The sequence below is a fragment of the Mesorhizobium escarrei genome (assembly GCF_935825525.1).
Classification (GTDB): Bacteria; Pseudomonadota; Alphaproteobacteria; order Rhizobiales; family Rhizobiaceae; genus Mesorhizobium; species Mesorhizobium escarrei.
In genome coordinates this window covers 1-56,108 of the sequence record NZ_CAKXZT010000068.1, presented here as the reverse complement: position 1 = coordinate 56,108, position 56,108 = coordinate 1, and the positions used below count along the sequence as shown (strand labels likewise).

General features: G+C 61.7%; 47 protein-coding genes and 4 pseudogenes. 17 read left to right on the top strand and 34 right to left on the bottom strand.

The features are described 5' to 3' along the window. The 3 genes from NMG80_RS04885 to NMG80_RS04875 all read left to right on the top strand — a co-directional run. Nucleotides 1-249 (top strand): hypothetical protein (locus tag NMG80_RS04885; protein ID WP_254017087.1); only part of this gene is annotated, 249 nt, incomplete at its 5' end. A gap of 542 nt (nt 250-791) precedes the next feature. Beyond that, complete coding sequence (locus tag NMG80_RS04880) at nt 792-1,547, top strand: DUF4142 domain-containing protein (RefSeq protein ID WP_254017094.1); 756 nt, start codon at nt 792-794, stop codon at nt 1,545-1,547. Between the two features lie 20 nt (nt 1,548-1,567). Beyond that, the gene (locus NMG80_RS04875) at nt 1,568-2,170 is read left to right on the top strand and encodes a hypothetical protein (RefSeq protein WP_254017086.1); all 603 of its coding nucleotides are present in this window, start codon (nt 1,568-1,570) and stop codon (nt 2,168-2,170) included. Nucleotides 2,171-2,516: 346 nt separating this feature from the next. Here the strand turns inward: NMG80_RS04875 and NMG80_RS37740 are convergent, their stop codons facing one another. Next, a complete protein-coding gene (locus NMG80_RS37740) occupies nt 2,517-3,053 on the bottom strand; it encodes an extracellular catalytic domain type 1 short-chain-length polyhydroxyalkanoate depolymerase (RefSeq protein WP_436798544.1) in 537 nt (178 codons plus the stop codon). Between the two features lie 377 nt (nt 3,054-3,430). Here NMG80_RS37740 and NMG80_RS04865 point away from each other — a divergent pair, with 377 nt between their 5' ends. Further along, nucleotides 3,431-3,892 (top strand): PAC2 family protein, encoded by a 462-nt coding sequence (locus NMG80_RS04865; protein ID WP_254017085.1) that lies wholly within the window; start codon nt 3,431-3,433, stop codon nt 3,890-3,892. Here NMG80_RS04865 and NMG80_RS04860 read toward each other — a convergent pair. The 3 genes from NMG80_RS04860 to NMG80_RS04850 form a co-directional block, all read right to left on the bottom strand. Then, on the bottom strand, nt 3,868-4,089 hold the full coding sequence (locus NMG80_RS04860; RefSeq protein ID WP_254017084.1) for a DUF768 domain-containing protein: 222 nt from the start codon (nt 4,087-4,089) through the stop codon (nt 3,868-3,870). The genes NMG80_RS04865 and NMG80_RS04860 overlap by 25 nt on opposite strands. Before the next feature lie 229 nt (nt 4,090-4,318). After that, nucleotides 4,319-4,621: a DNA ligase-like domain-containing protein gene (locus tag NMG80_RS04855; protein WP_254017083.1), complete on the bottom strand. Its 303-nt coding sequence runs from the start codon at nt 4,619-4,621 to the stop codon at nt 4,319-4,321. 1,130 nt (nt 4,622-5,751) lie between these two features. Next, a complete protein-coding gene (locus NMG80_RS04850; protein WP_254017082.1) occupies nt 5,752-6,018 on the bottom strand; it encodes a hypothetical protein in 267 nt (88 codons plus the stop codon). Between the two features lie 16 nt (nt 6,019-6,034). Between NMG80_RS04850 and NMG80_RS04845 the strand changes: the two genes are divergently transcribed. Beyond that, complete coding sequence (locus NMG80_RS04845) at nt 6,035-6,415, top strand: DOPA 4,5-dioxygenase family protein (RefSeq protein ID WP_254017093.1); 381 nt, start codon at nt 6,035-6,037, stop codon at nt 6,413-6,415. Nucleotides 6,416-6,704: 289 nt separating this feature from the next. On the opposite strand, the gene NMG80_RS04840 is transcribed toward NMG80_RS04845, so the two are convergent. The 7 genes from NMG80_RS04840 to NMG80_RS04810 all read right to left on the bottom strand — a co-directional run bounded on the left by NMG80_RS04840 (nt 6,705) and on the right by NMG80_RS04810 (nt 16,898). Next, a complete protein-coding gene (locus NMG80_RS04840) occupies nt 6,705-8,216 on the bottom strand; it encodes an HAL/PAL/TAL family ammonia-lyase (RefSeq protein WP_254017081.1) in 1,512 nt (503 codons plus the stop codon). 142 nt (nt 8,217-8,358) lie between these two features. Next, nucleotides 8,359-10,026, bottom strand: a complete 1,668-nt coding sequence (locus NMG80_RS04835; protein ID WP_254017080.1) for an ABC transporter ATP-binding protein — start codon at nt 10,024-10,026, stop codon at nt 8,359-8,361. A gap of 93 nt (nt 10,027-10,119) precedes the next feature. Then, nucleotides 10,120-11,433, bottom strand: a complete 1,314-nt coding sequence (locus NMG80_RS04830) for a M24 family metallopeptidase (protein ID WP_254017092.1) — start codon at nt 11,431-11,433, stop codon at nt 10,120-10,122. Between the two features lie 110 nt (nt 11,434-11,543). Beyond that, nucleotides 11,544-12,305: an ABC transporter permease gene (locus tag NMG80_RS04825; protein ID WP_367185922.1), complete on the bottom strand. Its 762-nt coding sequence runs from the start codon at nt 12,303-12,305 to the stop codon at nt 11,544-11,546. A gap of 116 nt (nt 12,306-12,421) precedes the next feature. After that, nucleotides 12,422-13,414, bottom strand: a complete 993-nt coding sequence (locus NMG80_RS04820) for an ABC transporter permease (protein WP_254017078.1) — start codon at nt 13,412-13,414, stop codon at nt 12,422-12,424. After that, the gene (locus tag NMG80_RS04815; RefSeq protein ID WP_301942620.1) at nt 13,411-15,363 is read right to left on the bottom strand and encodes a CocE/NonD family hydrolase; all 1,953 of its coding nucleotides are present in this window, start codon (nt 15,361-15,363) and stop codon (nt 13,411-13,413) included. The genes NMG80_RS04820 and NMG80_RS04815 overlap by 4 nt, the downstream gene beginning before the upstream one ends. Next, entirely contained in the window at nt 15,351-16,898 is a 1,548-nt protein-coding gene (locus tag NMG80_RS04810; protein ID WP_254017076.1) for an ABC transporter substrate-binding protein, read from the bottom strand. The genes NMG80_RS04815 and NMG80_RS04810 overlap by 13 nt, the downstream gene beginning before the upstream one ends. 160 nt (nt 16,899-17,058) lie before the next feature. Here NMG80_RS04810 and NMG80_RS04805 point away from each other — a divergent pair, with 160 nt between their 5' ends. After that, complete coding sequence (locus tag NMG80_RS04805; protein ID WP_254017075.1) at nt 17,059-17,655, top strand: TetR family transcriptional regulator C-terminal domain-containing protein; 597 nt, start codon at nt 17,059-17,061, stop codon at nt 17,653-17,655. A 394-nt stretch (nt 17,656-18,049) separates the two neighbouring features. Here the strand turns inward: NMG80_RS04805 and NMG80_RS04800 are convergent, their stop codons facing one another. Both NMG80_RS04800 and NMG80_RS04795 read right to left on the bottom strand, forming a co-directional pair. After that, nucleotides 18,050-19,699 carry an ABC transporter substrate-binding protein gene (locus NMG80_RS04800; RefSeq protein ID WP_254017074.1) on the bottom strand — a complete coding sequence of 550 codons (1,650 nt, stop codon included), beginning with the start codon at nt 19,697-19,699 and terminating at the stop codon, nt 18,050-18,052. 138 nt (nt 19,700-19,837) lie between these two features. Further along, the gene (locus NMG80_RS04795; RefSeq protein WP_254017073.1) at nt 19,838-21,070 is read right to left on the bottom strand and encodes a M24 family metallopeptidase; all 1,233 of its coding nucleotides are present in this window, start codon (nt 21,068-21,070) and stop codon (nt 19,838-19,840) included. 179 nt (nt 21,071-21,249) lie between these two features. Between NMG80_RS04795 and NMG80_RS04790 the strand changes: the two genes are divergently transcribed. Further along, on the top strand, nt 21,250-22,131 hold the full coding sequence (locus tag NMG80_RS04790) for a LysR family transcriptional regulator (protein ID WP_254017072.1): 882 nt from the start codon (nt 21,250-21,252) through the stop codon (nt 22,129-22,131). 94 nt (nt 22,132-22,225) lie between these two features. Here NMG80_RS04790 and argE read toward each other — a convergent pair whose 3' ends face one another. Then, nucleotides 22,226-23,404 (bottom strand): acetylornithine deacetylase, encoded by a 1,179-nt coding sequence (argE, locus tag NMG80_RS04785; RefSeq protein ID WP_254017071.1) that lies wholly within the window; start codon nt 23,402-23,404, stop codon nt 22,226-22,228. Between the two features lie 490 nt (nt 23,405-23,894). Here argE and NMG80_RS04780 point away from each other — a divergent pair. After that, nucleotides 23,895-24,056, top strand: a pseudogene (locus NMG80_RS04780) (DUF736 domain-containing protein); the annotation flags it as partial. Nucleotides 24,057-24,448: 392 nt separating this feature from the next. Here the strand turns inward: NMG80_RS04780 and NMG80_RS04775 are convergent. The 7 genes from NMG80_RS04775 to NMG80_RS04745 form a co-directional block, all read right to left on the bottom strand. Beyond that, on the bottom strand, nt 24,449-25,594 hold the full coding sequence (locus NMG80_RS04775; protein ID WP_254017091.1) for a Gfo/Idh/MocA family protein: 1,146 nt from the start codon (nt 25,592-25,594) through the stop codon (nt 24,449-24,451). A gap of 38 nt (nt 25,595-25,632) precedes the next feature. Continuing rightward, nucleotides 25,633-25,941, bottom strand: a complete 309-nt coding sequence (locus tag NMG80_RS04770; RefSeq protein WP_254017070.1) for a putative quinol monooxygenase — start codon at nt 25,939-25,941, stop codon at nt 25,633-25,635. 1 nt (nt 25,942) lies between these two features. Continuing rightward, nucleotides 25,943-26,917 (bottom strand): ABC transporter permease, encoded by a 975-nt coding sequence (locus NMG80_RS04765; RefSeq protein WP_254017069.1) that lies wholly within the window; start codon nt 26,915-26,917, stop codon nt 25,943-25,945. After that, nucleotides 26,907-28,511 carry a sugar ABC transporter ATP-binding protein gene (locus NMG80_RS04760; RefSeq protein WP_367185921.1) on the bottom strand — a complete coding sequence of 535 codons (1,605 nt, stop codon included), beginning with the start codon at nt 28,509-28,511 and terminating at the stop codon, nt 26,907-26,909. Before NMG80_RS04760 ends, NMG80_RS04765 begins: the two co-directional genes overlap by 11 nt. Further along, nucleotides 28,490-29,659, bottom strand: a complete 1,170-nt coding sequence (locus NMG80_RS04755) for a levoglucosan dehydrogenase (RefSeq protein WP_254017068.1) — start codon at nt 29,657-29,659, stop codon at nt 28,490-28,492. The genes NMG80_RS04760 and NMG80_RS04755 overlap by 22 nt, the downstream gene beginning before the upstream one ends. 64 nt (nt 29,660-29,723) lie before the next feature. Continuing rightward, complete coding sequence (locus tag NMG80_RS04750) at nt 29,724-30,845, bottom strand: substrate-binding domain-containing protein (protein ID WP_254017067.1); 1,122 nt, start codon at nt 30,843-30,845, stop codon at nt 29,724-29,726. 40 nt (nt 30,846-30,885) lie between these two features. Further along, nucleotides 30,886-31,713, bottom strand: coding sequence for a sugar phosphate isomerase/epimerase family protein (locus tag NMG80_RS04745; RefSeq protein ID WP_254017066.1), 828 nt, complete (start codon nt 31,711-31,713; stop codon nt 30,886-30,888). A gap of 370 nt (nt 31,714-32,083) precedes the next feature. Between NMG80_RS04745 and NMG80_RS04740 the strand changes: the two genes are divergently transcribed. The 3 genes and pseudogenes from NMG80_RS04740 to NMG80_RS04730 form a co-directional block, all read left to right on the top strand. Next, nucleotides 32,084-33,442, top strand: a complete 1,359-nt coding sequence (locus tag NMG80_RS04740) for an ROK family protein (protein ID WP_254017065.1) — start codon at nt 32,084-32,086, stop codon at nt 33,440-33,442. A 49-nt stretch (nt 33,443-33,491) separates the two neighbouring features. Then, entirely contained in the window at nt 33,492-34,505 is a 1,014-nt protein-coding gene (locus tag NMG80_RS04735; protein ID WP_254017064.1) for a substrate-binding domain-containing protein, read from the top strand. A gap of 535 nt (nt 34,506-35,040) precedes the next feature. After that, nucleotides 35,041-36,270 (top strand): annotated as a pseudogene (locus tag NMG80_RS04730) (relaxase/mobilization nuclease domain-containing protein); the annotation flags it as partial. Nucleotides 36,271-36,604: 334 nt separating this feature from the next. Here the strand turns inward: NMG80_RS04730 and NMG80_RS04725 are convergent. The 10 genes and pseudogenes from NMG80_RS04725 to NMG80_RS04680 all read right to left on the bottom strand — a co-directional run bounded on the left by NMG80_RS04725 (nt 36,605) and on the right by NMG80_RS04680 (nt 46,120). Continuing rightward, nucleotides 36,605-36,925, bottom strand: a complete 321-nt coding sequence (locus NMG80_RS04725; protein WP_254017063.1) for a hypothetical protein — start codon at nt 36,923-36,925, stop codon at nt 36,605-36,607. Between the two features lie 59 nt (nt 36,926-36,984). After that, entirely contained in the window at nt 36,985-37,191 is a 207-nt protein-coding gene (locus NMG80_RS04720; protein ID WP_254017062.1) for a dihydrodipicolinate synthase family protein, read from the bottom strand. A 664-nt stretch (nt 37,192-37,855) separates the two neighbouring features. Continuing rightward, nucleotides 37,856-38,070 (bottom strand): annotated as a pseudogene (locus NMG80_RS04715) (transposase); the annotation flags it as partial. Nucleotides 38,071-38,195: 125 nt separating this feature from the next. Continuing rightward, complete coding sequence (locus NMG80_RS04710) at nt 38,196-39,599, bottom strand: NAD(P)H-dependent oxidoreductase (protein ID WP_254017061.1); 1,404 nt, start codon at nt 39,597-39,599, stop codon at nt 38,196-38,198. Nucleotides 39,600-39,638: 39 nt separating this feature from the next. Further along, nucleotides 39,639-41,156 (bottom strand): tripartite tricarboxylate transporter permease, encoded by a 1,518-nt coding sequence (locus NMG80_RS04705; protein WP_254017060.1) that lies wholly within the window; start codon nt 41,154-41,156, stop codon nt 39,639-39,641. Nucleotides 41,157-41,182: 26 nt separating this feature from the next. Beyond that, nucleotides 41,183-41,665, bottom strand: a complete 483-nt coding sequence (locus NMG80_RS04700) for a tripartite tricarboxylate transporter TctB family protein (protein ID WP_254017059.1) — start codon at nt 41,663-41,665, stop codon at nt 41,183-41,185. Nucleotides 41,666-41,728: 63 nt separating this feature from the next. Continuing rightward, complete coding sequence (locus tag NMG80_RS04695) at nt 41,729-42,724, bottom strand: Bug family tripartite tricarboxylate transporter substrate binding protein (protein WP_254017058.1); 996 nt, start codon at nt 42,722-42,724, stop codon at nt 41,729-41,731. 153 nt (nt 42,725-42,877) lie between these two features. Next, nucleotides 42,878-43,897 carry an AraD1 family protein gene (gene araD1, locus NMG80_RS04690; protein ID WP_301942608.1) on the bottom strand — a complete coding sequence of 340 codons (1,020 nt, stop codon included), beginning with the start codon at nt 43,895-43,897 and terminating at the stop codon, nt 42,878-42,880. A 15-nt stretch (nt 43,898-43,912) separates the two neighbouring features. After that, on the bottom strand, nt 43,913-45,085 hold the full coding sequence (locus tag NMG80_RS04685; RefSeq protein ID WP_254017057.1) for an L-rhamnonate dehydratase: 1,173 nt from the start codon (nt 45,083-45,085) through the stop codon (nt 43,913-43,915). A gap of 30 nt (nt 45,086-45,115) precedes the next feature. Continuing rightward, on the bottom strand, nt 45,116-46,120 hold the full coding sequence (locus NMG80_RS04680; protein ID WP_254017056.1) for a 4-hydroxythreonine-4-phosphate dehydrogenase PdxA: 1,005 nt from the start codon (nt 46,118-46,120) through the stop codon (nt 45,116-45,118). Nucleotides 46,121-46,283: 163 nt separating this feature from the next. Between NMG80_RS04680 and NMG80_RS04675 the strand changes: the two genes are divergently transcribed. Continuing rightward, entirely contained in the window at nt 46,284-47,003 is a 720-nt protein-coding gene (locus NMG80_RS04675) for a FadR/GntR family transcriptional regulator (RefSeq protein WP_254017055.1), read from the top strand. Between the two features lie 233 nt (nt 47,004-47,236). Here NMG80_RS04675 and otnC read toward each other — a convergent pair whose 3' ends face one another. Then, nucleotides 47,237-47,902, bottom strand: coding sequence for a 3-oxo-tetronate 4-phosphate decarboxylase (otnC, locus tag NMG80_RS04670; RefSeq protein ID WP_254017054.1), 666 nt, complete (start codon nt 47,900-47,902; stop codon nt 47,237-47,239). Further along, entirely contained in the window at nt 47,899-48,912 is a 1,014-nt protein-coding gene (locus tag NMG80_RS04665; RefSeq protein ID WP_254017053.1) for a LacI family DNA-binding transcriptional regulator, read from the bottom strand. The genes otnC and NMG80_RS04665 overlap by 4 nt, the downstream gene beginning before the upstream one ends. A 214-nt stretch (nt 48,913-49,126) precedes the next feature. On the opposite strand from NMG80_RS04665, the gene NMG80_RS04660 reads away from it, so the two are divergent. The 4 genes from NMG80_RS04660 (at nt 49,127) to otnK (ending at nt 53,517) form a co-directional block, all read left to right on the top strand. After that, nucleotides 49,127-50,440, top strand: a complete 1,314-nt coding sequence (locus NMG80_RS04660; RefSeq protein ID WP_436798543.1) for an MFS transporter — start codon at nt 49,127-49,129, stop codon at nt 50,438-50,440. 65 nt (nt 50,441-50,505) lie between these two features. Next, a complete protein-coding gene (gene ltnD, locus NMG80_RS04655; RefSeq protein ID WP_254017052.1) occupies nt 50,506-51,420 on the top strand; it encodes an L-threonate dehydrogenase in 915 nt (304 codons plus the stop codon). A 13-nt stretch (nt 51,421-51,433) separates the two neighbouring features. Further along, nucleotides 51,434-52,246, top strand: coding sequence for a 2-oxo-tetronate isomerase (otnI, locus tag NMG80_RS04650; protein WP_254017051.1), 813 nt, complete (start codon nt 51,434-51,436; stop codon nt 52,244-52,246). After that, nucleotides 52,243-53,517 (top strand): 3-oxo-tetronate kinase, encoded by a 1,275-nt coding sequence (otnK, locus tag NMG80_RS04645; protein ID WP_254017050.1) that lies wholly within the window; start codon nt 52,243-52,245, stop codon nt 53,515-53,517. Before otnI ends, otnK begins: the two co-directional genes overlap by 4 nt. A 236-nt stretch (nt 53,518-53,753) precedes the next feature. Here the strand turns inward: otnK and NMG80_RS04640 are convergent. Next, nucleotides 53,754-54,389: pseudogene (locus NMG80_RS04640) on the bottom strand (ISNCY family transposase); the annotation flags it as partial. A 339-nt stretch (nt 54,390-54,728) separates the two neighbouring features. Between NMG80_RS04640 and NMG80_RS04635 the strand changes: the two are divergent. Next, complete coding sequence (locus NMG80_RS04635) at nt 54,729-56,096, top strand: recombinase zinc beta ribbon domain-containing protein (protein WP_254017049.1); 1,368 nt, start codon at nt 54,729-54,731, stop codon at nt 56,094-56,096. Nucleotides 56,097-56,108 lie beyond the last annotated feature (12 nt).

The window sequence follows — 56,108 nt, the reverse complement described above, 5'->3', positions numbered from 1 at the left end:
CGTGGGGTGACCTACGCGCTTACGGCGCTGTCCCTGTGCGTGCCCTTAATCCGCTCCTCCGCCACGTCGACGTTGCAAGGCATTGACAATCACTTCGTAAACGCTTCCGGTCTCTTCGTTGATGTCGCCACTGGCGATGCCTTGTGCACCCGCGGCCTTCACGGCGCTATCAGCCAAGTCGGTTACTGCCAACACTGGATCACCGATCGCGCCCTCAGGCATATGCTAGAAATCCAGCGATATAGATAATCAGCGCCGCGCGTGCTCATGACGCTCTAATATTGCTGCGCCGATTCGGTTCCGGCACTAACATTTGATATAGGCTGGGTTCGTATATCCGCGTACACGGCCGTATGGGCAAGATCAAAAGCAATCCCGACCCCGCCTCCGAGAACCACTCGTATGAGGTTGAATTCTTCGCGCAAAAGCATGGTCTCTCACTGAAAGCTGCGAAGGTCATTCTTTATTCTAACGGGCCTTCGCGGACTATGTGTGACGCGGCGGCGAAGGCGTTCGTTGCGGCCGTTGCCGCGAAGCGCGATGAACAAGAAACACCTCGCCTCCCTGTGAATGCTCGACGTCCGGAGACAGTTCGCAGGTAGAGGCTGAGTCCCCTCGGTTCGAGCGTTCTCTTTTGCTTTGCGACTGGGCTTGGCTCATTGCCCTCGTCGCGCGGCAGAGAGTTCTGCCTACGACTCAGACGCTCAGACATATCTCTTTCGCGCCGGAACAAAGCGATCATGGGCTTGTTAGGATTCATCGCACACTCGTGCACTAACAAGGACAAATCCATGAAAACGCGACACCCATTCGCCTCGCTCGCTGCTGTCTCCCTAGTCCTCGCGATGCCCGCTTTCGCTGCGGATACCGCGCAGGACTTCGTCGACAAGGCCGCTGTCGGCGGCAAATTCGAAGTCGACTCAAGCAAGATCGCTCAGGACAAGGTGACCGACCAGAATGTCAAAGAATTCGCACAAAAGATGATCGAAGATCACAATGCAGCCAACGCCAAGCTGCAGTCCATCGCCGGCGAGCAGAAGCTGCAGCTTCCCGTCGACCTGGATGCCCCCCATAGGTCCGAGTTGCAGAAGCTTCAGCACGGCAAGGCGCCGCTCGATCAACCTTACGTCGATATGCAGCGCAGTGCGCATGCCGACGCAGTTTCCTTGTTCGAGTCATATGCGAAGGACGGCGACAACGGGCCGCTCAAGGTGTTCGCACAGGAGACGTTGCCGACACTCAAAATGCACAAGGAGATGATCGAAAAGATCGCCACAACCATCGGCACGGATTCTTCGTCAGCAGCGAACTCAACAACGCCGGCTGTCAAAATGACCGATAGTCCAAGTCCATCCGCCCCGGAACCCGGCGCGAACAGCTTCACCGAAGACCAAGCCAAGGACCGAATTGAGGATGCAGGCTACTCGAACGTATCCAAGCTTATCAAGGACGACCAGGGCATTTGGCGCGGCCAGGCGAGCAAGGATGGGAAAAACATCCCCATAGCGCTCGACTATCAGGGCAACATCGTTGTCGGCAATAACTAACAAAACCAAGGAGAGATCAAATGAAAACAGTAACAGGACTGTTCGATAACTATGACGACGCATCCAATGCGGTCGGCGAATTGGAAGCAACGGGAATCCCGCATTCGGATATCAGCATCGTCGCCAACAATTCGAGCGACTGGTATGATGATGATCGCTCGGAAGCCGCTGAAGATACCGCCGGTGGCGCCGGGATAGGAGCGGTGGTAGGCGGTACCGGCGGGTTGCTGACGGGGTTGGGCATCATGGCCATTCCTGGCGTCGGACCGGTCGTGGCGGCTGGCTGGCTTGCGGCCACCGCGGTAGGTGCACTTGCCGGAGCTGCCGTCGGCGGTGCCGCCGGCGGGATCATCGGCGCCCTTACGGATTCCGGCGTGCCGGAAAGCGATGCACATGTTTACGCAGAGGGCATCCGACGTGGCGGGACCCTGGTCACGGCCAAAGTCCCGGACGAGCTGGTGCCGAGCGTCGAGCAGATCCTCAGTCAATCCAGATCGGTCGATGTAGCCGAACGTCGCAGGGACTACGAGGCGGGTGGTTGGACGGGATTCGACGCCGATGCGGAAGACTATACCCCCGACGAGATCGAGCGCGACCGTGCCCGTGACGGCAACCGCCTTTGATGAGGAACCCCGCTGCCGAAAGGTAGCGGGGAATTCTCTCCCTCTTCATAGTCCTCATAGCTGACTTTGCGGCCGCTGGATCCCTCCTACCGCATCAAGCCACCCGCTCGCAGCGCGTCCTCGATGACTTTCGTAACATCGGCTTGCGAACCAACCGCATCGAGCGGCAGGGTCTTTCTTGCCGCGACAACGTGGTCCGCCCGCGGTTTTTCTTCCGTTTCGCCGCCGGCTGGGAGTATGGTTCCAGAAAGGGTTGCGGCATCGGCGGAGATCTTGGTCCTTGAGCCTTGCGCTCCTGTCTCCATAATGCCCCAGAAGCAAGCGATATGGCGGGTCGAGGATATTCCTACATCCAGCATGAAAGGCCGGCGCTGCCGAGGCCATTGTCGCCGGACGTCTTCAGTGGTCCGCCATGGCCCATGCCCGCGATGCTGAATTCTTCGATCAGCTCTCTCCCGCACGTGGCGCACCAGACCTGCCGCATATGCCCATCGACGGTTTCCGAGCGTTTTGGGTTAGCGTCTATGGAATGAACGCCTTGCCATTGCACCAGGATTGCATCTGCGTTGAAAGGGACAACGGTGTTGTCCGCTGTCCCGTGCCAGATCGATATTGTCGGCCACGGACCTTTGTGTGATGAGGCCGCACGCACAAGCCGTGGCAGTTCGTGTTCAGACGGGCCGCCATGGCCGCGCATACGGTCGAAGGCCTCGGGAATCGTCGTCGCACTGCCATAGACAAGGCCAGCGATGATCGCGCCGCCGGCGAACACATCCGGAAAGGCAGCGAGCATCACGGACGTCATGGCGCCTCCCGCGGAAAGCCCCGTAACAAAGATGCGCTCTCGATCGATCTTGTGCGCGACGCCCAGCGCCTCAACCATCTGGGGTATCGATAGCGCTTCCCCGCTCTCGCGTCGGATGTCCTCCTGGGACAAACCAGTTGAAACAGAGATTTGCGTTGTTGGCGCGTTGCTGCTCGAGGAACAGGACCGCGAACCCTTCCTGCTCAGCCAGTTGCGACCATCCAGATCCCCGATCGTAGCCATCTGCAGCCATGCATGACGACGACCAAAGGGGCTCCGTGCGGCAGATTTGCGGGAGCGTAGAAGCGCGCCTTCAACCCGCCGGGGATACGCATAAAGGGGTTCGGCCCGTCGTGCGACAGTCGGTTGGCCGCTTGATTGACTCACTACCCCCTCTGTCTCTGCTCTTGCCCCGAAAATCCTGCAACATTTCCTTGAGACTAGAGTTAAGTCGAATGCCGCGCTTCTTCTTCGACTTCATGGATGCCGACGATCGGAACTACGACGATCAGGGGACAGACCTGCCCGAAGTCGAAACCGCTAAGGCGGAAGCCTCAAGGGCTTTAGCTGAGATCGTAAAAGACAAGGTGCGAGACGGGATTTGCCGCGAACTTGCGGTGAAGGTTCGCTCGGATGCCGGTGAGCCGCTGCTGAAGGCGACCTTCAAGTTACAGCCCGTCATGAGCGACCAAGACGGCAACGAGGTTATTCGCAGCGCCTGGGCTGCCCTCAAACTGGTCCGCATGGCGATCGAACAGACGTGCCCCGCCGGCGTGCTGCCCAGCGAGGAAGCTGTCCTGTTGCTCCACGGCCCCGAGCCGGTCCATGAGGGCGAAGCACTAGCGAAGGCGATCATTGAAACCGTCGAGCGGCTAGAGGGCCGCGACAGGGATCAGCCAGCTGCACCCGCGTCATGATGAACGATCGCGTCCAGGATCGTCTCATAGGCGCTGCCGGTTTCTTCCTCTATCTCCGTGCTGCTGATTCCGAGAGCCTTGGCGTCTGCGAATAGTTTTTGGGTCAATTCGGCCACCGAGATCACGTCCGCCCCGACCGCCTTGGGCAAGATGTTCGTCAGCCATTGATGAAAAAAGTTTGTTCCGCGTGTGCTCATGGGCTTGATAAGTCGCACCGGATCAATTCGGTTCCATCGGCGCACGGCTATATTGGCTCTCGGCACTGAAACCAAGCAGCGACGCATGGCGTATGTGGCTGTCGTCGCCGCGCAGGTGTTTGATACGCAGCTTTACACCAGGCCCGACCCACTGCGTCGCCGGCCGCTTCTTCATGGGCCTCGGGTGGCGGTCCGGCGTGCTCCTGGACGCGCTTCCACAGCCGCTCCTTCATGTCGCGGCCCAGGGTGATGAACGCCGAACGACATATTTCCCTGTGCCGGGTTCCGCTAAAAGCGCGAATGCCGCCTTGCCCGGCTCCCGCTCAACCCCCATCAGTTCGAACTCGTCGACCGTCCAGCTCTTTATCTTCAGCCAGTTCGCCGTCGGGCCGCTGCGATCTTTGCTGTCGGCGCGCTTCGAGACGATCCCCTCGAGGCCGGCCTGGTCGGCGAGATAGAAGATCGCCTTTGGGCCTCGGGGCTCGCAAAGCAACAGGGCGGCTTCCTTGCTCGGCAACATGCTGGCGGGCAAGTCTGTTCGATCGACATGAGAACCAGTTTGAGGGCGAAGCGCTTGCGAAGGATGATTGAGAAGGTCGAAAAGCTGAGCCGGCAATAGCGCAAGCAAAGCCCGCGCTCACTTCCTCCGAGCGCGGGCCGACCGGATTGCAGCCCGATCTGCAGGGGGCTAAATCTTGGGGGGTTGGCCCACTGATCCTACACAACTGTTAGCACAAGCTTATGTTCCGCTTGACGAACACTCCCGCAAACCGAGGCGGAATTCCGGTTATTTTCCCTCCCAAAAATCCTGTAGTGACGCGTGGCGGAGGTCCTCCTCGCCGCGCGAGTGCCTCACGCGAGCTTTGATCCCCGGCTTGACCCATTGCGTTGCCCGCCGCCTCTTCATGTCCTTCGGCGCCTCGCCAGCGTGTTCCTGCACACGTTTCCAAAGCCGTCTCCCGCATCTCGCGATTGACGCTGACGAAGGCACTGCCGACATATTTCCGGGTGCCTGGATCGGGCCATCAGAGCAAACGCCGGCTTGCCCCGCTCGCGTTCTACTCCGAGAAGCTCGAACTCGCTTTCGGTGAAGGACTTGGTTTTCAGCCAACTGGTGGTCGGGCCGCTGCGATATTTGCTGTCTCCACGTTTCGATACCATCCCCTCCAGGCGGCCGCGTCGATCAAATGATAGATCGCATTTGCCTCGCCTGCACTGAAACCCAGTGTTAACGTCGTTCGCGGGTGAGAAGATGCGGCCGCAGCTTGACAGTGTAGGGTACAGCTCGCTGCCAGGCACGGAGGCGGAAATGAAATTGCTTGGGATTGCGATCTTGTGCACAGGCATGATCAGCGTAGCAATGCCGGCCGTTCGCGCCGAGGATCAGCTTGTTCCGCCTAACCACGTAGAAGCGCCAGAGCCGGCAGTTCATTGCGAGGGGCAAAACTGCCTTCCACCAGCCGAAGACCCTGTCGAGGAATGCAAGGGGCAAGGTTGCACGCCGGCTCCGCCGGTTGACCCAGGTCCGCAGATTGAACACGTCGACTGAACAGCATCAGCCGAACACTCGACTACGAAGGTGATCGCAGATCCGTGGAGAAGGTTGGATTTCGGGTCCACTCCCTCTACCACCTTCAAAGTCGAAACAATTCTCCGGTTCGCTCATGGCTTCCCGAAAGCCCATCGTGTGCGGTATGTGCGGCCGAAGGCGAGGCGGACGAACTGCACCAGGGCCTCCGGGGTGATTTCCGCCCCATTCGAGTCTCTGGCCTCGGCTCGCTCAACGTCGGCGCGCGCGGCATCTCGGATTCGCTTCAGCTCGGCAATCCTCCCCTTCAGGTTCGGGTCATCCAGTTCAGCCAGCCCGTTTTCGATCGCCGCGTAGAGAGGGGTCAGCTTCGACTCGGCATCGCCAGCTTGGCGCCTCAACGCCTCGCTCGCGGAGATTGCCAGCTATCATGCCCATATCTACTACGACGGGCAAACTGAGCGGCAACAGGCCGAATGGCTGCGTCTTCGCATCGGAGAGCGTTTCCGCGTACGCTTGGGCAATTGGCACGAGCAGAAAGTCGGCCCGCACGACCAGGCAATGTACCAGGTCTCATTTGCGAACGAGATTTTCGCTTCACTCGTCCCGTGGCTGATGCTGAACCATAGGGGGCTCAACATACTCATCCACCCGAATACGACTAACCCCCGGCGCGACCATCTCGTCGATCCGATCTGGATAGGCCAGCCGCTGGCAGTGAATGGCGATATCCTTATGGACGATCATGAGGCGGAAGAGGCGCTGCCGCCCAACACCAACCCGTCCCTACCGGCATAGCAGCTCTTGGCGACGAGAATTCGGCGGTGACGGCACCGGCGTTCTCCTCAGGTCTCGATCCGATGGATGACGTGGATGCAACAAGCTGTTGTACAAGTCCGCTATCTGAAGAAAATGTCGCCGTGACAAGCAGCGATCTCGCCGCCCTAGGATCTTGGTCAGAAGGGCGTTTAAGATTGCATCCAAACCGTGCAGGGGTTGCTAAGCCCTCGCCGCGCGTCAGACATCACTGGGCTCGGTGGGGTGCTGTGCGACTTCGGGTTGATAAGAGGCAAGCAGACGCGAAGGTTCACGGGCTCGACAGGGCCTGCGGACGTTGCGACACGTCGACTGTGCGGATGAAGTTGCGCAGTGCTTCCACATCCCAGGAGAGCGGGCGGTCGTCGGAGTAGTGAGCGATACAGTCTCGAACCATGCGGTAGATCGCATCAGTACCGGGTGCACGTGCACCTCTTTCGGCTAGAAAATCATGTGCTTGCGCGGCTGCCATGAGTTCGATCGCCAAGATGTATTCCGCGTTGTCTATAACAGCCAAAAGCTTGTTGGCTGCGACGGTTGGATGAGCAAGAAAGTCCTCTTGCAAGCCGGATGTGACACCCCCATCCGTCGCTGCTGGGGCGGCCAGGCGGCGATTGACGTTACTTAAGGAAGCGGCGGTGTATTGGGCGATCATAAAGCCTGAATTGCATCCGTCCTCATTGGCAAGAAAGGCCGGTAAATTGCTGACAAGTGGGTTGACGAGACGGTCGATCCGACGTTCGCTCATTCCAGCCACCTGCGCCAAGGCGATCGTTAGACCGTCAGCGGCCTGCCCCAGCGCGGGCGCAACAGCATGCGCTTCGGAAACGACCAGAGGATCGCGCAACGACCCGGATACCGCGGGATTGTCAGTGACCGAAGCCAATTCACGGTCGACCAATTGTGCGGATCGATCCCACACTTCACGCGCGGCACCGTGAACATGTGGCACGGCTCGAAGACTCAGCGCGTCTTGAGTGCGGCTGCCGCTAGCCGCCGCGATAAGCCCGCTGCCGTTGAGCCAGCCACGCAGCGATCTGCCCACGGCTTGAATGCCGGGTGAAGGCCTCATGGCCAGGGTCTGTTCGCCAAACGCCGCCACCTGCGCGCCTGCGGCCTCTAGCGTTAACGCCGCTACGGCGTCAGCCCATTCCAACAGACGCTTCGCGCGCAGCAGCGCGATGCTCGACAGGCCGGTGGCGCACGCAGTGCCATTGACAAGGCTCAGACCTTCTTTCGCGCCAAGTACCAACGGCTCCAGACCTATTTCAAGTAGAGCCTCGCGCCCGCTCATGGAGCGACCTGCAACACTTGCGTTGCCTTCGCCGATCAACACCAACGCGACATGCGCGTTGTGCGTCAGATATCCAGCGGATCCACGAGACGGTACGTCCGGAATGCAATCGCGCTCGAGAAAGGCGAGCAGGTTGCGGACGATCCTTGGGCTCACACCCGAATGGCCATGCGCGAAATTTGCCACTTGTGCAGCAATGATGGCACGCACGCCGCGTGCTGGCACCAGGTCACCTACGCCGCAAGCGTGGCTGAGAATGATGTTCCGCGACAGTCTTTTTTGCAGGGCAGGCGCCACAACCTTGCTTGCCAACGCACCGACCCCGGTATTCACGCCATAGGCGCGGATGCCTTTCTCGACGATGGCTGCTACGATCTGGTTTGCATAGGCGATCCGCTCCCACGCGGTCGCAGCAAGCGCCAGAGATTCGCCTTCGCTCACCTGCGCGATGTCGCGCCAGCTAGCGGCATTATCAATCACTATTGTCATTGCACATTTCCGAGAATAGCTTGCGGATCGGGTTCAGAGAAGACAACATCATCCCTCTACCGGCCTGTGTGAGCGTGATGCGTAGCGCTTGGTCCGCCGATGTCAGACCGGACGCGCAGGGTTGCCACCAGCGTAAGCACTTTCAATGTTGGTCGCGTGTACTTTGCATTGCTCGCCCCTCGATAACTCGCTCCAGCCAGCCAATCTCTTTCTTCGGCACGGAGTCGAGCAGACGTTCGGTGTAGTCGTCGAATGGTGGCGTGAGAACCTTGCTTTTCGGACCGTACCGCACAACTTCACCGCGATACATAATGGCCACGGAATCCGCGATCGACCTCACGGTGGCAATATCGTGGGTGATAAAGAGATAGGCCATCTGTTGCTGCTGCTGGAGATCAAGAAGCAGCTTCAGGATGCCGTTTGCCACTAGCGGATCGAGCGCGGAAGTCACCTCGTCACAGATGATCAGCTTCGGCTTCGCCGCCAGCGCGCGAGCGATGCAGACCCGCTGCCGTTGGCCTCCTGACAGTTCCGACGGGTAGCGATCAACAAAGCCCTTGCCCATTTCGATCTGATCAAGCAACTCGGCAACCCGTCGCTGGTTTTCGGTTCCCCCGGTGCCGAAGTAAAAGCTCAGTGGCCGGCCGATTATATCGCCAACCGTCTGGCGCGGATTCATGGCAACGTCGGCGATCTGATGGATCATCTGAAGCTGTCGCAAATCGTCCTTGCTTCGATTCGCCAGTCGTCCGGCAAGCATCCGTCCGTCGAACGTGATCGCGCCCCGTGCAGGCGGCAGGAGCCCTGTGATGACACGCCCCAGAGTTGACTTGCCCGAGCCCGATTCGCCGGCCACGGCCAGGGTCTGGCCCGCATAAAGGTCCATCGATACGTTCTTGAGCACCTTTGTCCGTCCATCACCGTATCCAGCATCGATGCCCTTGAGGGACAAGATCGGAACGCCATCCGGCGCCTGCTCGTCATGGTGGATTTCACCACCCAAGACCAACGCCTTTGTATAATTCTGGCGCGGCTCGTTGATGATCTCGCGTGTTGCGCCAAACTCCACCAGTCGCCCGTGTCGCAGCACCATGATGTCGTCCGCCATCTGCGCTACAACTGCGAGGTCGTGCGAAATGTAAAGGGCTGCAACGCCAGTGCCGCGGATGGCTTCCTTGATGGCGGCGAGCACCTCTATCTGCGTGGTTACGTCGAGTGCGGTTGTCGGTTCGTCGAACACGATCAGATCCGGTTCCGAGCATAACGCCATAGCCGTCATGATACGCTGGAGTTGTCCCCCAGAAACCTGGTGAGGATACTGTTGTGCGATGGTCTCGGGATTGGGGAGGCCAAGCTTCCGAAAGAGTGCCACCGCGCGCCTTTCGGCATCCGCCCTGTGGGTCACACCGTGCATCAGCGAGGACTCGACGACCTGGTTGATAAGCTTGTGTGCCGGATTGAAGGCCGCGGCCGCCGACTGGGCGACATAGCAGACTTCCTTTCCGCGTAGCGCTCGCACGGCGTGCGGTCCGCCTTTGAGTATGTCGCGACCCTTGAAGCAAACTTGGCCGCCGGTGATTTTCAACCCGCCGCGGACATATGCCATCGATGTCAGTCCGATCGTTGACTTGCCGGCTCCCGATTCGCCAATCAAGCCAAGCACCTTGCCCTTTCGGAGCTGGAGGGAAACGCCATCAACGACCGTAATGGTTTGGCTCGACTCCCCCGGTGGATAGATGTTTGCTTCTATCCTGAGGTCGCGGATGTCGAGCAGTTGCTCACCCGACATCGTCTCCGCAGCGTCAGTCATTTGCACATACCCCTGTTGAGCCACGTAAATGGTCGCGCAGCTCCGCTTGCCAGAGTATTCTACCGCTCCTGGCGCGTTGCAGATCCTCACGAGTCAGCTTGTCGCCGAAAGTCTCGGGTCGAGTGGATAGGAGGACAGTTGCTCATGGCCATCCGCTGTGACGAGCACTTGATCCTCAATCTTCACCCCCTCGCGCCCGCCAAGACGGCCGATGTAGCTCTCGACACAGACCACCATACCGGGCTCCAGGACCCCGTCAGGCGTGTCGGAGGTCCAGTCCTGGGCATGCGGCAACGTAGGGTATTCGTCGGCCAGGCCGACGCCGTGGTAGAGCACTCCATACCGTGTGGGGAAGCAATCGGCAGGCGCAACGGCAGACCGGTCCACCAGCTCACGAAAGCCTATGCCTGGTCGGATCAGGGCCGTATTGTGCGCTATCTGCTCGGCGGCGATCCGAAACAGGTCGCGCTGCTCGTCGGTAGGCTCGACGTCACCGCAAAGCCAAGTGCGGGATAGGTCTGCGCAAAAGCCGTAGGGACCGATCAAGTCAGTGTCGAAGGCTACAAGATCGCCCTCTTCGATAACACGCGACGAACACTCTTGGAACCAGGGGTTGGTGCGCGGCCCCGAGGCGAGCAGGCGTGTCTCGATCCATTCCCCACCACGGGCGATGTTGCCGCGGTGAAGCTCTGCCCAGAGCTCATTTTCCGAGATTCCCGGCCGCAGGCACGCTTCCATCTCGCCCATCGCCGATTCGCAGGCGACGATCGCGCGTCGCATGCACAGGATTTCGTCCGCCGACTTGATGAGGCGAGCGCTTTCCATGACCGCCTCGCCGCTATGCACGCTGATGCCGAGCTGCTGCAGAGCGTCCACCCCTTCCGCGCTGAGGTGATCGACAGCCAGCCGGCTGTTTGAGCCGCCGTGCTCGCGCAGCAGGTCCGCAATGCCACCGGCCCAGCGCCTGACGCGGAGTTCGGTCAACTCGCCGCCATAGAGATACATCCAGGAAATCGCTGGACGCACCTCGCTTACCGTTCCGGCATGATCTGAAAGGTGCTCGCATGCGAAATAGTCGAAGAGGATGACCGGCCCTTCAGTCGCGACAAAGCAGTGGCGGGTGGGGTTGTGAGCGACCCACAGTTGCATGTTGGTGGAGTCGGTGGCGTAGCGAATATTAACTGGATCATAGAGAAGCGCGCCGGCATAGTTACGCTTTTTCAGTTCACTCCTGATGCGTTCCAGACGGTAGCGCCGCATGGCGGTGAGGTCGGGCGCTGCTATTCCGGCGGAGGCCCACTCGGCTTCCGTGACGGGGCCATAGCCGATGGCATGCTGGTTCAAGGATGCCGCCTTCTGCCGCGACCTTTCCCGCAGCAGGCCTTCCTCGGAAGGATCGTACGGCATGATCTTGCGATGCCGGCCAAACAGCCCCTCGACTGACCCAGTTGTTTCCAATGTAGCTTTCACAACTTGCGTTCCATAACAGTGCGTTTCTTCCTTGATCGTCTTCTGTATCAATCAGCTTCACGCAGGCCGCTGGTCACGTGGAGGATCCAATCCACCACGAGATTGACCGCCACCGTCAGCAGGCCGATGGCTGCGGCCGGAATCAGCGGCGTGAAGTCGGCGTAGGAGATCAAGACGGCGCTGTCCCGGACCATCGAACCCCAGTCGGCAGTGGGCGGCTGAATGCCCAGGCCAAGGAAGGCGAGCGCCGAAATGCTGAGGAAGACAAAGCAGAAGCGGAGCCCGAATTCTGCGACCAGAAGGGGCAGGACGTTGGGCAGCACCTCGCGCGACATGATCCAACTCAATCCTTCGCCCCGCAGCCGCGCCACCTCCACGAAATCGGTCGCCAGGACATTGACCGAAAGCGAACGCGTCAGTCGGAAGATCCGGGTTATGTCGACTGCGGCGATGGCAACGATCAGGCTCGGGATCGACGAACCCGCGATCGACAGCACAATCAGGGCGAAGATCAACGGCGGTATCGCCATCAACGCGTCAGTCAGGCTTAGCAGCAGCTTGTCAGCCCACCCTCCCCTGATTGCCGCGAACATGCCCAAAACTCCTCCGACACCAAAGGACAGGCAGACGGTGACCAACGAGATGCCCAATGTATTGCGCGCACCAAACAGCAGCCGGGAAAATGTGTCCCGGCCCAGTTGGTCGGTACCCAGAAGGAATTCGCGGCTCCAAGGCGAGAAGGGAATTTTGGAGACCACCTCTGCTTCACCATACGGTGCCACCAGCGGTCCGAAAATGACGGCCAGCAAATAGAGCGCGATAATGACCAGCCCGAACAGCGCGCTTGCGGGCGCCGACGCGAGCAGGCGCGAGGCCTTCCAGATCCATGTGGATTTCTTCGTCTCTGAAACTGCAGCAGGAGCCGTCATTTGGGGTGAACGAGCCTTGGGTTTGTGGCGATGGCGATCAGGTCGGCCAGCAGGTTCAGAACGACGAAGGTGACGGCGAAGATGAGCGTGCAGGCCTGGATCACAGGCACATCGCGCAGGCGGATGGCGTCCACCATGGTCTGGCCGATTCCCGGATAGACGAACACGACCTCCACCACCACTACGCCAACGACCAGATAGGCGAGATTGAACGCAACGACGTTGGCAATTGGAGCCCAAGCATTGGGCAACACGTGGCCGACGACAATCCTCCACTCCGGAAGCCCCTTGAGCCGGGCACATTCGACATAGGAACTGTTGAGCAAGCTGATAATCGCGGCACGGGTCATGCGCATCATGTGAGCGAGGATCACAAGCGTCAGGGTCAGCACCGGCAGGGCGATACGCGCCAATTTCTCCACAATCGGCATGTCCGCGCTCATGCTCGCCATCGAGCTGAAAAGCGGAAACTTCACCGCCAGAAGCAGCATTAGCACGTAGGCGACGAAGAACTCGGGGAACGAGATGGCGGTCAGCGTCGCGGCATTGAGCAGTCGGTCCAGAAAGCTGTTCCTGGCGAGCGCCGTGAGCACGCCGAGGACTAGCGCAAGCGGAACCGCCAGCAACGCGGTGACACCGGCAAGCAGCAGCGTATTCTTCAGTCTTGGAAGGATGATGTCGATGACGAGACGCCGCTGCGTACCGCCCGCCGAGAAGGAGGACCCGAAATCGCCCTGTGCCGCGTGGCCGATCCAACGCAAATACCGTTCGGGCGCTGGCCGGTCCAGCCCCAGTTCCTTCTGCAGCGCAGCCACCGTCTCGGGTGTGGCCGAGTGACCGAGAGCGGCTTTGGCATAGTCCCCCGGTAGAAAGGCAATCGCCGAGAATATGAGGATAGAGACGATAAAAAGCGTGTAGATCCCTAGCAAAAAGCGGTTGGCTATCGTCGCTCCCAGCGTTCCGCCGATTATGTCGGAGAATTTGCTCATTGCGGTTCAGCCTCCTGCATAACGCGTCGCCGTTGCACGTTCCCTTGCCCCTCTGGGACGATCACCTCATCGGGCCATTGCTTGCGGAATATTTCTGATCCGCTGACGAACGCGCGGATGTCGCCCCTGAGCTGAAGACCGGCGGTACCCGAAGTCAGGGAAAAAGATCCCTGCAGGCCAATCGCCCAGCCGTCTCTTTCCAGTCGAAAATCGTGCCCAACGGTGGATGTGCTCGCGCTCCGATGGCTGAGCCGGAATTCCTTCGTCACCCTATGTTCGATCTCGGTTACGATGTCGGGAAGGAAGGCGCGCGTGTATTCGCCGAATATGCCGGCATGCGATGATATTTGTACCATGCGCTCGCCCGTCCCGGGAGATTCGTGCGACACGATCTTTGTTTGCGGAGGCGAGAGCACGACGATATCTGCCGGCAGCCGGTCCGACACGGAGGCGAATGGCTCAAAATGCGCCATCTGATCCCCGCCGATGGACAGGGTGAGCCGCACGTCCGAAAGATCTTGCCCACGGAACGTCTCTCCGGGTACCGGGGCGATTGCCGGCCACAGCCCGTCGGATACCACGACACACAGGCGGCTGCCTGCTTGTAGCCGCCACGCGACTGTGTGGAAGCTGATACGACGTTCGGTGACGCCCGGCGCTGTCGGGCCACTAGGTCTCGAGGATCCCCTTGCTATTTCGGTCGCATTTCTGCCCGGTACTACTTCATAAAGCCGCGCCACGAGTTGGCCCGCCGCAGCGTCCTGATCGCAGCGCAATGCCAATTCCGGAATCCCGAAGAGGTTCATCGCTTTCGCCGCCGGCGCCGCCCAGAACTGGACGTAGTTGTCGGCCGAGCTAAGCTCGCCACATGCCGATTCCGGTAAAACGACCCAGTCTGTGTCCAGCAACGGCTTCAGCGCGGCCACGCCAGCCGGCCTGTCGGCCGTCAGGCTAAGGGTCTCGCGTATCGTCCCCGCAGGTGGCGTCACCCAGTATCCTTGACCGGCGGAACCGCTCATCCACACGGCTGTTCTCGCCTCGCGTTCAACGCCGGTATCGATTCCCTTCAGCCAGCGGTCCCACCAGCGGACGGCTTCCGCTAGAAAGTCGATGGGCCGGTAAGCAGCCTCGTGCGGATAACAATGGTCCCACGGACCCATGGTAAGCTTCACGAAGGTGGTGCAGTTTTCCAAAAGACGAAACCCTGCGTCCCGGTAGCGATCCGCGGTACCGGCGAATACATAAATGGGGCAATCGATCAGACCATAGTCTGGCGCGACCGACCCCTGCCGCCAATAGGGATCGAAGCGATCATGACGCATCCATTGGCTGGCCCAGAGTGGCTGGGCGGCCAGCCTGCTCCGCCATGTCGACAACCACGTTTCTCCAACGACGTCTGGATTGGGCGGCAGGGCCGAGTATAGCTGCATGAACGATGCCCAGACCAGATTGGACGCCAGCAGGCAGCCATCGTTATAGTGAATGCATTCCCTATAGCGGTCATCCGATCCCATGACCGGAATTATCGCCTTCAACCGAGGCGGCCGCCGCTGCGCCACCAGAAGGGCGCTGAATGCGCCCCAGGAGTGGCCTAGGACGCCGACGCCTCCCGAGCACCACGGCTGCCGGCCAATATAGTCGATCGCCTCCTCAAGATCGTCGATCTCACGATCGCAGTACTCATCTGTGAGCAGGCCATCCGAATCGCCCGTGCCAGAAATCTCCAATCGAATGGAGACATAACCGCGCTGCGCGAAGTAGCGGTGGACAACGCCGTCTCTGGCGCGTGTGATGTCATGACGGCGGTACGGATTATACTCCACCACAGCGGGGCAAGGCCCGCCGACTTCGGGCATGAACATCCTAGCGGCAAGTCTCCTGCCGTCGCGTAGTGGTATCCAGGCATGCTCGACGAGCCGAATAGCGTTCAACGCAATCAAGAGAACCACCAACGCTCGGCGAACTTATACCCGTCAAGACGCCAGTTGGCCGCCAAAGGGCCGTGTTCGACATTGTCGCGCAGACCCATGACGTAGCTATTGTAGGTCAGCACAACCGCCCCGCCATCGTCGCGCACGAGACGCTGCATCTCCGCATACATCTCGCGCCGCAGGTTGTCGTTCTGCTCGCCCCGGGCGTGGACAAGCAACTGATTGAACCGCTCGTTCTTCCAAAAGGTATCGTTCCAGGCAGCGCCTTGGGCATAGGCGTTGGTGAAAATCCAATCTTCGCTTGCAGGACCGACCCAACTTGCCGCGCACCAAGGGCGCTGCATCCACACGTTCGACCAGTAGCCGTCATCGACCTCCCGGATCACGTTGACTTCGATGCCCGCGGCGCGGGCAGCGTCCTGCACCAACGAACCGGTCTCGACGGCCCCCGGGAACGGGCTGCCGGCGACGCTGAGATCAACCTGGAGAGACGATAGTCCTGCCTGCTTGAGATACCACTTCGCCTTCTCGGGATCGTATTTCCTCAACTCCAAGCTGGAATCAAAGTAGCGATATGCTCGCGAAATGGGATTGTCGTTGCCCGGCTTTGCGTAACCGAACATGATCTTGTCGACGATCGCGTCGCGATCGATCGCGTGCTTGATCGCCATGCGAACGTTGACATCGTTGAACGGAGCGATGTCCGTGCGCATGGGCAACGTGTTGTGCTCGGTGCCCACCGTCTCCACGATCTTGATTGCGGGAACTTGCTTCAGCCGGGACGCGATCTGCAACGGAATCTGATCGATACCATCGACTTCACCAGTAAGGAGGGCGTTGTTTCGCGCGGCATCGTCAATGACGGCACGCAGTTCGACCTCGTCGAAAAAGGCGCGATCGGACTTGAAGTAGTTCGAATTGCGTGAAAACGAGGCGCCAACACCCGGATCGAGTTTCTGGAGCACGTAAGGACCGGTGCCGATCCCGGCAAGCGGGTCGATCTTGCCATCAGTCGAAGGCAAGATGACAAAGTGATAGTCGCTGATCGTCGAGGGGAAATCCACGTTTGGCGCCTTGAGTCGCACGCGGATTCTATCGGAGCCATCCGCCCTCAGCTCTTCCACTGCATCAAGGAACGGCTTGGCGGCCGACTTAGAATTTTCGCCGCGATGGTAGTTGAGGGACGCGATGACGTCGGCGGCGGTCATCGTCTTGCCGTTGTGGAACTCCACGCCTTTTCTAAGCCGGAAGGTCCATTCCGCCGGGGACTTTTCCGAAGACCACTCGTCGGAGAGCTCGGGGACAACGTTACCGCTACTGTCTGTCTCAGTCAGGTGGTTGAAGGCGGTGTAGGCGATCGGAATGGTGAACGCGCTATCCATCACCGCCGGATCGACGGTATCGGACGTTGCTCCGGCCGCGAGAGCCACGCGCAACCGCCCTCCTTTTTTCGGAGTCTGTGCCACGGACGGGTTGGTCGAAGCCATGATCATGCTGGCTGCAACACCCACCAACGCCTCTCGTCTGTTCAATGCGAATTTGTGAGTTTTCATGTTCGCCTCTCCCATTTTGAAAAGCATTATCATTTTTGCTGAACGGTACAACAAAAAAATGTATGGTAGGCTAACGGCGAGTGCTGCTCAATGGAAACGGCCGCGCATACCGCCTATGAGAAGCGACAACGCAAACTTTAGAGTCGGCAGGGCACAAACGATGGGTCAGCACAAAACGTGGCAGGAACGCAGGGAACAACTTATCGAGGCGACGATCGTGTCGATCCATGAGGACGGCCTTGAAAAGACAAGCATTCAGCGCATCGCGAAACGCGCCGGATTAACCGCCGGAATCGTGGGCCACTACTTCGGAGACAAGGATGGTCTGCTGAACGCCACTTATGATGCGCTTTACGCCAAGATCCTGGCAAACGCGGAACGTGCGTCGAATTCGCAGCAGTCTCCTGCCGCGCGGGTAAAGAGCATCCTGTTGGGATATCTAAGCCCAGATCAACTCACTCCCGAAATTGTCACCGCTTGGTACGTGCTCGTAGCGCGCCTTCGGCAAAGCCCCGCGTTGCAAGAGATCCAATTGAATGCGGAAATTACCGTCCGCGGCAAACTTCGTGCCCTACTCAATGAAGAGCTTTCGAGCATGGACGCGGAAGCTCTCTCACGCGGCTTGTTCGCCATGGTTACCGGCTTCTGGGTTCTCATGGCCTCGGATCCCGCCTCCCAAGACTACGACGCGCATAGAAAAAGCATTCTGTCCGTCATCGAACGCTTTCTTAAAGCATACTCTCTCAGAGATACTTAAATGAGGATTTTAAAGATTTAGGAATATTAAGATAGCCTAGTTTATTTTTTTACTATTGCCTGAAGTGCCATCTGTTGAAGACTCCCTCGATTCTACCGCCGAATTCGGCAGCTTGCGCTTAACCGGCTGCGACAGACGTTCGAAAGAGTTGAGCGGCCCGCCGGGGAGCCTGCGCCTAAGACAAGACGATCACGGCCTTGCCCTTGACCGGCAGGCCCGCTCTCAAATCAGCGATCAGCTGAATGCTCTCTTCCAAGCGAGCGGCCCGGCCGATCGAGATCGACAGTTTCCCCTCGCCCGCAAGATAGGCAACCCTTGTTGCAGGTTCTTTGCGGTCAGGGCGCCCATCATGACCCTTGCGCCGCCGCGATCGCCCGCGGTGCATCACCAGACCTCAGGTCTGAAGCCAGGCCTTGTCGAAATAGGTCTCCCCTGTCGGGTGCATCCGGCGGCCCTGTACAGCCGTCGCCGAGTGGCAAAACAGCTTGCGCCAGAACGGCTGGATGATGACGCCCGAATCTTGGAGGATCTTTTCGGCCTTGCCGATCAGCTCGCGCCTCGCCGTGGGATCGGCGACCGATAGGGCCTTCGTAACGATCTCGTCGAATGCCTTGTCGGAAAACGAGCTTTCATTCCAAGCCTCGCCTGTCCGGTAGGCGATGGCCAGCGTCTGCACGCCGAGCGGGCGCATCGACCATACCGTCAGCGAGAATGGATATTTCGTCCAGTCGTTCCAGAACGTCGATCCCGGCAGCACCGTGCGCTTGACCTTGAACCCCGCCTCTCGCAGCTGGGCTGCGACCGCGTCGCCGGTGTTCTTGTGCCACTCCTCGTCGAGCGAGATCAGCTCATGCTCGAAATCCGCCTGGCCGGCCTCGGCCATGAGTGCCTTGGCCTGCGCCAGGTCGCGGGCGACTGGCGGCAGTTTGGCGTAGTCGGGTTGAATGGGGCAGACATGGTGGTTCTCGGCCGGCGAACCCAGCCCGGCATAGCCGAGAAGCAGCACGGCCGAATTGTCGACCGCCAGCTGCAGCGCCCTGCGAACCCGCACGTCGTCATAGGGCTTGGCTTGCACCGAGGTGCGTGCGACGATCGTGCCTGCGGTCAGAATTTCGGATTTCTGCAAGCCAAGCCCGTTCATCACGGCAACCATGTCGCCCGTCGTCTCATAGTTGGTGTGGACTTCTTCCGCCTCGAAAGCACTGACCAGCGCGGAGGGGTCCGAGCCGTAGTCAATAAACTCGATGCCATCGAGATAGGCCTCGCCGCCCCACCAGGATCCCTGCTCGCGGCGCTTGAAGACCGCCCTCTGGCCGACCTCGTACGAAACGAGCTCGAACGGCCCGGTGCCGACGGGGTTGGCGATGAGATTGCCGCCAGATTTGTCGTAGTCACGGTGGACGATCAAGGCGGGGTAATCCGAAAGGCTGGGGATGATCGAGATGTCGGAAGAAGCCAGTTGCAGGCGGATCGTATGATCGTCCACCTTGGTAACGACCCCATCACGCAGCGTGCCGGTTTTTTCGTCGATCAGCGCCCCCATGCGCCCGGCCATCGAATTGCCCGGCACGTTCTTCTCGCACCACCGCGCGATGTTGAACATCACATCGTCGGCGCTGAAATCGTCGCCATTGTTCCACTTCACGCCCTTGCGCAGATGAAGGACATACTCGGTCGCATCCGCATTGACCTCCCATCGCTCCAGCAGCATCGGCTCGAAGGTGAAGTCGGCGGTGTATTTGACTAGCGTTTCCAGGAACTGCCGGCCGGCATTGCCCAGTTCAGCCTCGTCGAATGTGCGCGGATCCTTCATCCCCTTGACCGCGGTGGCGACCTTCAGGACGCCGCCCTTCACTGGTTCCCCGGCACGCGCCGGAGTCGGCGCCGACAAGCCTATCATCGTATAGGCTGCAGCCGTGGACAGGCCGAAGGCGCTGGCGATTGCCAGGAACTCGCGGCGGTCAAGTCGCCCGGCTCGCGTCTCCCGCGCAAAGGTCGCCACCTTCGTCCTGGTCTGGCAATTCATCTCTGAGACTGTCGTCATTTGATGTTCTCCTCTCGCATCCCCTGCAGCGCTGCTCACAGGCAGCCTGCTCTCCCTTCGCCTCGGCATCGATCCGAGACGTGTCCCATTCGCCCCGACAACAGGCGCTTCGAAATTGCCAGGCACATCGCGGCGCGCTCAGGCCGAGAGCCGGTCGCAATATCCGTAGACTGACAGCCTCTCGACCCCGGTCTCGGTGATCAGCACCTGCTCCTCGAGCTTGACACCCTCGCCACCGTCTTCGTGGCCGATGAAACTCTCGACGCAGACCGTCATGCCGGGGACAAACACCTCGTTGTCGTCGTTGCCGACATCGTCCCAGTCCGATGCGTGCGCGATGATCGGATACTCGCCGGTCATGCCGCAGCCATGCAGCAAGGAGAGGTAGCGGTGCTTCTGGTAGGCGCCGGGGATCAGCCAGGCGTTTTCCGCGAACTCCCGGAAACCGAGCCCCGGGCGCAGCAGATTGACGTTCTTCTCGATCTGCTCCTGGGCAAGTCCGTAAAGCGTCCGCTGCGCCGAAGAGGCGCTGCCGTCGCCGGTCAGAAACGTGCGGGAGAAGTCGCTGTAGTAGCCGTAGCAGCCGACCGCGTCGGTATCGAAGGCGACCAGGTCGCCGGCCTGGATGATCTTGTCCGAGGTCTCCTGGAACCAGGGATTGGTATGCGCACCGGAGGTCAGCAGCCGCGTCTCGATATAGTCGCCGCCGCCGGCAATCAGCTTTTGATGCAGCACCGACCAAAGCTCGTTCTCGGTGACGCCCGGAACCAGCGCCGCCTCCATCTCGCGTACGGCGGCCTCGGTGAGACGCAAGGAGGCGCGGATCATGTCGACTTCGCCGGGAACCTTGAGGCCACGCGCCTTTTCCACCGGGATCTGGGCGTCGACTATGTCAAAACCTGCCGCGGCGAGCGCCAGCATCGCTCCTGTCGTCGTCGCTTCCACGCCGATGCGGCGACCGTTGACGCCGTGCCTGGCGACCAGTTCCTCGATGTCGGCGACAAATTCTCTGAGGTGGCCGACATGCTTGTGGCCGGAGTGCAGCGGCATGATTGGCCGCGCTGGCCGGATCTCGTCGACGGTTGGGCGGTTCTCGGCCAGATGCTCGCAGGCGCGGTACTCGAACAGAACCACCGGTCCGCCCACCGGAATGAACACATAGCGCGCCGGATTGCGCGCGGAGTAGACCTGCATGTTGCGCACACCCGTGGCGTAGCGAATGTTCACGGGATCGAAGAGCAGCACGGCCGAGAGATTGTGGGCGGCGGCCTGCTGGCGAACGCGGTCGAGCCGAAGCATCTCGACGCTGCGCACCGTGTCGAGCGAAAGCGTGGCATATTTCTCGGCAGCGTCGTGTACGAGGCTCGACATGGAAAATGCTTCCCTCCCGGAGGGCGCAAACTGCGTCCGCCGTTAGCTTTGATCGAATGACTTGATGCGGTGTCCGGGACGCCGGGCCCAACGCGAGGCGTTGCGGCGAGGCAAAACTGCGCTCGGGGCAGAGCAAATTCCAATTGATTATTTCTCGGCAAATCATTCTAAATTCTCATATGACCTACCTTGACCGCAGACATTACCAGTTGCTGATCGCCGTGCGCCGCCACGGACAACTCAGCGCCGCCGCCACATCCCTGGGCCTGACACAGCCGGCCGCCAGCCATCAGGTCCGGGAAGCTGAGCGCCGGCTCGGCATTCGCCTGTTCGACCGGGTGGGTCGAGGGATCCGATTGACGGAGGCAGCCGAGCGGCTGCTGGAAGCCGCTATCTATGCCGAAGACACGCTGAAGACCGCGGAAGCCGACGCCATTCAGCTGCATCGCGGCACATCGCCGGTATTGCGGATAGCGGTGGGCCACTACGACCATGTCCATTGGCTTCCACAGGTCGCCGCCGCGCTCAGCAAGGAGCATGGCGGGCTCAAGCTCGAACTCGTCAGGCTGGCGAACCACGATCTGCAATCCGCTGTTATCGCCGGGAGCGCCGACCTGTTCTTGTCGCCGACCAGCCTGGAGTTCGAAAACCTGCCATCGCTGCCGTTGTTTGGGGACAGGCTGGTGGGCGTTGTGCCGATCTCCAGTCGGGCCAGCGCGCCCCTGGCCGCCGATTTCTTCAAGAAACAGAAGTATCTCGCCTTCTCATATCATCCCGCACACGGCTTCGAGTACGAGCGCTACTTCAGCCCGGCAGGCGTCTGGCCGAAGGAGATCGTCCGCATCGAGTCGACGAGTGCAATAATCGAACTGGTTGCCGCAGGTTTCGGGGCGAGCATCCTCCCGGCATGGTGCGTGACGCAGGATGCTGCGTCACGTCTGGTGGCGCTCAGCGATCTTGCCCCCGAGCCGATACACATCATGTGGCATGTCTTCGGCAGGTCGAAACTCATGGAGGGCAATGTAAGCATTCTGAATACGTTTGCCTCAGCCATCAGGTGAGAAGCTTAGGAAAGAAGCCGACGGTATCGTTGGCGTCGCGCCGAGCTGACCGCCTCTTGTCCAAAACTAAAGGGACTGCCGACCGGTGAAGCTACTAGTCTAGTGCAGCTCTGCCGAGAGAAATACCCCCTTTCAGTCTGTCCAGAAGCCTCTCCAGCATCTCGTCACAGCGCCTGATTTGCTCGACCGTTACATATTCGTCCGGTTTATGGCCTTGCGCCATCGACCCCGGCCCGCAGACCACGGTCGGCATGCCGAGATCCCGGCTGAACAGCCCGCGTTCCGTGCCAAACGCGACCTTGATGGTATCGTTGGCGCCGGTCAGTGATTTGACGAAGGTCACGGCCTTGGAAGTCGGCGGCGTGTCGAGGCCGGGGTAGCTGCTGAAAACTGCAACGTCGATCGCCGCCTCCGGCGCGAACGTGGCCGCCCGTGCAGCGATGCGACCCGCTTCTATGCGCAGTGTCGCCAGGATGGCCTCGGGATCATCCTGCGCAACATTGCGGATCTCGAACTCGATGTGACACAAATTGGGCACGATGTTCAGCGCCACTCCAGCGTTCATCCTGCCGGCGTGGACGGTTGTGTAGGAAACATCATAATCGCCGTCGCGCGGCCCCTCGCGCTCAAGCCTAGCTTGCTCCTTGCGCAGAGCTGCAACGAAGTCGCAACCCAGATGAATGGCGTTGAGTGCCAGCGGCGCCAGTGCCGAATGGCCCTCGCTCCCCTTGCAGACGGCGCGCGCCGCGATCTTACCCTTGTGACCGGTGGCGACCTGCATGTTGGTCGGCTCGCCCACGATGCACAGCAGCGGCTTGCGCGGTGCGGCCTGCAAGGCCTCGATGAGGCTGCGGACGCCGATGCATCCGATCTCCTCGTCATAAGAGAGAGCAAGATGAAGCGGTGTCGCAAGCCGGAGCGTAGAGGCTTTGATCGCGGCTGAGAGGGCACAGGCAACGAAGCCCTTCATGTCGGCAGCCCCTCGCCCGTAAAGTCTGCCATCGCGGTTGGTCATTTCGAAAGGCGGAAGCGTCCAGTCTTGTCCATCAACCGGCACGACGTCTGTATGGCCCGACAGCATGACGCCCGCACGATCCTGCGGCCCGATGGTGGCGAACAGATTGGCCTTGCGTCCGTCCTGCGAATGGACAAGGCGGCTGGCGATGCCGTGCTCCCGCAGCATTTCCGCCGCATAAGCAATGAGGTCGAGATTGGAATCCCGACTGACGGTCGGAAAGCCAATCAGCCTTTCAAGGATGCGGATGCTGTCCATCGTCTTCTTTCGCTAGCGGCTGGCAGCGGACCTGGCGTGGCTTCACAGCTATCTCCGTTGCTGTGCGCGGGGAGAGCCTAACAACTGGCCGCGCTGATCATCGATAGCCTCTTAAGCCGCGCGACAGACTCCTCTTTGCCGCACCAGCAGCGGTTGCCGGCTATCACGCGACTCACGGTCTCGCGAAACTCGCCATGCCATCCGTGGAATGGCAGGTCGCGTTCTCGATCGTCGGCGCGGTCGCGATCGGCAGCTGTTCGGAGCTCAGAGCGAAGCCATTGTGGGCATTCCTAAGCCGCTTCGCGTTGCGCCACGGTTCGCAGATGGAGCGCTGAGTTCCGCGTCCGTCGGCCGCACGCCACGACAGCGGCCCCGCCTAGTGTCGGGCAGCGACCATAGGGCGATCGCGCGCGGCCGACGGAGATGCAAAGGCAGCAGAGGTCTCCTCCAAGCCGGCACACCACCGACAAGGCAGACAAGGCCTGGCCGGGGGCCCGCCGAGATCGGCGCCGCCTGGTCCAAGACCTCCAACGAGGGCCGCGACTATCTCGGCCTGAAGCTGGACGACCCGAGTTTCAACGCTCCGATTTACGCCAACCTCTTCAACGACGAGGAAGGCGAAGGCTTCAGCCTCATCTGGTCTCCGCCGTAACGGCGAGTAGGCGGCCCTGAATAACGCCCCGCCCGGACACACCGGGCGGGGCCAAGCTCGTTTCCGGGCGACCGGATCGGTTCACAGCTGGTTCGCGAACAACTGGCTCATCACGCCGGACTCGCCGAAAGCTGCAGGCGGAAATTGGGCGCATCCGGCGTCGCGCCGTGACTGGGCCGACAGTCGCTAGCGTTTCACCACTGTGGTGACGATCGTGGGTGGTGGAAGAGATACCATGCGAAGGTGCCGGATACGTTGGATTGAGCGGACCGGGAGCTTGCGGAAAGACTTTGAAATCAGAGACCTCAAAGCCGATGGGACGGTATAGCATTCACATCTCGTAGAATGTTTCAATGTTTTGTCCGTCCGTGAGCGGTCCGTCGCTGCCAATCTCAGGTTGCGCCTAGCTTCGTCCATGCCCCATTCTTCTTCGAGGACTTCACGCAGGCCTCGATGAAGGCCATGCCCTCGACGCCGTCCTGAATGGTCGGGAAGATGACATCCTTTGCCGGCCTGCCGCCCTTCTTGCGCGCCGCGCGGATAGCGCGTGCCGCCTCCTGGTAGATGTTGGCGAAGCCTTCGAGATAGCCTTCGGGATGCCCCGGCGGAACGCGGCTGACCCGACCGGCGACGGGGAGCGCGCCGGCGCCATTGCGGGTGATCAACTGCTTCGGCTGGCCGAAGGGCGTGTACCAGAGATAGTTCGGATCGGCCTGCACCCATTCGAGCCCGCCCTTCGAGCCATAGATGCGCAGCTTCAGCCCGTTCTCGTGGCCGGGCGCCACCTGGCTTGCCCAGATCATGCCCTTGGCCGGGTGCAACTTTCCGACAGGCTTGAAGCGCAGCAGCACATTGATGTTGTCGTCGAGCAACCGCCCCGGCACGAAGGCGTCGAGATCGGCCGACAGCGAATCGAGCTCCAGCCCGGAGACGAAACTGGCAAGATTGTAGGCATGCGTGCCGCTGTCGCCCAGCGCACCGCCCGCACCCGCCTGCTTGGGATCGGAGCGCCAGGCTGCCTGCTTCTGGCCGGTGGCGGCCAGGTCCTCGGTCAGCCAGTCCTGCGGATATTCCGACTGCACGATGCGAATGTCGCCGAGCTGCCCCTTGGCTACCATCTCGCGCGCCTGCCGCACCATCGGATAGGCGGTGTAGTTGTGGGTGAGGACAAAGACCTTGCCGGTCTTTTCGACCAGCGCAGCCAGTCTCTTCGCCTCTGCCAGCGTCGTGGCCAGCGGCTTGTCGCAAATGACGTGGATGCCGGCTTCGAAAAACGCCTTCGCCGCCGGCACATGGACATTGTTGGGCGTGACGATGGCCACCGCCTCGATGCCGTCCGGCCGCTTGGCCTCGGCCTTTGCCATCTCGGCGAACGAGCTGTAGCTGCGGTCCGGATCGAGTCCGAGTTCGGCGGCCGATGCTTTCGCCCGCGCCGGATCGGATGACAAAGCACCGGCAACCAGCACGAAATCATTGTCGAGGCGCGCAGCGATGCGGTGCACAGCGCCGATGAAGGCGCCTTGCCCGCCACCGACCATGCCGAAACGGATGGGTACCAGACGATCACTCTTCTGGTTCACTGTGCTATCTGGCTCAGCATGACGAAACGGCGGACATCGACCGGCCGTGCGACGAGGTCATCGAGGCGGCCGAACAGCGGCTTCAGATGCGGCATCGCCAGATGTCGGTCGAGATCGTCCTTCGACCGCCAGTTCTCATAGAACATGAACACGCAAGGGTCGGCCGGATCGACATGGAAGTCGTAATTGATGCAGCCTGCCTCGGCTCGTGTCGGCTCGACGAAACCCGACAGGATCTTGTGCAATTCTTCCCGGGTTTCTGGCTTTGCGACGACGGTGCCGATGATCGTGTAGGGAATCGCCACCTCATTTCCTTCCCTGGCTGAGCGCGACGGCAAGGATGATGATGGCGCCCCGCGCGATCAGTTGCTGGCTGAATTCCAGGCCCATCAGGATGAGGCCATTGTTGATGAGGCCGATCATGAGCGCGCCGACAATCGTCCCGATCACCGTGCCGGAACCGCCGAACAGGCTGGTGCCGCCAAGTACAGCGGCGGCGATGACCGACAGTTCGTCGCCCTGGCCGAGCTGGAACCGCCCGGACTGCAGCCGGCCCGCATAAAGCATGCCGGCCAGCGCAGCCGCCATGGCGGAGATGATGAGGACGCGGAATTTGATCGACTTGGTGTCGATGCCAGAATAGCGCGCCGCCATCTCGCCGCCACCGGTTGCCAGCACACGCCGGCCGAAGCTCGTCCGCCTCAGCACGATATGACCGATGGCGCCGAGGACCAGCATCCAGATCAGCAGCACCGGTACCGGTCCGACATTGCCGCCACCAAAGATCCAGGAATAGCTCTTCGAGATGATCGGCACCGCGGCCGTATCGCTGATCCACATCGCGGTGCCAGTGGCTATGCCCATCGTGGCAAGCGTGGTGAGGAAGGATGGAATGCCGATCCGCGTTGTTAGGAGCCCGTTAACGGAGCCCACGATGACGCCGGTGGCGAGACCGGCAACAATACCGGTGAGCGGTCCCCCGGCATCGATCGCCATCGCTGTTGTCACGGAGGCCAGCCCGGCCACGGCGCCAACGGAAAGGTCGATCTCACCGGCCGACAGCACATAGGTCATGGCGATCGCCATCACCGCGATCATTGCTGTCTGGCGCACGATGTTGAGCAGATTGTTGGGGTTGAGAAAGCCCTTATCGAAGAGTGTGATCGCGAAAATGATGAAGATCACGACGAACCCGATATAGATGATGTTCTGCCGCCAGTTGGTGAGGCCCAGCCTCGCCATTAGCGAGGCCCTGGGTGCGGCTGCCTGGCTAGTGGACATGTGTTCCTCCCTGGCTCTTGGTCAGAGCGTTCTGGATGACGATCTGCAGCTTGCGCTCGGCCGCCTGCAACTGCGCGACCGGATCGTCCTTTGGCGCCAACGCGTCGTCGAGATCGGCACGGCTGATATCATCCATCACCCGCCCTTCCGAGATGACAATGATGCGGTCACAGGCCGACAGCATCTCGGACAGCTCGGACGAGATCATGACGATTGCCTTGCCGGCCTTGGCAAGCTCGCGCATCAGCATGATGATTTCCGATTTCGAGCCGATGTCTATGCCGGAGGTCGGCTCGTCGAGAACGAGTATTTCAGGCTCCGTCGAAAGCCACTTGCCGATAACAACCTTCTGCTGGTTACCGCCCGAAAGCGTTCGTACGGCGCCGTCGCGCGACGCGGTCTTGACCCGCAGTCTTGCGATCTGCTCATCGGTCAGGTCGCGTACTTTTTTGTTCGAGATAAAAGTGTTGCTGCTCAGCCGGTCAAGCACAGCGAGCGTGATGTTAAAGGCGACAGAATGCTCGGCGATGACGCCCTGGCGCAAGCGGTCCTCGGGTACCAGCGCCACGCCGGCTTCGATGGCGTCGCTTGGCTTGGTGATCGCGATCGGTTTGCCGCCGATGCGTATCTCGCCTTCGACAATCGGATCGATGCCGGCAATGACACGCGCGATCGCCGAACGTCCGGAGCCGAGCAGGCCGGCCAGGCCCACCACCTCGCCGCTGTGAACGACGAAGCTGACGTTCTTCGGTTTTTCCACCCCTGAAACATTGTCGAGTTCAAGCAGCGGCGCACCGACATTCGATGCGCCGCGCACCACGTCGGATAGCCCGCGCGAGCGTTTGCCAACGATGTGTTCGATCATCGTCTCCACTGGCAGGTCCGACATCGGCGCGGTGATGACGTGGCGGCCGTCGCGCAGGATGGTGGCGCGGTCGGCGATGCGGGCGATCTCGTCCATACGATGCGAGACATAGATGATGGCGACGCCTTCCGACCTCAGCTTGCGCAGGAAGGCAAAGAGCCGCTCGACATCGGATACAGCCAGCGCCGTCGACGGCTCGTCCAGCACCAGCACCTTGGCGTTCTGCGAGATCGCCTTGACGATTTCGGTCAATTGCCGCTGGCCGGCACCCAGATTACCGACCGTCGCCTTTGGATCGACCTCGACCTTCAGCATATCGAACAGGTCTTTGGCGCGCCTTTCCGCGGTGCGGTCATCGATCAGGCCGAACGCGCCCTTGGCTTCGCGGGTGAGAAACACGTTCTGCGCTACCGTCAGCGTCGGGATCAGGCTCATTTCCTGAAAGATCATCGCGATGCCTGCCCGGCGCGAGGCCTCGGGCGAGATCTCCGTCAGCGGCTTGCCTTCAACGAGAATGGTGCCGCTATCGGGCACATGCACGCCGTTCAGCACTTTCAGGATGGTCGACTTGCCGGCGCCATTGCCGCCGAGCAGGGCGTGGATCTCGCCTTTCTCCACTTGCAAATCGACATCGACCAGCGCCTTGACGCCGCCGAAGGATTTGGTGACGCCCTTCATTTCCACTGAATGAACAGGCGTCCCGGCAGTCACGGTCGTACCTTGGTCCACAGGCCGCTTTCACCAGACTCGATCAACGCGTCGGCGACGCGCTCGGTCTTGTAGCCATCCTCGAAGTTGGGCGAAGGTTGCTTGCCAGAGGCGATGGCCGAGAAGAAATCGAAACACTCGACGATCTTGGTTTCGGAATAGCCGATGCCGAGTGCCGGGATTGGCCAGAGGCCAGCTCCATAGGGGTGCGCGGGACCGGAATAGACGGTCCTGAAGCCGCGCGCATCGGCAGGATCATCGGCAAACATCACCTGCAATTCGTCGCGCCGTTCGTAGTTGAAAGCAATGGAGCCTTTGGTGCCGTGGATCTCGAAGGTGATGAAATTGTTACGACCATAGGCGTTGCGGGTAGCCTCAAGCGAACCGATGGCGCCGTCGGCGAATTTCAACAGCGTCACCACCTCGTCATCGACGTCGACCTCGGCGCGCTCGGCGCCGGTGTTCTTCTCGGCGGCACCCAGCCTGTCGAGATTGCCGCGCTGGATCGGTCGCGTCTTGTTATAGGTGCGCACCAGCGCGCTGACCTCGGCAATCTCGCCGACCAGATAGCGGGCAAGGTCGACGACATGGGTGCCGATGTCGCCGATCGAGCCGGAGCCGGCGATCTTCTTCTGGAAGCGCCAGGACAGCGGCGAATCCGGATCGGCCGACCAGTCCTGCAGATAGGTGCCGCGGAAGTTGAGGATCTTGCCGATACGGCCTTCCTCTATGTACTGGCGGGCGAGCGCCACTGCCGGCGTGCGACGGTAGTTGAAGGCAACCATGTGGATGACACCGGCCTTTTTCACCGCGTCGAGCATGGTCTTTGCCTCGTCGCCGCCGCGCGCCAAGGGCTTTTCGCAGATGATGTGCTTGCCGGCTTCTGCCGCCGCAATCGCAATGGCTGCATGACTGTCGTTCGGGGTGACGATGTCGACGACGTCGATATCGGGTCGCCTCACCACCGCGCGCCAGTCTGAAGACGATTCCTCGAAACCGTAGCGGCGGCGCCCTTCGTCGGCCAGCGCGTCGGTGACGTCGACCACCACCTTGCGCACGGGAATGGCGGGCGCTGGCCAGAAGAACATCGGCATCGCCGCATAGGCAAGCGCATGGGCCTTGCCCATGAAGCCGCCGCCGATCATCGCCACGTTGAGCGTCTTGGTCATGATGGTCTCCTAATCGAACTGAAAAAAGCGCGGCCGGCGGGGAGTGCGCCGGCCGCAGGGCGCGTTACATGCTGCCCTTGATCTTGTCGGTCGCCTCGGCGTGATAGACGGCCTTCCAGCCCTCGAGCAGCGTGTCCTTGGTGACGGGGAGTGCCGGCAGAGCGACGAAGGCCGGAGCCTCCTTGCCGAGCAGGCCGTAGCCGGCGAGCAAGGCTTCGGTGACGCCCTGGTCGAACGGACGCTGGGCGCCCAGGCCCTTCACAAAGCCGCCGCTTGCCATGTTGATGGCGACGTTCTCGCCGAGGTCGCAGGTGGTGATGACGAGGTCGTCGCGGCCGGCGGTGCGGGCCGCCGAGATGACGCCTTCGGCCGGCACATCCCAAACCGCCCAGATGCCATTGACGCTCGGGTTGGACGTGAGGATTGCCGAGGCCGCCTTTTCGGCATCGCCGGTAAAGTCGGGCCCGCCTATGCCTTGCTCGGCGACGATCTTGATGTCGGGATAGTTGTCGGCGATCGTCTTCTTGAAGCCGTCATAACGCTGCTTGGTGACAAAAAAATCGGCGGCGTGGAAGACCAGGCCGATCTGTCCCTTGCCGCCCAGTGCCTTGGCCATCAGATGCGCCGCCGCGACGCCATTGCCGTAATTGTCGGCGGAGACGACGGAGACGTAATCCTTGCCGGCGACGAAGCCAGCCGGCACATTGTCCATAAACACCAGCTTCACGCCCTTGTCGGCAACGGCCTTGTAGGCCGAGGCCGTTGCCGACGGATCGGTGGGGATCGAAACGATGATCTTCGGGTTCTGCGCCATCACCGTTTCGAGGTCGGCGACCTGCTTTTCCGGCTTGAAGCCGGCATCGGTGGTGGCGATCACCTCGATGCCCATCTTGCCGAACTGATCCTTCAAGCCGGCGATCTGCGCGCGCGACCAGTCATTGCCGCCATAATGCATGACGATCGCCGCTGTCGCTTTCATGCCTTTGATCTTGGCCAGTTCCTCGTCGCTCAATTTGACGGATGCGGCAGACGCCGGGGTTTCACCGTTCGGACCCTTGGAGAGCACCGTCTTCTGCAGTTCCGCAAGTGCCGAATCCGGGTCGGCGACGGCGGGGGCTGCGGTGTAGAGGCTGGTGGCCAGCAATGCCGCCGTGAAAGCTCCGGCTATTGTCCTGAAACGCGTCATTTAGGTCTCCTCCCTGATGACAGGCGCGATGCCCGTTGGTTCAATTCGGCCCTATGGCCTTTTTCAGATAGTTCATGCTGAGTTCCGCCCCTTGGCTGGGATCGGGCCAGGCGTCGAGCTCGGCGGCGATCCAGCCGGAAAATCCGGTGTCCCTGAGCGCCTTGACGATCGACGCCATGTCGAGGTCGCCGCGATCGAGCGGTGTGAAGGCGAAGGGGTCGCGCTGCCAGCCCTTCAGGTGCACGTAGCTGATACGCTTTGAGAATTCGCGGATCTGCGCGGCCGGATCACCGCCGGCAGCTGCCAAATGGGCGGTGTCCGGACAGAAATCGATCGCGGTATGCTTCAAAACCTCGCGGACGTCGTCGGGGCCCTCGACGATGGTCGACAGATGTGGATGGTAATGCGCCCGCAATCCAGCCTTGGCCGCGATGTCGATGACCTTGTCGAGTGCCGCGCCGAGGCGCTTGAAATCATCCGGCTGGCGGCCCTTGGCGCGCTTGGCGCCACCGCCGACGACCAGATGCTCGGCGCCGAGTTCGGCCGCGCCACCGGCCGCGCGTTCGATCCGCGCCAGCTCCTCGCCAAGGATATCGTCAAAGATGAAGTTGGCGCCGGAATAGCCGGCAACAAGCGCGACACCGGACTGCGTCAGTGCGCTGCGCAGCACACCATAGCGGCCTTCATAGTCGAGGATATTGCCGTCGAAGAGTTCGGTGCCGGCATATCCGGCCGCGCCGATCTCGCGGATCGCCTGCTCCATGTCGCCGAAGGTGCGATAGGTCAGCTGGGTGATCGAGGTGACGCCGACGGCATTGCCGCCGAGCGCACCCCAGCAATTGGCATGATAGGCCAGCTTCACCTGCATGTCGTCTCCTCCGGGCATAGCCGGGTTGTAGCCACGCTGCGCGTGGACCCCAGCATTATTGGGCTTGAGGAGATCCAGCGACCGCCCTTGCGGGGATCTCTGTCCTTGCTGCTGGCGGCGTGCAGGCCCAGGGTGTGGCTCTCCTCCGAGCCTGGGCGCAAACTTATGCGTGGTTCGCAAGGCACGTCAACATTTAAAATGCAGAAGTCGGCAATCTTTTGCTGATAAACACCAAAAGTTATCGCTTGATCCGTAAATGGGGTCACGTTACCCATGGCAAAACGCGACCTGACGACAAGCATCGGGACGATCCGTCTCGCCTAGGGGAAGTGACGGCACGCGGGATCAGAGAACGAGACGCGGCAAGGATATGGACGAGCGCAGCAACGCAGACGCAGAGACCGCCCAGCCGCGTCGCGCCGCCGGCAGGCCTCGCGCCAGCGAATCCGCGCATGGCAGCCTGGCCGCGCTTCTCAATTTCGTGCGAACCGGGGAGGCGACGACCCGCCAGGAGCTGGAGAACCAGTCCGAACTTGGACGCGCCGTCGTCACCGACCGCCTTGCGACCCTGCTTCGGCTCGGGTTGATCGAGGAAGGCGAACTCGGGCCGGCGATTGGCGGACGGGCGCCACGCCATGTTCGCTTCCGGCCGCGCATGGGCATGATCCTGGCCGCCGTTCTCGACCATTCCTCGCTGGCGGTCGGCGTTTCCGATCTTTCCGGGCATCTGCTCGCGGAACATCACGAGGCCGTGGAGCTGGCGGCAGGACCCGAGCCGGTGGTCCAGCGGCTGGCGACGCTGTTTGCCTGGATGCTGGAGGAACACGGTAGCGAGGGCGGCATCTGGGGCGTCGGTTTGGCGGTGCCGGGACCAGTCGAGAAGCCCGATGGCCAGAAGCTGTTCGCGCCGGCGCTGAGCGCATTCCAGAACTGGGATGGATTTCCCTTTGTCGAGCAGTTGGCCACGCTTGTTGGCGCACCGGTCTGGGCGCGCAGCGGCGTCCAGACAATGACCATGGGCGAGCTTAAATCGGGCAGCGGCGTCGGCTTGACCGATATGATCTTCGTCAAGCTCGGCCGCTCCATCAGCGCAGGCGTGATCTCCGAAGGCGTACTGCACCGGGGCGCCCAGGGCGCTGCCGGCATGATCGGCTACACCTTCGTCGAGGGCGGAAATCTCGAGACTGTCGCCGGCAGCGAGGCCCTGGGACGCGAGGCCCGCCAAGCGGCCGAGAGCGGGCGTAGCCCCTATCTGGCCGAGGCGCTGGCGCGCGCCGGCGAGGTCACCGTCACCGATGCCGGCCACGGCGCCCAGTTGGGCGATCCGTTCTGCATCGACCTTCTCGGGCGCTGCGGCCGCGCTGTCGGCGAAGTCCTGGCGCCGCTGGCCAATCTGCTCAACCCGTCGCTGATCGTGCTCGGCGGCAATGTTGCCGAGACCGGAGATATAGTGTTGGCGGCCGTGCGCGAAGCGGTCTACCGGCAGTCGCATCCGGTGGTTACGCGCGACCTGCGCATCGTGCGCTCGCAGATGGGCGGCTCGGCCGGACTGGTCGGCGCCGCGCAGGTCGTGGCTGAAGCATTGTTCGACGCGCGATTTCTGCAGGGGTGGATTACGCTGGGCTCGCCGCGCGAGCATCCGGAATTCAAGGATTTTCTCGCACGGGCTGCGTTCGACACCAGCGCTCGGCCGGCTAAGCCCCGGCCACCGGGAGGACCGTTTGCATAACATCCGCGAAATCGAGCGCGTGCCGCGGATGCCTGGGGAGGATTGAGCAATGGCGATCACTGGCCTTGGGCCGCATGGCGAACGCGCGGTTCCGGCCAACCAGGTCGGACTGTCGGACGCCGACGCCGACGCTGCCCGCAGCCGGCATTTCTCGGTCGCCGTCGTTCTGCACACCACGATGAGCGACTGGGCCAAGGAGGAACTCGCCGGGATCGTCGCCACGCTCGGTCGCTATGGTGCGGCCGTGGTCGAGGTGATCGACTGCGCTTTCGACATCGACAGGCAGATTTCTGAATTGCGGCGGCTTGCCGGCGAACCGGTTGACGCCGTGGTTTCCATCCCGATCGGCAGCAGCCGGGCCGCCGATGCCCATCGTGCGATATCGATGGCCGGAAAGAAACTTCTGCTGCTCGACAATGCTCCGACCGGCATGCTGCCCGGCAAGGATTATGTCAGCGTCATCTCTACCGACAATTTCGGCCTCGGGCAGATCGGGGCGGAGTTGCTGGCACCGTATGTCCCCCAGAACGGCAAGATCGGCGTCCTGGCCTATGGCGTGGATTTCTTCGCCACGCACGAGCGCGAGATTGCCTTCCGCAAGTGGATGGCATCCCATCGGCCTGACCTTTCGCTGGTGCGCAGCAAGTTCGCCGATGTGTCGCAGGCGAGGTCCGCAACGGCTGATTTGTTGCAGGCCAACCCGGATCTTGCCGGCCTGTTCGCCGTCTGGGATGTGCCGGCGACCGGTGCGGCCGCCGCTATCCTCGATGCGGGAAAGACCATCCCAATCACCACCGTTGACCTCGGCAACGATGTCGCGGCCGACCTTGCCGGCGGTGGTCTTATCAAGGGCATTGCCGCGCAACTGCCTTACGACCAGGGCGTCGCCACCGGCATTGCCACCATTCTCGGCCTGCTTGAGCGCCAGCCGCCGCCCTGGATCGCGCTTCCTGGCCTCGGCGTCACCGTCGCCAATGTCGTGGAAGCTTATCAGGTCGTGTGGCGCGCACCGGCTCCTGCCGCCTTGCTCAAGGCGCGAAAGCCGCGAAAGAACACGCCTTAGCCGCAAGGCCAGCGCGATAAAGACGCGCGAGAACGCCTAGTCGTATGCTGCCACTGCGTGGGTGCTGGATACATCATATATTGGAAGGGCGACAGAGTGATAGGCATCCGCCGCTGTTCGGCTCGCTCGAAGTGCTTCTTGGGCTAACCGCACCCTCTGGGATTAACAGCCCGAACTTCCGCTTCGTGAACGTCGCGCCATGGCTGGGCCGACAAACATTCGCTTGTCACCGCCGTGATGACGATCGCGGGCAGTGGCAGAGTGGCAACCTGTGAACCGTGCTCGGGCGTTTTAAAACCACGCGCGGCCATGCCACTCGTCCAGTCGCCGAGTTCCACGCGCGAAGCTCGCCGGTCGTCATCCAAGCCATTGACATGGCTTGTCTTTCGGCGTGCCTGTCGGTCGTGACGCGTGCTGCAATCGAGAATTTTGGTAACGATTTCAATACAATTTCCGGCACTGCTCGCCTAATGCATTCATTGGTGAGATGCCAATGAGCTAGGGCGACAGCGACTTTCGCGTCCGGCCAGGACGCATCCGCGGCACCCGCGCGCCGAAGGCGAAGAGCTTCATCAACCAGGTGCTGCGGGCTGCCAAGCGCGCCGGCCATAGCGCGTCCAGCTCGGCGCCGAGGAGCGGCCGCTCGCCCGTTCTCGGCCGCTCCAGTTTCGGGCGTGGCCGAATCAACTTCAGTCGGAACCGGCTCTTCTCTTCTAGCCGACGTGTCATCGTCGCCGCGCGGAGTGCCCGGCATTCGGGCCGCGCTTTCCGCTCCGCCCCTTTGTCCGCACACCTGTCCTATCTGAAGCGCGACGGCGTGACCCGCGACGGCGAAAAGGCGGTGATGTTCGACGCTGGCGGCGACCGCGCCGATGACGTAGCCTTCGCCGAGCGCTCCAAGGACGATCGCCACCATTTCCGCTTCATCGTCTCGCCCGAAGACGCCGGCGACATGACAGACCTGCGCGCCTTCACGCGCGACCTTGCAAAGCAGATGCAGGCCGATCTTGGCTCCCGACTTGATTGGGTCGCTGTCGATCACTGGAACACCGACAACCCGCACATCCATCTGCTGGTACGTGGCGTCGATGACACCGGCGCGGATCTTGTGATCTCGCGAGATTATATCAGCCGTGGCCTGCGCTCGCGCGCCGAGGAACTCGTGGCGATCGAACTCGGACCACGACCCGAGCACGAAATCCGCAACGCCCTGGAGAAGGAGATCACAGCCGAGCGCTGGACGCGGCTTGATGTGGAGATCCGTATCGCTGCCGACGAGACCGGGTACGTCAACCTGCGCCCCGCGGCGATTGGCGCCGCCGATCTCGAGATCCGCCGCCTGATGATCGGCCGGGTCCAGCACCTGGAGAGGATGGGCCTTGCCACCCAGGTAGGTCCCGGCGAATGGATGGTAGGCCTTGAGGCCGAGCGCTCGCTGCGGGATCTCGGCATGCGCGGCGACATCATCAAGACGATGCACCGCGCATTCACCGACCGCGGCCAGGATCGCGGCGTCGCCGACTATGTGATCGACACGGGCACGACAGGCGCGCCCCTCATCGGGCGGCTGGTGGACAAGGGGCTTCAGAACGAGCTGAGCGGCGAAGCCTACGCCGTGATCGACGGCACCGACGGCCGCGCGCATCATGTCCGCTTCCGGGGCATCGAGGCGTTCGAGCACGCGCTGCCGATTGGCGGCATCGTCGAGGTCCGCCGCTTCGGCGCGGCGGAGGACGAGTCTCCGCCGAATGCTCTAGCGATAAAGTAACGGTTCGAGGGGCGATGGTGCACATTCTCATGCGGCCAGGAGCCTGGCGCAAAGGACGCTTGCCAGCTACGCGACCAATCTGCCCTCCCTGATGCAGGACAGGCTCCCTTCACGACGCAAGTACACACCCTCCCCCAAGGAAGTCGAGTTTATTGCCGTTCATAAGGGGGCGTAATCGCGCCATGAACGGACATTGGTCATGCTCGGGTCAGGACGAGCGTGGCTCCCGATAAGGAAAGCCATGAGGGCCAGAGGCTGCCGCAGCGCTCGATCAGGGAGATATCGGCCGCCGCGATAACCCCACCGAACGCCGCCCGTTGCGCGCCATGATTCACCTGTGCTGGCGAAAGATCCATTCGCGGATAGGCTCAATCGTGTAGGCGACGCGCCAGGTGTTGCGGTGCCCGCTTGCCCCGGCAATGGCCTCTCCCTCGGGTATGACGGAGCCTTCGCGGAAGGCGACGTAGTTGATCGGACTGCTTTCGGCGTCGATCTCGTTGAATGCCGTGCGGAACTCTTCCGCGCTCCATCTCGCGTCCCAGACGGCACGGCTGACCCTGGCGCGTTCCTGCTCCAGGACCTCGGCGACGGCGTTCTGCCCCAGGTGGGTTCGAGTCCAGAACGCAAGAGCAAAGTGACTCGAAAAACACAACAAAATCAACAGTTAAACATTTTGGTGGGCCCCCGGAGGATGTGTCAAAAGCTTTGATTTCATTGACTTTTTCGTGGGCCAAAATCAAAAGTGAAGCACTGGCGCGCGTGCACGACTATGTAGTCGGCGCCTGCGCGCTCGGCATGCTTCGCCAGATCCATCACCACATCGATATTCTGGTCTGAACAGGACATGATGGTTTGAGCGCGTCCCGCGGCCGCATCGATGGCGATTTCCAGACTGCGTTTTCTCTCCTCGACGGACATGGAGAAGAACTCGCCTTGCTTGCGGCGATGAAGAACCCGTCAATTTGCAGATCGCTGATCCAGTGCTCAAAGTTTCGGCGCATGCCGTCCTCGTCGATCGAGGAGTCGGGCTTGAACGGCGTGAGCGCGGCCGCCCATATGCCACGCATCGTCCGGCGTGAATGATTCTTGGCGTCCTTCTTCGTGTATTTCATACGACCCTGCGCACGTCCCTTAGTGCTTCCGAGCCAACACCACGGCGACTTATATCTCAATCCGACATATTCCTATTAGTTAACATCAATTTCATATGGATCAGAGGCCCCGCGGCCATGCCGTCCCGCCTAGAAGCGTGCTTTTCGACGCTCAATTGGCAGTTTTCACTGCCGCTTCGACCGGCTGATCAAGCCCGCTCTGTGATCACTTGAGCCCATCGGTGCGATTATGCAGTTTAGGCGGTAGACGTTTCTGAGAATGTCCGCAAAGGATCAAACCAGGCTGTTGCGTAAGTCTCGGCGCGTCGGCAATTCACGCTCAGCCGGCACTGCATTTGGTACTGCATCTCGGATTGGGTCTTCTTAATTGAGTTTTATTAACTTTTGTGAATGCTCCACCGCCTAAAGGCGGTGGCTTCGGTTAGGGCTCAAAGCCGGATCGGTCCGCCGCTGGCGGACTGGGTGCCAACTCAGGTAACGTTGAAGTCGTCATCGGGCCGGGCGGCGTCTGGTTCTTGATGTACTCGACCCACATCTCGTCCGTCACATTGCCACTGGTGGCAACCCAATATCCCCTCGCCCACAAATGCTGCCCCCAGTAGCGCTTGCGCAATATTCCGAACTCGCTCAGCAGTTTGTGCGAACTGCGCCCCTTCAAGTGTTGCACGGCGCGCGACACCGACAGACTTGCCTTGAGCAGGTTGAATGCCATTCCTCGACCCATGAGCCCGACGCCGGCTATTCCGATTCGCTCCCCCCATCATTGCCGTGCGGAACGCCCCTGCCCTTTAGCCGCCGGCCGAGTGGCTGCTACGCTTCAGCTTCCCCCTTCGGATCAAAAAAATGAGTGTCCTGCTCTCTGCGCAGCGACAGCAACACCGATGCAGGCTCCACCTCGAGGTCAGCCATCATGATGTGCTGTCCCGCGGCAACCGGCCGGACGAGCCGCCGGTTGGCCGCTAGATAGAACGGCGCCGGCGAGTCGGCGGCCAAGGGTGCTGCCGGTACGATCTCGGAGGAAACGCCTACCATCTCGTGATGATGACCGCCCATCGCCAGACGGTGACCGGCGGGCAGGTGCATATCGGCACGCGCGACGAGATCGACGCGTTGCCGCGGTTCGACGCCGCCACTTGACACACCGTGGATCCCAGCTTCCAGAATACTCGTCGCAGCCTCGAGCCCCAACAGATGGCGCGGCAAGAAAATCATCGCGGTCGAGCCGTCGCGCCCAAGCACGTGCCCCTTCTCTTCCAACATCTTCCATGTCGGCGGGTCGTCGCACCGCACCACCACAAACACGCCCCCGGCGAAGCTCACCTCGTCGGGCCGGCGCAGGCAGTGGAAGACATCAAGGCGGCGCGGACCCGAAAATAGGCCGCCTTCAGAGGTCAGATTGAAGAAGCTGGGCACTTCGCCGATGCGCGCGATCGGCGCATGAAGCGTCGGAACGTCCGGATCAAGCTCCACGGCGTTGGCCACAACGCTGAGCTCGCACAGGTCGGGAACGGCCCTTTGCGTGAATGCCGCGGCGATCTTCGAGCGGCGCCTTGCGATCTCCGCGCAATCGCGGTCACCCAATGTCAAGACATCGGCGAACTCCGGCAGTGGGATCGCGTGCCCGTTGCTCGACAGCGTGCCCCTCGCCGGATCAAAGACAAAATCATATTCGCTGGCTTTCCCGGCCGCGAGTATACCCAGGCCAAGCGTTTCCGCCCAGCTCACCAGCCCGATGAGAAGGCTCGGCTGGTCACCATCGACCGGAGTCACCACCAGGCCGCGCTTCCTGGCCGCGACGGCGAGGCCCGGGCCGACGACACTGTCTACCTCCTTCGAAACGAGCGCTACATGGCGCCCGGCCTCGATCGCCATGCGCGCGTGTTCCGCTCCGGCCTCAGGTTGTCCGGTGGCTTCCACCACCACGTGCACCGGCAGTCCGACGACGCATGACAGATCGGCGGATGCTATGAAATCGCCAGCCTTCCAGGCTGCCTCCGCCTCCGCGAATGTCGAACAGATGCGGATGCATTCTTTCGCAACGCCGACGGACGCCAGTGCTGCGGCGGCAGTTTCGGCATCCCTGTCGACGGCGACGCGCACGCCCATCAAGGGCACGTGCAGTCCTTGGGCGAGAAAGCTCCGGCCGAAACCCCCGGTGCCGACGATCACGGTTTCGACGCGCCGCGCGCCGGAAAAGTAGGAGTGATAGTTCATCACAGCATAATCCGTGAAAAGAGGCCGAGCATGTGGACGCTACTTGACAAGCGGCTCATCCACCTCGGTCCGCCTCAGGCGCGTGGCGAAGCGGACAAGCTGCGGCACGGCGACCAACGCAAGCGCCAGCGTGATGATGGAGCCGACCAGCGGATTCGACCAGAAGACCAGGACCGAACCGTCGGACATGATCATCGACTGGTGGAAGGCATTCTCCGCTTTGTGCCCAAGCACCATGGCGAGCACCAGTGGCGCGATCGGATATTGCAACTTATTGAAGACGTAACCGACAATGCCAAACGCCAAAACCAGCCAAAGATCGAAGGTGGCGCTGCTTACTGTATAGGCGCCGACGAAGCAGACGGCGACGATCATCGGCCCGATGATGGCGAAGGGGATGCGTAGCAGCGCTGCAAACATCGGCACGGTGGCGAGCACCAGGATCACGCCGACTATGTTTGCGACATACATGCTGGCGATCAGCCCCCAGACGAAATCGGGCTTGGTGGTGAACAACATCGGCCCCGGCGTCAGGCCCCAGATCATGAGCCCGCCCATCATGACAGCGGCGGTGGCCGAACTCGGCACGCCGAGCGCGAGCATCGGCAGCATGGCGCAGGTGCCGGCCGAGTGGTCGGCCGTTTCCGGGGCGATGATGCCTTCCGGTCGTCCTGTTCCGAAAGGCTTGCCCCGCCGCGACCATTGCCGGGCAATGCCGTAGCTCATGAAGGATGCGGCGGTGGGGCCGCCCGGTGTGATGCCCATCCACGTGCCGACGAGGCAGGAGCGGATCAGCGTCGCGTAATAGCGCGGCAGTTCGGCGATCGTGCGGAAGACGTCCCGCAGGTCGACGCGCGAGCTCACGCCCCTGAATTTGAGGCCGTGCTGGATCGTTATCAGGATCTCGCCAATGCCGAAAAGCCCGATGACAACGACGAGGAAGCTGATACCGCCGATGAGTTCGCTAATGCCGAAGGTCAGCCGCAGCGAGCCGGTGATCGTGTCCATGCCGACCGACGAAAGGGCCAACCCGAGCAGGAGCGAAACCGCGGTTTTGGCGGGCGCGGCACTTCCCATGCCAATGAAGGCGCAGAAAGCGAGAAAGTAGACCGCGAAATATTCCGGCGCGCCGAAACGCAGGGCAAACTCGGCTGCCCATGAGGACAGGAGCGTGATGACGATCACGCCGACCAGCGCGCCGATACCGGCCGACATGAAGGCGAGCGTCAGCGCCCTGGTGGCTTGTCCGTCTCGCGCCATCGGATAGCCGTCGAAGGTTGTCGCCACCGAGGACGGCTCGCCCGGGATGTTGAAGAGGATGGATGTCGTCGATCCGCCAAAAAGGGCGCCCCAGTACATGCTGGCTAACAGGATGATCGCGGAGACCGGTTCCATGCTGAATGTGAGCGGGATCAGGAGAGACACGCCGTTAGGAGCGCCGAGCCCAGGCAGCACGCCCACCACGAGCCCTAGCAGCACACCAACCACCATGATGGCGATATGGCTCGGCGTGAGCGCAATCTGGAATCCATCGAGTAAAAGTCCAAAATTTTCCATCACCAGTCCTCCCCTGGGTCGATCGCTCAGTAGATGCCGAACAAGGGCTCAAGCGGCCCTTTGAGCAGCGGCACCTTGAACATGAGTTCGAAGACGACAAAGAGAGCCACGGCAAAGCCGCCGCCCAGCAGCGCCGCGAAATGCGGCCGGTAATTGCCTTGGCGCCAGGCGGTATAGAAGAGATAGAGCGCGGCGCCGACATAGAGGCCGAGGAAAATCGTGAGAATCACAAAAGCGGCCATCGGTCCAAAAAATCTCGCGAGGCGGATCGCATGCCGCCTTTCGACGAAGAGTTCCTGGTCACCTCGCTTGGCAAGCAGCGCGTACACCCCGTTGTAGCTGCCGAGAAGTGCCAGAAGCACCCCGATATAGAAGGGAAAGTAACCTGGCTCGGGACCCGATTCGCCCCAACCGACCCCAAGCTCGAGCGAGCCGAGGGCCGTCACGGCGCCAGCGAGGCAAGTCAGACCCGCAACGACAAGCTCCATGTGAAAACGTCTGATGACCATCGCTAGCCTCCCGTTCGAGTTGTGATCCGGCACGGCGAGCCGTGCCGGATCTTTGTGCCGGACTTACTGGACCAGCCAGCCCTCGGCCTTGAACACTTTGAGCGCGTTTTCTTCGCTCTTGCCGATGAAATCCTTGAACTCCGCGCCGGCGAGGAAGCGACCGGTCTGGGAGGTCTTGGCCACGTATTCCTTCCATTCCGGCGTCTCGGTGACCTTCTTCAGCAGATCGGAGTAGAAGGCGAGCGCGTCCTGCGGCAATCCCGCCGGAGCCCAAACTGTCCGCGGCATCTGGTAGGATTCGATCGGCAGGCCTGCTTCCGCGCAGGTCGGAATGTCATCCCATCCCATGTCGCCCTGAACGGGTTCGCCTCCGGCCATACGCTCGGGGCTGAAGACGCAGAGCGGCCGGATCGCGCCGCCTTGCCACTGACCGAGATTCTCGTTCGGGTTGTTTACGTTGGCCGCGACATGGCCGCCCGCGAGCTGCACGCCTACCTCGCCGCCGCCGTTGAAGGGCACGTATTTGAAGTCCGCACCCGTCTCCTGTTCGATCAGCGCGACCAGCGTCTCGTCGGTGTCCTTGGATTGGCTGCCGCCAAACGGAACCTGGCCCGGGTTCGCTTTGGCCGCATCGATGAAGCTCTTTGCATCCTTGTATTCGGAATCCGCCTTGACCCAGATCAGGAATTCGTCGAGCGCAAGCGCCGCGATCGGCTCCAGATCCTGGCTGGTGTAGGCGAGCTTGGCGACATGCGGCAGCAGATAGACGTTATTCGTGGCGAAAATCAGCTTGTGCGGATCGCCAGCGTTGCCCTTGGCGTAGATGAATGCTTCGGCGCCGCTGCCCGACCCCTTGTTCAGAACAACGATTGGCTGGTCCATCAGGTCGTGCTTGGTGATGATCGCCTGGATGGTGCGGGCGAAATTGTCGGTCCCGCCACCGGCCCCGGACGCGACGACAAATTCGACTGGCCTTTCCGGCTTCCACTCGGCGTAGGCTGCGGCGGTTGAGAGCAGCGTTATCGCCGCCGCCAGAATGATCTTGGTCTTGTGAAGCATGGTATTTCCTCCTGGTTTATAGTGATCGTCTTTGCGAAGCTGGAGCGGTCCTCTTCCGTACCATCGGCTTGCCTTCGACGAGCCTCGCGCCCACAACCCTCATGGTTGCTTTCTGGGAGCGACCTCGCCGGTTTTCAACGGACCGCGGGAATGTTAGAGCGCACGCACGCCGATCGGCCCTTCTGCGCCTCTTGCGCGTTCCACTCGGTTGCGCAACGGCCGGCCGAAGCCGGGTGCCTCGATCTCAAAGATGTCTTCGTCCTTGGCGCGGAAACCGTCGGCGAAGCTCAACGTCGCAGTACCTAGGAAATGGATGTGGACGTCCCCTGGCACGCGATTGTGGACATATTTGAAATGGTGGTGCTCCAGATTGGCGAGGCTGTGAGACATGTTGTCCTCGCCGGTCAGGAACGGCTTTTCCCAAACAACTTCGCCACTGCGGCGCACCCGGCTCGTACCGCGGATGTCTCCCGGAAATTCTCCGACGACCAGCTCCGGTCCGAAACTGCTGTCCCGGAGCTTGGAGTGGGCGAGGTAGAGGTAGTTGCGCTTCTCCATGACGTGATCGGAGAACTCGTTGCCGAGTGCTGCGCCGATCCGGAACGGCGTCCCGTCGGGGCCAATCCAGTAGGCGAGCGCCAGCTCGGGCTCCTCGCCACCGTCCTCGGCGTAGCCGGGCCAGCGCAGCGGTCCTTCCGGTGCGATGATTGTATGCCCGTTGCCCTTGTAGAACCATTCGGGCTGCACACCCACTTTTCCGTTCTCAGGCCGCCCGCCTTCCAGGCCCCATCGAAACATCACCATGGAATCGCTTGGCCTCCCATCGCGGTGATCGGCGTATTCCTGGTGCATTTGGTCGCGCGTAGCTGCGCTGCCGAGATGCGTGAGCCCGGTGCCCGTAATATGCATGCGGCTTGGTTCTGGATGATCCACCGGCGGCAGCAAGCGGCCTTCCGCGATGACGGCCGCATAGTCGATCGAGCGCGGCGATGTTCGCGCCAAAACCATTTCCGCCAGTGAACGCCCGGCGAAGACAGCTTCCTCGGCGAGATCGATGACGCGCCGCGCTCCGTCGACAATCGCGAGGCCGGCCCCATCGGCTGAAGCAAGCGCGACCGAACGTTCGCCATTGGCGTCGATGAACTGAACAAGCCTGATCGAATGCCGGGTCATGTCTACCTGCCTCGCCTATTCGATCACGTTGAACGAGCCAAGATGCTCGTCGCTCAGTTCAAGCCCGAGACCCGGCCTATTGTCGTCGAGCTGAAGAAAACCGTTGTCGGGCTGCGGCTCGCCCTTGAAAATGTAGTAGAAGAGTTCGTTACCGACCTCGACATCGTGAACCGGGAAGAATTCGGCCATCGGCGACGCCGTCGATGCCATGGTCAGATGATAGTTGTGCATCTGGCCCGCATGCGGGACCACCGGAATCTGGTAGGCTTCGGCGAGCGCGTTGATCTTGCGCGCCGCCGAGATGCCGCCGACGCGGTTGGTGTCGTACTGAATGACGTCGAGGGCACGGCGGTCGAGCAGTTGCTGGAAACCCGCGAGGGAGAATTCATGCTCCCCGCCGGAAATCGGGACGCGGCCGAGCTTTCGTAATTCGGTGTAGCCTTCGATGTCGTCGGCGATGACTGGCTCCTCCAGCCAGCGTATGTCGTAGGCTTCGAGCTTGGGCAGCATCCGCTTGGCATATTCGAACGTCCAGCCCATGTAGCATTCGCACATCAGGTCTCGGTCCGGACCGATGACGTCGCGCACGGCCGCGACCAGCTCGAGATTCTTGCGCATGCCGGCCGGCCCGTCCTTCGGGCCCCAGCCGAAGCGCATCTTGACGGCGTCGAACCCCTGGTCGACATAGCTCTGCGCCTCGGCGCGCAGCGCCTCGATCGGCTGCCCGTAGAGTTTCGAGGCGTAGCAGCGGATTCTCTCTTTGGTGCGGCCGCCGAGCAGCTTAAAGATCGGTTTGCCGACTTCCTTGCCCATCAGGTCCCACAGCGCGATGTCGACGGCGCTGATCGCCGTCATGCCAATGCCCTTGCGGCTCCAGGCATGGGTCTTCCGGTACATCTTCTGCCAGAGATACTCGGTATCGAACGGGTCTTCCCCGATCAGCATCGGCGCGTAATAGTGGTCGATCGCCGCCTTGACTACGCGGGGGGCAAGCGCGGCATTGCCGATGCCGATCGTGCCGTCCTCGGTCTCGACCTCGCATACCAACCAGCCATGGAAACGGAAGCTGCCCATGCTGTCGCCGCGCTCATAGAGTATGTCGGCGGCATTTGTGCAAAAGTTTGCCGCGGGAGGCGTCACCTTGCCTTGCCACTCGAACACGCGGGTACGGACGCTCTTGATCTTCATATTTGGTCTCAACGCTTGTGTGGAAAGACTTCAGGCTGCTGCCAGCCCGCGGCGGCGCGCGGCGGACATGGTCACGCAGATGTCGAAAGCCGCCTGCATGGCTCCGACGTTGGCCTCGCCGTGGCCGTAGATATCGAAAGCCGTGCCATGGGCCGGCGTGGTGATCGGAATGGGCAAGCCGCCGTGGACCGTCACGCCGCGCGAAAACCCCAACAGCTTCATCGCGATCTGGCCCTGGTCGTGATACATGGTCACGATCGCGTCGAACTCCTTCGCGCGAAGGAAAATCGTATCGGCCGGGAAAGGCCCGACGGCCGGATAGCCCAGCCGCTTCGCCTCTTCGATTGCCGGTTCGATGATGTCGATCTCCTCGCGCCCGAAGCTGCCACCATCTCCATTGTGCGGATTGAGCCCGCAGACGGCGATCCGCGGGGCGACCTTCCCCGAATTGACCAAGGTCGAATGCGCCAGCGCGATGCCTTCAATCACACGCTCCCTTGTGATCAGGCCGGCCACGTCCTTGAGCGCGACGTGGCTGGTGACGCGGCTGGTCCATAGATTGTCCAAAACGTTCAGTTCGCCATGCGGTCCGGTGACCTTAAGCAGATCGGCGAACCACTGGCTTTCGTCCTCCTGCTTCAGACCGGCCTGATGCATTGAGCTCTTGTTCAGCGGCGCGAACAGGACACCCTCGGTGACGCCGCAGGTGGTCAGTTCGATCGCTTTGAGAAGGGTGTCGAGGCTGTAGGCGCCGCCATGGGCGGTGGCCTTCGCCCGCTCGAACGGCGTCTTTGATTCGCCGCGGAAATTCCACAGCACAACACCGTCATTGGCCAGGCGATCGGGCTGCTTGTCTGTGACGCTATAGTCGAATCTCCGGCCGGCGACCCGCATGCCTTCCTCGACCTCACCGCGATCAGCAACCAGAAGCACCGAGGCCTTGTCGAGATTGCCCCGATTTCCAAGGAGCTTCGCGACCAGTTCCGGGCCGATGCCGGCCGGATCTCCGACCACGAGCGCAAGACGTGCTTTCATTCCAGGATCCTCCACTGTCACGACATCGGTCGCGTCCTGATGAGCTCATACAAACAGAACGGTTTTAACTTGTCAACTGGTCCGGCCACCGAACCACTAGACCCGCGCGGGAATTGTTGCTACATAAAGGACCGCGATCGATATGAGCGGGAGGATTGGCCTTATGGACACAGCCATTAATCTCAACGACCTCAAAGCCGGGCTTTCGAGGCGCCCGCTCCGCGAGCAAGTCAGCCAGCGGATCGCCGCCATGGTGCAGTCAGGCTTGCTGCGCGAAGGCGACGAGCTGCCAAGCGAGCGCGAATTGGCCACGACCCTCGAGGTGAGCCGGGAATCGGTGCGCGGCGCGCTCCAGATGCTTGCAGCGATCGGCATGGTCGAGATATCGCAAGGCAGCCGCACACGCGTGATCGGCACCATCGGCTTTCCGCTATCGGACCACGGCGCGGGCAAGACCGGGACGCGTCGGTCCGCCCACGAAGTCTATGAGGCGAGACGCGTCGTGGAGTTGCCGACTGTTCGCCTCGCCGTAGAGCGGATTGATGATGCCGGAATACAGCGCCTGAAGCGCCTGGTCGACGCGCAGCGCGAAATGACCGACGATCCGGTCCGCTTCCAGATTTCCGATGCCGAGTTCCATGACGTCATTTATAGGGCCGGCGGAAACCCTCTCCTCGCCGAATTCCTGCACGAAATGTACTCATTCGGCCTCGAATTCCGCCGCCGCGTACTCGTGGCGAAAGGAGCCGTATCGCTCAGCTTTCAGGATCATGTGCAAATCCTTGACGGCTTTGAGCGGCGCGATATAGCTGCCGCCGTGGAAGCGATGGAGAGTCATCTTAACCGAATCCATCGCACGACGCTGGACGTGATGAACTCCTGACCGACAAAAGCGCCTGTTGGATCGGCTGGAGTCTCAGCCATCCCTGGCGAGATGCTGGTCGGGCAGGAAGCGGTCGCGGGCGGAGGAGCGTTCTTTGCGCCGTCGGGCCTGCGGCCAGAGCGACACTTCAGCCAGGCTTGTCATCGCTCGGGAGAGTGACGTCGACCGTGCCGCCCGGCTGGCCGCCGCAGCTTTCAATCGTTAACCAGCTGCCGAGCGCTGGTTGCAGCGGCTTAGTGGTTATGCTCGCCATGCTCCGGGAGAGTGAGCCCAAAAACCCGGACCAGATCGCTGACCTGCTCCGGCGACAGGTAGCGGGGGTTGAGGCCGCGCAACAACAGATAGAGTTTTGCACTCTCTTCCAACTCTTCGGTGGCAAACACCGCCGCCTCGAGCGACTCGCCCGCGACGACAGGACCATGGTTGGCGAGGAGGACCGAGGAATAGCGCCCGGCGAGGCCCTTGATCGCTTCGGCGACGGCCGGGTCTCCGGGGCGAAAATAGGGGACCAGTGCGGTCTGGCCGGCGCGCATGAGATAATAGGGCGTCATCGGTGGCAGCACCGCCTTGGGATCGATTTCGGGCAGCATGGTGATGGCCACCGCATGGCTCGAATGCAGATGCACAATGGCGCGGGCCCCTGCCCTGGTCTCGTACAGAGCGGCGTGCAGGGGAATTTCCTTGGTTGGGGGATCGCCCGAGACCAGTTGTCCTTGCGCGTCGAGTCGGGCAATGCGGCCGGGATCGAGAAACCCCAGCGAGGCATTGGTGGGCGTGACGAGCCAGCCCCCGTCGTCCAGCCGCAGGCTGATATTGCCCGAAGATCCCGGCGTCAGCCCACGCTCGAACAGAGAACGCCCGAAGCGGCAGATCTCTTCCCTGAATGTCGCTTCGGTCATGTCGTGGCTCCTTCGATCAGCTCGAACCCAAGATCAATCCTGGCCGGCGGCCCCTCCGAACACACGAGCCGAGCTCCGTTCTCGCCGACGGCGACGCGTGGCGTCAAAATGGTCGAGAGCGGTTGAGGAGCGCTCCGCGCCACATCGAGGCCGTTAAAGCCGAAAATGGCCATTTGCCCGGGAATGGCGATCCCTCGGGCGAGGCAATGGAAATAGCCGCCGATCGCCATATCGTCATTGGAGAAATAGACGGCATCGAGATTAGTGCCACGCTCCAACAAGCGGGCCAGCCCGTCGCGCCCGGCTTCAATTGAAGACGAGGCGGGAATGATTTCTTGCGCGGCGACCTTCAATCCTGCCTCCTCCAGGGCCGACCGAAATCCCGCGAAGCGTTTGGCGGCGCGCAGATCGCGGCTGAGATCGTGGCCGACATAGCCGATCTGCCGATAGCCACGCGACACCAGATGCCGCCCACTTGTGCGTCCCGCCTCGCGGTTGGAAAAGCCGACCACGATGTCGATCCCCTCGCCGTCTGTATCAAGCAGTTCGGCGACCCGAATGCGAGCCTGCCGCAGCATGGCGCCGGTGCGCTCCGTGTGTTCGAGCCCCGCCACCATCATGCCGGCCGGGCGCCAACTGAGGAGCGACTCAATCAGACTCTCCTCGCGTCCCTGATCGTAATCGGTCACCGCGACAACGGGCTGGAATCCCGCCCCGACAAGCACCGTATTGGCCCCGCGCAGCACGTCAGGAAAGACGATGTTGCTGAGCGATGGAATGACGATCCCGACGAGCTTGGACCCTGTCGAGGCCAAGGTGCCGGCGATGCGGTTCGGCACATAGCCGAGGCTCCTGGCGGCGCTCAGAACGCTCTCGCGGGTTTTTTCCGAGAAGGAGCCGTGCCCGCGCAGCACGCGCGAGGCAGTGCTTTCGCCAACGCCAGCCGCGCGCGCGACATCGGTGAGGGTCATCGCCCCCGTTCGCATGCCCTCGGCTGCTTCGTCGACCATTCCGGTTTTCCATTCGACACATACGTGTCCCGCCGATTTGACCGGCTTACCCTGTTTGCCACGTCTCAACCCGGTATTCAAATAATTTATGGCAGCGCTGCCATATTTCGTTTGGCAGCGCTGCCATTCCTTGCTATCGGGAAATGGAAGCGCTGCCAAAAGTGAAGTTAATGGCGCGAAACCGGCGAAGAACGCCCCTCAAGGGAGGAATGGAATGACGGTGCTCACCCCAACGCTGCCGGCTGAAACAATGGCAGCAATCGAGACCCGAAGAATCGCCTACAGCAAGGTCTTCTGGCGCATCGTGCCGTTTCTGATGCTGTGTTACGTCGTCGCCTATCTCGACCGCGTCAATGTCGGCTTCGCCAAGCTCGACATGTCCGCCGATCTCGGCTTCAGCGAAACGGTCTACGGCCTCGGCGCCGGCATCTTCTTCATCGGCTATTTCCTATTCGAGGTGCCGAGCAACGTCATCCTGCACAAGGTCGGGGCGCGCATGTGGATCGCGCGCATCATGATCACCTGGGGTCTGATCTCGGCAGGCTTCATGTTCGTCGAATCGGCTCCCATGTTCTATCTCCTGCGCTTCCTGTTGGGCGTCGCAGAGGCAGGCTTCTATCCAGGGATAATCCTCTTCCTGACCTACTGGTATCCTTCGCACCGCCGCGCCAAGATCATCGCTGTCTTCATGTCCGCAATTCCGATATCCGGCATCTTCGGCAACCCGCTTTCCGGCTGGATCATGGATTCGTTCCACGGCGATAGCGGCCTTGCCGGCTGGCAGTGGATGTTCCTCATCGAGGCCGTTCCCGCCGTCCTGCTCGGCATCGCCGTCTTCTTCTTCCTCGACAATGGCATCCGTGACGCCAAGTGGCTGAGCGAAGCGGAAAAGCGGGTGCTCGAAGAGGAGATCGAGCGCGAGGAACGCCACAAGGAGAAAGCGCATTCGGTCGCCGGGGTATTCCGCGACGGCCGCATCTGGCTGATGTGCCTCATCTATTTCTGCTTCGTGATGGGACAATACGGGCTGACGTTCTGGATGCCGACCCTGGTCAAGGCGACCGGCGTCACCGGAAATCTCAACATCGGGCTGATCAGCGCCATCCCATTCATCTGTGCCGTCGTTGCCATGAACCTGTTCGGTCGCAGCGCCGACTGGCACCGCGAGCGCCGCTGGCACCTGGTCGTGCCGGCGCTGCTCGGAGCCGTCGGCTTCATCGTCGCCGCTACGTCCTCAGACCCGACGATCGCCATCGCCTTCCTGTCGCTGGCAGCGGCCGGGGCGATCACCTGCGCACCGCTCTTCTGGTCTTTGCCGACAGCCTTTCTGGCGGGAACCGGCGCCGCAGCGGGCATTGCGCTGATCAATTCGGTCGGCAATCTGGCCGGCTTCGTCAGCCCTTACCTTGTGGGCTACCTCAAGGACCTGACCGGGACGACGCACGTCGCCATGTACGCGCTCGCCGCCATCCTCGTGGCCGGCGCGATACTGGTGCTGACGACGCCGCCCAAGCTGGTCAACAAGTGACCCGACCGAAGCCAAATGGAGTTTCCATGATGACCGTTAACGCTGTGCAAAAGGAAAACCCCGTGATGACCACGGCGACCCAGGTCGCAGTGATCGGCCTCGGCTCGATGGGGTTCGGGATGGCCCAGTCGCTGCAGCGCGCAGGGTTCGAGGTGACCGGCTTCGATGTCGATGACGCTGCCGTTACGCGTTTCGTCGCCGAAGGCGGGCGGGGCGCCTCCACCCCCGCCCAGGCGGCTCAGGGTGCGGATGTCGTGGTTTCGGTCGTCGTCAACGCAACACAAACCGAAGCCATCCTTTTTGGCGAGCATGGTGTTGGCGAGACACTGCCTGAAGGAGCCGTCTTCGTGTCCTCGGCCACGATGGACCCCGATCTCGCACGCAAATTCGCCGCCCGCTTGGAAGCGACGGGACGGCTCTATCTCGACGCGCCAATCAGCGGCGGCTCGGTCCGGGCCGCCGAAGGCGCCCTCACCATTCTCGCGTCCGGCAGCCCTGCCGCGTTCGCAAAGGCGCGCCCGCCGCTCGATGCCATGGCTGCCAAGGTCTACGAACTGGGCGAAGAGCCGGGCGTCGGCGCGGCTTTCAAGATGATTAATCAGCTGCTCGCTGGCGTGCACATCGCCGCAGCGAGCGAAGCCATCGTGTTTGCCGCCCGCCAGGGGCTCGACCTACGCAAGGTCTATGAGGTGATTACGGCTTCGGCCGGCAACTCTTGGATGTTCGAGAACCGGGTGCCGCACGTGCTAGACGGAGATTACACGCCTCGCAGCGCGGTCGACATCTTCGTCAAGGATCTCGGCATCATCCAGGATATGGCCCGCAGCGCGAAATTCCCGGTGCCCGTGGCTGCGGCCGCGCTGCAGATGTTCCTGATGACCTCGGCGGCCGGCATGGGGCGGGATGACGATGCCTCCGTTGCCCGGCTCTACGGGCGGATCACCGGCACCGATCTGCCTGGTGAAACGAAAACCGATTAGGACGCCACCGACCATGCCCCGCTTCGCCGCCAATCTTACCATGATGTTCAACGAGTGGTCGTTCCTCGACCGGTTCGATGCGGCCGCCGAGGCCGGTTTCACTGCCGTCGAGTTCCTCTTTCCTTACGAGCACACGCCGGATGCGATTGCCGAGCGCCTCATGAGGAACGGCCTGACCCAGGCCTTGTTCAATCTGCCGCCTGGCAACTGGGGCGCCGGCGAGCGTGGCCTTGCCGCCTTGCCGGGACGGTTTGACGAACTCAAGGCCGGGGTCATGGCCGCGCTCCCTTACGCCGAAGCGACCGGCGTCAAGCGCCTCCACATCATGTCCGGGCTAGGCTCCCGCGACGACCAGGGTGTCTTCGAGGCCTATCGGAACGCCGTCATCTGGACGGCTGAGAAGCTTGCCGCGCGCGGCATTGATCTGGTCATCGAGCCGATCAACGGCCGCGACATGCCGGGCTATTTTCTCAATGACTTTGCGTTCGCGGAGCGACTCATCCGCGACCTCGAGCTGCCCAATCTCAAGCTGCAGTTCGACATCTACCACCGTCAGGTCCTGCATGGGGATGTCACAGTAGCTCTACGGAGGCTGTTGCCGATCGTCGGCCACATCCAGATCGCAAGCGTGCCCTCAAGACACGAACCTACCTGCGAAGAACTCAACGATCGTTTCATCTTCGCGGAGTTGGACCGGCTGGGCTATGACGGTTTTGTCGGCTGCGAATATCGGCCCAGGGCCAAGACGCTTGACGGGCTCGGCTGGTTCGCTCCTTTTGCCGGGGAGCGCGACCGGTTCTCAAAAACCACTGGAGCTATCCTATGACGTTCGCCCTTGGCTGCATCGCGGACGATTACACCGGTGCCTCGGACCTCGCGAACACGCTGGCCAAAGAGGGCTTGCGTACGGTTCAGACCATCGGGATTCCATCGGCCGACCTGCAGCTGCCCGACGTCGACGCTATCGTCATCTCGCTGAAAATCCGCTCGATCGCCGCGTCCGAAGCGGTTGAGCGTGCGCGCGACGCCGACAAATGGCTCCGCACCCGCGGCGCGGCACACGTGATGTACAAGATCTGCTCGACCTTCGATTCCACGGATGCAGGCAATATCGGCCCGGTTCTCGATGCCTTGCGCGCCGATGCGGGTCAAACATCGGTGTTGGTAACGCCAGCTTTTCCCGCAACCGATCGCACCGTCTACAAGGGCAATCTCTTTGTCGGTGCGGTTCCGCTGAATGAGAGCCCGCTGCGGGATCATCCTCTCAATCCCATGCGCGATGCCAATCTGGTACGGGTGCTGGCTCGGCAGACTACCGGGGCGGTTGGGCTCGTGGAGCTCGCTACCGTTGCTCGGGGAGCTGATTCGATCCGCACCAGACTAGAACAGCTTTCTGCCAGCGGGACCGGAGCGGCTATCGCCGACGCCGTCTTCGAGACCGACCTTGAAGCAATCGGCACGGTAGCATTAGCCCAACGTCTGTCAGTCGGAGCATCCGGCTTGGGATTGGGTCTCGCCCGTGGCCTGATCGCCGCCGGCGCCGTGCGACGATACGAACGGTTAACACAGGCCCAGCGGATTGGTGGTCCCGCAGCGTGTCTCGCCGGCAGTTGCTCGAGCGCGACGCTGAAACAGATTGCCAGAGCCGAACAGACGATGCCGGTACTGAGGCTCGATCCGGAAAATTTGGTGAGCAAGCCTTCGGAGACACTTCGTGCCCTCAATTGGGCGACGGAGCATATTGCCAGAGGCCCGATTCTGATCGCCAGCAGCGCTGCGCCCGACGCGGTTTCGAGGCTCCAGGCCCGCTACGGGAGGGAGGCGTCTGGCCATGGCATAGAGCAGTCCCTAGCGACAATTGCCGAGGGCCTGGTTCAACGGGGGGTGCGCAGACTGGTCGTCGCGGGCGGCGAGACATCTGGCGCAGTCGTCGATCGGCTCGCCATTCCCGCGTTCGAGATTGGCCCCGAAATTGCCGCGGGCGTACCGATGCTGCGGACATTCGGAGGGCGGTACGGCGAAATGGTGCTGGCCCTTAAATCGGGCAATTTCGGCGGCGAAGGCTTCTTCGCGGACGCCTTGGCCATCATGGCGTGAGGGTGCCATATGGCGCTCATAGCAGCACATGATTGATCGAGAATGGGGTGCGCTAGTTTAGGTCAACGGCGGCTATGGATTCGTTCCTGCGCTCACTTCGGGCTCAGGATTTGCTCTTGAGTTTCGGTCCCAACGTTTGGATGATCTGACGAGCGTCTGCGACTGCGACGATTATGATCTGATCGCCGCACGCTCTCTGTGAGTGTCAGATCGACTTTGACGGCCTGGCTCTCGACCTTGGCTACGGGCATTCTGGCAAACGCCTGCTCACGCCGCAGGACGACCGCGGGGTCCTTTGTGAAATCCGCCTTCCGGCCGGGCTTGCGGCCCCGCTTCACATAGCCATTGCTCTGGCTGCCGTCGGGAATGCCGAACATGTGGTTCGTCTGTCCGGTGCGCCGCGGCCCGCGCTGGCTGCGATGAAGCTCCCGGCCAGCCTGCATCTGGGCGACCAGGTCCAGGGCAGCATCAAGTCGCTTGTTCTCGACAATCTCTGATCTATGAACCGAACGCAGCTTGTCGAAGGTTCTGTAGGGCAGGGCAATGCCATCGTGCATGACCTCGAGGCGACCGTCAGGATAGTCGCAGACGACGACCTTTTTGCGGGCAAGCCGCTTCGCGGTATCGGTCGGGTCGAGAATGAACAGCACCTTGTCGTAGCGCAGCGTCAGGGCCTGAGACAGCGTGCGGACCTCCTTGCGGCACATGGCGCCGTCCAGATTCTCATGATCGGCGAGGGGGCGGTGCATATCCTTCGGATTGCGGGGTTCCTTGCCGAAGCGAGCGTTGAAGTCCGCCATGAACTCGGGCGCATAGGCATTGGCCGCTTCGATCGTGCTGATGTCGCGCAGGCGCAGTTCCTTCACAAGCCGGCTCTACGATCCGGCCTATTTCAACGATCGCATGCTGCTCGGGCTGAAGGGCACGATGAGCGAGGCCGAACTGCACATCCTGAAGTCGCGGCTGCAAGGCGGCATTCTCAACAAGGCGCGCCGCGGCGAGCTCGAGATGCCGTTGCCGATCGGCTTGGTCTACACCCCTGACGCGCGGGTCGTGCTCGATCCCGACCGACAGATCCAGAACACGGTGCGGCTCCTGTTCGATACCTTCCGCGAGACCGGCTCGGCCTGCGCCGTCGTGCGCCGCCTGCGCGGCGAGAAGATCCTCTTTCCCCGGCGTATCCGTCGCGGCATCGGCAAGGGCGACGTCCTGTGGAGCGAGATAGACCATTCCCGCGTGCTCCAGATTCTGCACAACCGCGATATGCCGGCGCATTCGCCTATGGGCGCACGCGCACCGCCTACAATGCCAAGCTCAAGTCCGTGCAGCTGCGCGTGGCGAGATCCGACTGGCAGGTGCTTATACCCGACGCCCACGAAGGCTACATTTCCTGGGCCGAGTACGAGCGCAATCAGACTACCCTGGAACAGAACGCCGCCGGCTTTTCACCTGGCCTGCGCGGACGCATGCCCCGCCAGGGCAGCGGTCTGTTGCAGGGACGGCTGCTGTGCGGCCGCTGCGGTGCACGCATGCGCGTCCATTACGAGCCATTCGAGGGGCGGCTGCGCCCGTATTATGTCTGCAACGAAGCCGTCGTGCGGCACGCCGGCAAACATTGCCAATGGGTGCGCGGCGCTCCAGTCGACGACGCGGTGAGCGCACTCCTGCTGGAGGCGATGGCGCCGGCAGCGATCGACGTCGCGCTTGCCGTGCAGCAGGAGATCACCCAGCGCGTGGAGCAGGCCGCGGCCCTGCGCGGCACGCAGCTGCAACGCGCCCGCTACGAGGCTGAACTGGCCCGCCGGCGCTACCTGAAGGTCGATCCGGATAACCGCCTGGTCGCCGACGCGCTGGAAGCCGACTGGAACGCACGGCTGCGCGACCTCGACGCACTCCAGCGCGAGCACGAGCGCCAGAACGAAGCCGACCGCTCGCTGCTGGATGAGCCAGCGCAGAAGCGCATCAGGGCGCTGGCCGCCGATTTCCCGCGCATCTGGAACGACGAGCGCACCGGTGCCGTCGAACGCAAGCGCATGCTCGGCCTTCTCATCGAAGATGTGACGCTGCTCGTCGACGAGCAGGTCAACATCCATATCCGCTGGCGCGGCGGGCGCACGCAGAGCCTGTCGGTGACCAGACCGCGGCCCATGTCAGTGATACGCAAGACGCCGGCACAGGTCGTGGCGTTGATGAATGAGCTGCTGGAGACCGCCAACGACCAGCAGATCGCCGCCCGCCTCAATGAACTCGGGCATCGCAACTGGCGCGGCGAACCCTTCACCCTGAAGAAGGTCATGCTCGTGCGCCGCACCTATGGATTGAAGAACCGGTACGAACGGCTGCGGGAGAGCGGAATGCTGACCGGCGAGGAAGTAGCCCAGCAGCTCGGCGTGTGCGCCTCGACCGTTCACCAACTCGGGCGAAAGGGCATTCTCAAGCGCAATCGATACGCAACCAACCATCGATACTTATACGAACCGCCGGGCAACGTCAGACTCGAAAAAGGCGCCGGCAGTCGATATGGTGGTCGTCCGCCCAGATTAATTGTCGCTCAACAACTCCAACAAGGTGCATCGTGATGCCTGCTCCTT

Excerpts from the sequence above, each read along its gene's own strand:
- ltnD (WP_254017052.1), top strand. The coding sequence starts at position 50,506 with ATGACCACGGCGACCCAGGTCGCAGTGATCGGCCTCGGCTCGATGGGG.
- NMG80_RS04695 (WP_254017058.1), bottom strand. The coding sequence starts at position 42,724 with ATGCTTCACAAGACCAAGATCATTCTGGCGGCGGCGATAACGCTGCTC.
- NMG80_RS04720 (WP_254017062.1), bottom strand. The coding sequence starts at position 37,191 with ATGTCCGTCGAGGAGAGAAAACGCAGTCTGGAAATCGCCATCGATGCG.
- NMG80_RS04740 (WP_254017065.1), top strand. The coding sequence starts at position 32,084 with ATGGACGAGCGCAGCAACGCAGACGCAGAGACCGCCCAGCCGCGTCGC.
- NMG80_RS04755 (WP_254017068.1), bottom strand. The coding sequence starts at position 29,659 with ATGACCAAGACGCTCAACGTGGCGATGATCGGCGGCGGCTTCATGGGC.
- NMG80_RS04735 (WP_254017064.1), top strand. The coding sequence starts at position 33,492 with ATGGCGATCACTGGCCTTGGGCCGCATGGCGAACGCGCGGTTCCGGCC.
- NMG80_RS04680 (WP_254017056.1), bottom strand. The coding sequence starts at position 46,120 with ATGAAAGCACGTCTTGCGCTCGTGGTCGGAGATCCGGCCGGCATCGGC.
- NMG80_RS04875 (WP_254017086.1), top strand. The coding sequence starts at position 1,568 with ATGAAAACAGTAACAGGACTGTTCGATAACTATGACGACGCATCCAAT.
- NMG80_RS04830 (WP_254017092.1), bottom strand. The coding sequence starts at position 11,433 with ATGCCGTACGATCCTTCCGAGGAAGGCCTGCTGCGGGAAAGGTCGCGG.
- NMG80_RS04880 (WP_254017094.1), top strand. The coding sequence starts at position 792 with ATGAAAACGCGACACCCATTCGCCTCGCTCGCTGCTGTCTCCCTAGTC.
- NMG80_RS04675 (WP_254017055.1), top strand. The coding sequence starts at position 46,284 with ATGGACACAGCCATTAATCTCAACGACCTCAAAGCCGGGCTTTCGAGG.
- otnK (WP_254017050.1), top strand. The coding sequence starts at position 52,243 with ATGACGTTCGCCCTTGGCTGCATCGCGGACGATTACACCGGTGCCTCG.
- NMG80_RS04710 (WP_254017061.1), bottom strand. The coding sequence starts at position 39,599 with ATGAACTATCACTCCTACTTTTCCGGCGCGCGGCGCGTCGAAACCGTG.
- NMG80_RS04790 (WP_254017072.1), top strand. The coding sequence starts at position 21,250 with ATGACCTACCTTGACCGCAGACATTACCAGTTGCTGATCGCCGTGCGC.
- NMG80_RS04800 (WP_254017074.1), bottom strand. The coding sequence starts at position 19,699 with ATGACGACAGTCTCAGAGATGAATTGCCAGACCAGGACGAAGGTGGCG.
- NMG80_RS04775 (WP_254017091.1), bottom strand. The coding sequence starts at position 25,594 with ATGGTCGGTGGCGGGCAAGGCGCCTTCATCGGCGCTGTGCACCGCATC.
- NMG80_RS04820 (WP_254017078.1), bottom strand. The coding sequence starts at position 13,414 with ATGAGCAAATTCTCCGACATAATCGGCGGAACGCTGGGAGCGACGATA.
- NMG80_RS04665 (WP_254017053.1), bottom strand. The coding sequence starts at position 48,912 with ATGGTCGACGAAGCAGCCGAGGGCATGCGAACGGGGGCGATGACCCTC.
- argE (WP_254017071.1), bottom strand. The coding sequence starts at position 23,404 with ATGGACAGCATCCGCATCCTTGAAAGGCTGATTGGCTTTCCGACCGTC.
- NMG80_RS04840 (WP_254017081.1), bottom strand. The coding sequence starts at position 8,216 with ATGACAATAGTGATTGATAATGCCGCTAGCTGGCGCGACATCGCGCAG.
- NMG80_RS04700 (WP_254017059.1), bottom strand. The coding sequence starts at position 41,665 with ATGGTCATCAGACGTTTTCACATGGAGCTTGTCGTTGCGGGTCTGACT.
- otnI (WP_254017051.1), top strand. The coding sequence starts at position 51,434 with ATGCCCCGCTTCGCCGCCAATCTTACCATGATGTTCAACGAGTGGTCG.
- otnC (WP_254017054.1), bottom strand. The coding sequence starts at position 47,902 with ATGACCGAAGCGACATTCAGGGAAGAGATCTGCCGCTTCGGGCGTTCT.
- NMG80_RS04835 (WP_254017080.1), bottom strand. The coding sequence starts at position 10,026 with ATGACTGACGCTGCGGAGACGATGTCGGGTGAGCAACTGCTCGACATC.
- NMG80_RS04865 (WP_254017085.1), top strand. The coding sequence starts at position 3,431 with ATGCCGCGCTTCTTCTTCGACTTCATGGATGCCGACGATCGGAACTAC.
- NMG80_RS04765 (WP_254017069.1), bottom strand. The coding sequence starts at position 26,917 with ATGTCCACTAGCCAGGCAGCCGCACCCAGGGCCTCGCTAATGGCGAGG.
- NMG80_RS04860 (WP_254017084.1), bottom strand. The coding sequence starts at position 4,089 with ATGAGCACACGCGGAACAAACTTTTTTCATCAATGGCTGACGAACATC.
- NMG80_RS04805 (WP_254017075.1), top strand. The coding sequence starts at position 17,059 with ATGGGTCAGCACAAAACGTGGCAGGAACGCAGGGAACAACTTATCGAG.
- NMG80_RS04705 (WP_254017060.1), bottom strand. The coding sequence starts at position 41,156 with ATGGAAAATTTTGGACTTTTACTCGATGGATTCCAGATTGCGCTCACG.
- NMG80_RS04795 (WP_254017073.1), bottom strand. The coding sequence starts at position 21,070 with ATGTCGAGCCTCGTACACGACGCTGCCGAGAAATATGCCACGCTTTCG.
- NMG80_RS04685 (WP_254017057.1), bottom strand. The coding sequence starts at position 45,085 with ATGAAGATCAAGAGCGTCCGTACCCGCGTGTTCGAGTGGCAAGGCAAG.
- NMG80_RS04810 (WP_254017076.1), bottom strand. The coding sequence starts at position 16,898 with ATGAAAACTCACAAATTCGCATTGAACAGACGAGAGGCGTTGGTGGGT.
- NMG80_RS04745 (WP_254017066.1), bottom strand. The coding sequence starts at position 31,713 with ATGCAGGTGAAGCTGGCCTATCATGCCAATTGCTGGGGTGCGCTCGGC.
- NMG80_RS04750 (WP_254017067.1), bottom strand. The coding sequence starts at position 30,845 with ATGACGCGTTTCAGGACAATAGCCGGAGCTTTCACGGCGGCATTGCTG.
- NMG80_RS04660 (WP_436798543.1), top strand. The coding sequence starts at position 49,127 with ATGACGGTGCTCACCCCAACGCTGCCGGCTGAAACAATGGCAGCAATC.
- araD1 (WP_301942608.1), bottom strand. The coding sequence starts at position 43,897 with ATGACCCGGCATTCGATCAGGCTTGTTCAGTTCATCGACGCCAATGGC.
- NMG80_RS37740 (WP_436798544.1), bottom strand. The coding sequence starts at position 3,053 with ATGGTTGAGGCGCTGGGCGTCGCGCACAAGATCGATCGAGAGCGCATC.